At 62.3% G+C, this 57,671-nt stretch carries 47 protein-coding genes (2 of these 47 only partly in view); 24 read left to right on the top strand and 23 right to left on the bottom strand.

Going from position 1 to position 57,671, the window contains the following annotated elements; all coding sequences use genetic code 11:
- Positions 1–403, top strand: the 3' portion of a protein-coding gene (locus tag JOY50_RS03115; protein ID WP_243054753.1) for a type 1 glutamine amidotransferase domain-containing protein. Its footprint begins 137 nt before the window's first position; 403 of the gene's 540 nt are visible here — the last part of the coding sequence; its start codon lies beyond the left edge, outside the window; it ends in the stop codon at positions 401–403.
- A 58-nt stretch (positions 404–461) separates the two neighbouring features.
- On the opposite strand, the gene JOY50_RS03110 is transcribed toward JOY50_RS03115, so the two are convergent.
- The gene (locus tag JOY50_RS03110; RefSeq protein ID WP_019473918.1) at positions 462–986 is read right to left on the bottom strand and encodes a hypothetical protein; all 525 of its coding nucleotides are present in this window, start codon (positions 984–986) and stop codon (positions 462–464) included.
- Positions 987–1,183: 197 nt separating this feature from the next.
- On the opposite strand from JOY50_RS03110, the gene JOY50_RS03105 reads away from it, so the two are divergent.
- The 3 genes from JOY50_RS03105 (at position 1,184) to JOY50_RS03095 (ending at position 3,233) form a co-directional block, all read left to right on the top strand.
- Positions 1,184–2,041, top strand: a complete 858-nt coding sequence (locus JOY50_RS03105; RefSeq protein ID WP_132840170.1) for an SDR family oxidoreductase — start codon at positions 1,184–1,186, stop codon at positions 2,039–2,041.
- A 102-nt stretch (positions 2,042–2,143) separates the two neighbouring features.
- Positions 2,144–2,647: a CinA family protein gene (locus JOY50_RS03100; RefSeq protein WP_132840168.1), complete on the top strand. Its 504-nt coding sequence runs from the start codon at positions 2,144–2,146 to the stop codon at positions 2,645–2,647.
- A 121-nt stretch (positions 2,648–2,768) separates the two neighbouring features.
- Positions 2,769–3,233 carry a hemerythrin domain-containing protein gene (locus tag JOY50_RS03095; RefSeq protein WP_019473921.1) on the top strand — a complete coding sequence of 155 codons (465 nt, stop codon included), beginning with the start codon at positions 2,769–2,771 and terminating at the stop codon, positions 3,231–3,233.
- 71 nt (positions 3,234–3,304) lie between these two features.
- Here JOY50_RS03095 and JOY50_RS03090 read toward each other — a convergent pair whose 3' ends face one another.
- Both JOY50_RS03090 and JOY50_RS03085 read right to left on the bottom strand, forming a co-directional pair.
- A complete protein-coding gene (locus JOY50_RS03090) occupies positions 3,305–3,508 on the bottom strand; it encodes a cold shock domain-containing protein (RefSeq protein ID WP_192902497.1) in 204 nt (67 codons plus the stop codon).
- Positions 3,509–3,644: 136 nt separating this feature from the next.
- A complete protein-coding gene (locus JOY50_RS03085; RefSeq protein WP_243054752.1) occupies positions 3,645–12,479 on the bottom strand; it encodes an RHS repeat-associated core domain-containing protein in 8,835 nt (2,944 codons plus the stop codon).
- A 395-nt stretch (positions 12,480–12,874) separates the two neighbouring features.
- On the opposite strand from JOY50_RS03085, the gene JOY50_RS03080 reads away from it, so the two are divergent.
- Positions 12,875–14,662 (top strand): thiamine pyrophosphate-requiring protein, encoded by a 1,788-nt coding sequence (locus JOY50_RS03080; protein WP_243054751.1) that lies wholly within the window; start codon positions 12,875–12,877, stop codon positions 14,660–14,662.
- 51 nt (positions 14,663–14,713) lie between these two features.
- Here JOY50_RS03080 and xth read toward each other — a convergent pair whose 3' ends face one another.
- The 4 genes from xth to JOY50_RS03060 all read right to left on the bottom strand — a co-directional run bounded on the left by xth (position 14,714) and on the right by JOY50_RS03060 (position 18,596).
- Complete coding sequence (xth, locus tag JOY50_RS03075; protein WP_132840159.1) at positions 14,714–15,511, bottom strand: exodeoxyribonuclease III; 798 nt, start codon at positions 15,509–15,511, stop codon at positions 14,714–14,716.
- Positions 15,508–15,750 carry a hypothetical protein gene (locus JOY50_RS03070; RefSeq protein ID WP_016486338.1) on the bottom strand — a complete coding sequence of 81 codons (243 nt, stop codon included), beginning with the start codon at positions 15,748–15,750 and terminating at the stop codon, positions 15,508–15,510. The genes xth and JOY50_RS03070 overlap by 4 nt, the downstream gene beginning before the upstream one ends.
- 343 nt (positions 15,751–16,093) lie before the next feature.
- Positions 16,094–17,278, bottom strand: a complete 1,185-nt coding sequence (locus JOY50_RS03065; RefSeq protein WP_243054750.1) for a M20 aminoacylase family protein — start codon at positions 17,276–17,278, stop codon at positions 16,094–16,096.
- A gap of 16 nt (positions 17,279–17,294) precedes the next feature.
- Positions 17,295–18,596, bottom strand: a complete 1,302-nt coding sequence (locus tag JOY50_RS03060) for an MFS transporter (RefSeq protein WP_243054749.1) — start codon at positions 18,594–18,596, stop codon at positions 17,295–17,297.
- Positions 18,597–18,968: 372 nt separating this feature from the next.
- On the opposite strand from JOY50_RS03060, the gene JOY50_RS03055 reads away from it, so the two are divergent.
- Positions 18,969–20,099, top strand: a complete 1,131-nt coding sequence (locus tag JOY50_RS03055) for a porin (RefSeq protein WP_243054748.1) — start codon at positions 18,969–18,971, stop codon at positions 20,097–20,099.
- On the opposite strand, the gene JOY50_RS03050 is transcribed toward JOY50_RS03055, so the two are convergent.
- The 4 genes from JOY50_RS03050 to JOY50_RS03035 form a co-directional block, all read right to left on the bottom strand.
- A complete protein-coding gene (locus JOY50_RS03050; protein ID WP_132840153.1) occupies positions 20,076–21,014 on the bottom strand; it encodes a LysR family transcriptional regulator in 939 nt (312 codons plus the stop codon). The genes JOY50_RS03055 and JOY50_RS03050 overlap by 24 nt on opposite strands.
- A gap of 81 nt (positions 21,015–21,095) precedes the next feature.
- The gene (locus JOY50_RS03045) at positions 21,096–21,602 is read right to left on the bottom strand and encodes a peroxiredoxin (RefSeq protein WP_132840151.1); all 507 of its coding nucleotides are present in this window, start codon (positions 21,600–21,602) and stop codon (positions 21,096–21,098) included.
- Between the two features lie 88 nt (positions 21,603–21,690).
- Positions 21,691–21,831 carry a hypothetical protein gene (locus JOY50_RS03040; RefSeq protein ID WP_165931595.1) on the bottom strand — a complete coding sequence of 47 codons (141 nt, stop codon included), beginning with the start codon at positions 21,829–21,831 and terminating at the stop codon, positions 21,691–21,693.
- A 234-nt stretch (positions 21,832–22,065) separates the two neighbouring features.
- The gene (locus tag JOY50_RS03035) at positions 22,066–22,953 is read right to left on the bottom strand and encodes a LysR family transcriptional regulator (protein WP_132840149.1); all 888 of its coding nucleotides are present in this window, start codon (positions 22,951–22,953) and stop codon (positions 22,066–22,068) included.
- A gap of 95 nt (positions 22,954–23,048) precedes the next feature.
- On the opposite strand from JOY50_RS03035, the gene JOY50_RS03030 reads away from it, so the two are divergent.
- The 14 genes from JOY50_RS03030 to dsdC all read left to right on the top strand — a co-directional run bounded on the left by JOY50_RS03030 (position 23,049) and on the right by dsdC (position 39,354).
- Positions 23,049–24,491, top strand: a complete 1,443-nt coding sequence (locus tag JOY50_RS03030; RefSeq protein WP_243054747.1) for an aldehyde dehydrogenase family protein — start codon at positions 23,049–23,051, stop codon at positions 24,489–24,491.
- 13 nt (positions 24,492–24,504) lie between these two features.
- A complete protein-coding gene (locus JOY50_RS03025; protein WP_132840145.1) occupies positions 24,505–25,491 on the top strand; it encodes a dipeptidase in 987 nt (328 codons plus the stop codon).
- A gap of 55 nt (positions 25,492–25,546) precedes the next feature.
- Positions 25,547–27,097 (top strand): BCCT family transporter, encoded by a 1,551-nt coding sequence (locus JOY50_RS03020; RefSeq protein WP_132840143.1) that lies wholly within the window; start codon positions 25,547–25,549, stop codon positions 27,095–27,097.
- A gap of 26 nt (positions 27,098–27,123) precedes the next feature.
- Entirely contained in the window at positions 27,124–28,818 is a 1,695-nt protein-coding gene (locus JOY50_RS03015) for a hypothetical protein (protein WP_243054746.1), read from the top strand.
- A gap of 2 nt (positions 28,819–28,820) precedes the next feature.
- Complete coding sequence (locus tag JOY50_RS03010) at positions 28,821–29,516, top strand: DUF3726 domain-containing protein (protein WP_243054745.1); 696 nt, start codon at positions 28,821–28,823, stop codon at positions 29,514–29,516.
- Between the two features lie 28 nt (positions 29,517–29,544).
- A complete protein-coding gene (locus JOY50_RS03005) occupies positions 29,545–29,916 on the top strand; it encodes a RidA family protein (RefSeq protein ID WP_028613671.1) in 372 nt (123 codons plus the stop codon).
- 368 nt (positions 29,917–30,284) lie between these two features.
- Complete coding sequence (locus JOY50_RS03000; RefSeq protein WP_132840136.1) at positions 30,285–31,694, top strand: circularly permuted type 2 ATP-grasp protein; 1,410 nt, start codon at positions 30,285–30,287, stop codon at positions 31,692–31,694.
- A gap of 3 nt (positions 31,695–31,697) precedes the next feature.
- Positions 31,698–32,648, top strand: a complete 951-nt coding sequence (locus JOY50_RS02995) for an alpha-E domain-containing protein (RefSeq protein WP_028613669.1) — start codon at positions 31,698–31,700, stop codon at positions 32,646–32,648.
- Positions 32,645–33,424 (top strand): transglutaminase family protein, encoded by a 780-nt coding sequence (locus tag JOY50_RS02990; protein ID WP_132840133.1) that lies wholly within the window; start codon positions 32,645–32,647, stop codon positions 33,422–33,424. Before JOY50_RS02995 ends, JOY50_RS02990 begins: the two co-directional genes overlap by 4 nt.
- Positions 33,425–33,497: 73 nt before the next feature.
- Positions 33,498–34,220 carry a peptidase gene (locus JOY50_RS02985; protein ID WP_132840131.1) on the top strand — a complete coding sequence of 241 codons (723 nt, stop codon included), beginning with the start codon at positions 33,498–33,500 and terminating at the stop codon, positions 34,218–34,220.
- Between the two features lie 219 nt (positions 34,221–34,439).
- Positions 34,440–35,576 (top strand): MFS transporter, encoded by a 1,137-nt coding sequence (locus JOY50_RS02980; protein WP_132840128.1) that lies wholly within the window; start codon positions 34,440–34,442, stop codon positions 35,574–35,576.
- A 139-nt stretch (positions 35,577–35,715) separates the two neighbouring features.
- Complete coding sequence (locus tag JOY50_RS02975; protein WP_243054744.1) at positions 35,716–37,059, top strand: gluconate:H+ symporter; 1,344 nt, start codon at positions 35,716–35,718, stop codon at positions 37,057–37,059.
- Positions 37,060–37,093: 34 nt separating this feature from the next.
- On the top strand, positions 37,094–38,443 hold the full coding sequence (locus JOY50_RS02970; protein ID WP_132840123.1) for a D-serine ammonia-lyase: 1,350 nt from the start codon (positions 37,094–37,096) through the stop codon (positions 38,441–38,443).
- The gene (gene dsdC / locus JOY50_RS02965) at positions 38,440–39,354 is read left to right on the top strand and encodes a DNA-binding transcriptional regulator DsdC (protein WP_243054743.1); all 915 of its coding nucleotides are present in this window, start codon (positions 38,440–38,442) and stop codon (positions 39,352–39,354) included. Before JOY50_RS02970 ends, dsdC begins: the two co-directional genes overlap by 4 nt.
- A 141-nt stretch (positions 39,355–39,495) precedes the next feature.
- On the opposite strand, the gene JOY50_RS02960 is transcribed toward dsdC, so the two are convergent.
- From JOY50_RS02960 to pedF, 10 genes are all read right to left on the bottom strand, one after another.
- A complete protein-coding gene (locus JOY50_RS02960; protein WP_132840941.1) occupies positions 39,496–40,110 on the bottom strand; it encodes a hypothetical protein in 615 nt (204 codons plus the stop codon).
- A gap of 638 nt (positions 40,111–40,748) precedes the next feature.
- Positions 40,749–42,419: a NahK/ErcS family hybrid sensor histidine kinase/response regulator gene (locus JOY50_RS02955; RefSeq protein WP_243054742.1), complete on the bottom strand. Its 1,671-nt coding sequence runs from the start codon at positions 42,417–42,419 to the stop codon at positions 40,749–40,751.
- Positions 42,403–43,566 (bottom strand): alcohol dehydrogenase-like regulatory protein ErcA, encoded by a 1,164-nt coding sequence (gene ercA / locus JOY50_RS02950; protein ID WP_028613656.1) that lies wholly within the window; start codon positions 43,564–43,566, stop codon positions 42,403–42,405. The genes JOY50_RS02955 and ercA overlap by 17 nt, the downstream gene beginning before the upstream one ends.
- A gap of 142 nt (positions 43,567–43,708) precedes the next feature.
- Positions 43,709–43,780: a pyrroloquinoline quinone precursor peptide PqqA gene (gene pqqA, locus JOY50_RS02945; protein WP_010455123.1), complete on the bottom strand. Its 72-nt coding sequence runs from the start codon at positions 43,778–43,780 to the stop codon at positions 43,709–43,711.
- Positions 43,781–44,067: 287 nt separating this feature from the next.
- Positions 44,068–45,588 (bottom strand): aldehyde dehydrogenase family protein, encoded by a 1,521-nt coding sequence (locus JOY50_RS02940; RefSeq protein ID WP_132840116.1) that lies wholly within the window; start codon positions 45,586–45,588, stop codon positions 44,068–44,070.
- Positions 45,589–45,728: 140 nt separating this feature from the next.
- Positions 45,729–47,516, bottom strand: coding sequence for a PQQ-dependent alcohol dehydrogenase PedH (gene pedH, locus JOY50_RS02935; protein WP_243054741.1), 1,788 nt, complete (start codon positions 47,514–47,516; stop codon positions 45,729–45,731).
- Between the two features lie 165 nt (positions 47,517–47,681).
- Positions 47,682–48,614 carry a quinoprotein relay system zinc metallohydrolase 1 gene (locus tag JOY50_RS02930; protein ID WP_243054740.1) on the bottom strand — a complete coding sequence of 311 codons (933 nt, stop codon included), beginning with the start codon at positions 48,612–48,614 and terminating at the stop codon, positions 47,682–47,684.
- Positions 48,615–48,654: 40 nt separating this feature from the next.
- Positions 48,655–49,416, bottom strand: coding sequence for a quinoprotein dehydrogenase-associated SoxYZ-like carrier (locus tag JOY50_RS02925; protein ID WP_132840109.1), 762 nt, complete (start codon positions 49,414–49,416; stop codon positions 48,655–48,657).
- A gap of 178 nt (positions 49,417–49,594) precedes the next feature.
- Positions 49,595–50,470 carry an ABC transporter substrate-binding protein gene (locus JOY50_RS02920; protein WP_132840106.1) on the bottom strand — a complete coding sequence of 292 codons (876 nt, stop codon included), beginning with the start codon at positions 50,468–50,470 and terminating at the stop codon, positions 49,595–49,597.
- Positions 50,471–50,475: 5 nt separating this feature from the next.
- Positions 50,476–50,937, bottom strand: coding sequence for a cytochrome c-550 PedF (pedF, locus tag JOY50_RS02915; RefSeq protein WP_132840104.1), 462 nt, complete (start codon positions 50,935–50,937; stop codon positions 50,476–50,478).
- A 254-nt stretch (positions 50,938–51,191) separates the two neighbouring features.
- On the opposite strand from pedF, the gene exaA reads away from it, so the two are divergent.
- Positions 51,192–53,087: a quinoprotein ethanol dehydrogenase gene (gene exaA / locus JOY50_RS02910; protein WP_132840102.1), complete on the top strand. Its 1,896-nt coding sequence runs from the start codon at positions 51,192–51,194 to the stop codon at positions 53,085–53,087.
- Between the two features lie 173 nt (positions 53,088–53,260).
- A complete protein-coding gene (locus JOY50_RS02905) occupies positions 53,261–53,920 on the top strand; it encodes a pentapeptide repeat-containing protein (RefSeq protein WP_132840099.1) in 660 nt (219 codons plus the stop codon).
- Between the two features lie 167 nt (positions 53,921–54,087).
- On the opposite strand, the gene JOY50_RS02900 is transcribed toward JOY50_RS02905, so the two are convergent.
- Positions 54,088–54,726, bottom strand: a complete 639-nt coding sequence (locus JOY50_RS02900; RefSeq protein ID WP_132840097.1) for a response regulator transcription factor — start codon at positions 54,724–54,726, stop codon at positions 54,088–54,090.
- On the bottom strand, positions 54,726–56,000 hold the full coding sequence (locus JOY50_RS02895) for a HAMP domain-containing sensor histidine kinase (RefSeq protein ID WP_138736535.1): 1,275 nt from the start codon (positions 55,998–56,000) through the stop codon (positions 54,726–54,728). Before JOY50_RS02895 ends, JOY50_RS02900 begins: the two co-directional genes overlap by 1 nt.
- Positions 56,001–56,162: 162 nt before the next feature.
- Here JOY50_RS02895 and JOY50_RS02890 point away from each other — a divergent pair, with 162 nt between their 5' ends.
- Entirely contained in the window at positions 56,163–57,356 is a 1,194-nt protein-coding gene (locus JOY50_RS02890; protein WP_243054739.1) for an ABC transporter substrate-binding protein, read from the top strand.
- Between the two features lie 30 nt (positions 57,357–57,386).
- Positions 57,387–57,671: the start of a YVTN family beta-propeller repeat protein gene (locus JOY50_RS02885; protein WP_138736533.1), read on the top strand. 705 nt of this gene lie beyond the right edge of the window; the window shows 285 of its 990 coding nt (coding positions 1–285); it begins with the start codon at positions 57,387–57,389; its stop codon lies beyond the right edge, outside the window.

Raw genomic sequence — 57,671 nt, 5'->3', positions numbered from 1 at the left:
CGTACGTGGCTGGAACCATGACAAACCCGCCGACGAATTCAATGTGGACGCTACCTTCGACAGCGTGCAGCTTGACCTGTACGACGCCTTGGTGCTGCCCGGCGGCGTGCAGAACTCCGACACGATTCGCCTGATCCCCGGCGCGCAAAAGCTGGTAAAAAGCCATGATGCGGCGGGCAAGCCGCTGGCGGTCATCTGCCACGGTGGGTGGCTGCTGGTATCGTGCGGGTTGGCTAAAGGCAAGCGAATGACCAGCTACAAGACCTTGCAGGATGACATCCGCAACGCCGGCGGTACGTGGGTGGATGAACAGGTGGTGGTGGATCGCAACCTGATCACCAGCCGCCAGCCGGATGACATTCCCGCCTTCAACGAGCACCTGATCAAAGCGCTGGCCGGCTGAATCTGATCATCTTCAGCGCGTCTTCTGGTCGCACCGGGTGTCGATCAGGAGGCGCTGGTCACGCCAGCTGGATGTAAACCGAATAGCTGCCTAGCAAGATCCAGAAGCCGAGGAAAATCCAGGGCGTGCGCAGGGAAAACAGCAGCGACTTGCGGTGCCCCGCCTGGGAGGTTTCTGCCTCGCAGAACAGCGGCGATTCATCATAAGCCAAGCCCATCATCGGCTCGCTGCGCAGCAGATGGCTTTGCTTCAATTGCCAGTGCTCGATGATCCGGAAGGCCGCGCGAATGCCTGGCCAAGCGTTCAGCGTACTGAGCACGCCGAGCAGTGCGAGAAAAGCCGGCACCATCAAGGTGAACATCTCACCCCAGCCCTGGTTCAGGTTACTCATCGCCGAGACGTACGCGATGACCAGAAACGACTGCGCAGTGAGATAGGCATCGGTTCGGTTGGCCAGGATGCTGGTCTCGTACTGAATTTCGCGTCGATAGAAGTCCAGCCGCTCTTTCGGCGTACCGAACATCCTTGCATTTTGCTGATCGATCTCATGTTCAGGTGTGGCGGGCGTGATGATTCGAGGCACTGCGATACTCCTTGAAATCCTTGGCCTTGCCCGTGACAGCGCAAGGCCGGTGAGCGGTAGAGCTGTCCATGCGACGAAAATTCATTGGCAATGCGCGTGACAACCGCCCGTCGCACAAAGCCAGGATCCACTTCAACACCGGCTGCGCGCGCCCCCTCGAACGGTAACGAGCGTTTCCGACTGCTGGAGATATCACCATGAGCGACTACCCTACCCCGCCCTTCCCATCCCAACCGCAAAGCGTGCCCGGTTCACAACGCAAGATGGAGCCGTATCCGGACTGTGGCGAGCAGACCTACACCGGCAACAACCGGCTCGAAGGCAAGATCGCGCTGATTACCGGTGCCGACAGCGGCATCGGCCGCGCGGTAGCTATTGCCTATGCCCGCGAGGGCGCTGACGTTGCCATTGCCTACTTGAATGAACACGAGGATGCGCAGGAAACGGCGCGCTGGGTCGAGGCCGCTGGCCGTCAGTGCCTGCTGCTGCCCGGTGACCTGGCACACAAACAGCACTGCTACGACATTGTCGACAAGACCGTGGCACAGTTCGGTCGCATCGATATCCTGGTCAACAACGCCGCGTTCCAGATGGCCCATGAAAGCCTGGCCGACATTGACGACGATGAATGGGTGATGACGTTCGACACCAACATCACTGCCATTTTCCGCATTTGCCAGCGCGCGTTGCCCTCAATGCCCAAAGGCGGGTCAATAATCAACACCAGCTCGGTCAACTCCGACGACCCGTCACCCAGCCTGTTGGCCTATGCCGCCACCAAAGGGGCGATTGCCAATTTCACTGCAGGCCTCGCCCAGTTGCTGGGCAAGCAAGGGATTCGGGTGAACAGCGTGGCCCCCGGCCCGATCTGGACACCACTGATCCCGGCCACCATGCCTGACGAGGCGGTAAAAAATTTTGGTTCAGGCTACCCGATGGGGCGGCCGGGGCAACCGGTCGAGGTGGCGCCGATCTACGTCTTGCTGGGTTCGGATGAAGCCAGCTACATCTCGGGTTCGCGCTACGGCGTTACAGGGGGCAAACCTATCCTCTGAATGGTTTGCCGGGGCCTGTATGCACGGACCCCAGTGCTTCTGCCTGAACCATTTGCACTGCCCGTGCGTCCACCGCACAACAACCCGTGAGTCGATTCGAAAATGGCGTGCGATCCAGTACTGGCCGTGCTCGGCTACCTCAAAGATCATCAATTGATACTCACCACGGCCGAGTCCTGCACCGCAGGGTGCATGGTGGCTTTGCTGGCGGCTTTTCCAGGTACAGGGGAGGTATTGGAAAGCGGCTATGTGGTGTACTCACCCACTGCCAAGAAGCGCCTGCTAGGGGTGAACCCGGACACGATCGAGCGCTATGGCCTGACCAGCGAGGCAGTCGCCTGGGAGATGGCCTTGGGGGCGTTGAAGGACAGCGACGCCAACGTGGTCATCGCGACCACCGGCGTAGCCGGGCCAAGCCCGCAATCGGGGATCCTGCCCGGCACGCTGTGCTTCGCCTGGGCGTTTGCCGGCGAGCCCATTGCCGTGTTTACCCGCACCCAGCGTTTTTTTGGCGAGCGCTCGCAGGTCATGCACGATGGCGCCGTCTACGGGCTGACCCGACTGGTTCACTATCACGAACGCTGGCTGAGGGGCGAGCGCGCCTGAGGTAATTGGGCCTGCGGCATCGAGCCTGTGCTACCAGACATCATCAACGTTGAACCCTGCCGTGTACCGCTACTCAACACCAAGGAAGCCATTATTCATTCGCCCGCAACGAGGTGACACCATGAATGCAATCGATCTGCTGATGCAAGACCACAAACTGGTCAAGAAGCTGTTGGAAGAGCTCTCCTCGACCACCGAGCGCGCTGTGAAGAAGCGCGCTGATCTGCTGCACCGGATCGAGCAGGAACTGCAGGTCCACACGGCCCTGGAGGAAGACATCCTCTACCCCGCGATCAAGCAGGCCGGTGGCAAGGAGGAAGCCAAGATGTATTACGAAGCCAAGGAAGAACACCGGACTGTCGACGCCCTGGTGCTCCCTGATCTGCTTCATACGGACACCGGCACCCTTGAATTTGCCGGTCGGGTGAAGGTGATGAAGGAGCTGCTGGAGCATCATATAGAGGAAGAGGAAGAGGAACTCTTCCCCACGGCGAAGAAGCTCCTGGGTAAAGCCCAACTGGACGAACTGGGGGCCGCCATGGAAGCCCAGAAAAAACTGCTCAAGGGTGAGCAGCGGGCTGCTTGAGTACAAGGCCGGGCACTGCGGGTTGGCCAAGTGCATCCGCCGGCCAACCCGCCGACACCGCTTCTGTGTGCTTATTTGATCCGTACGTTGGTGGCGTAATGCTTATCGCCGTGTTTCTTCACCTCGAATGTGACTTCGTCGCCATTCTTCAACTTCAGTGAGCCCACTTCCTCCGCTGTCAGGATGACGTCGTCCTCCTCGACTTCGAAGTCGAGAAATCCTGCTTTCAGGCTGGTGTTGTACATTTTGACTGTTGCAGTTTTTACATCACTCATGGCGCTAGCTCCTGCATGGGATACCGTCAGTGTTTCAGTAAAAAACCGACAATGCGAAATACGCGTGAACACCGTCGGTTTCAACAATTGTCGGTTGTTACTTTTTTGTGCAACAACCGACAATATGCTTTGCGACTTAGGCGATAAGATGCCCGCCGCCCCCGTAATTCCAGCTGTACAAATCGTCCAGCGGCACGCTGAACCGCCCCCACGGTGTGGTAGGGGCCGACGCATCATCACTAGCGATGCCGATGAAGGCGATGATTGACCCTTGAACGATGTAGGTTTCAACCCCCTTGCCCGTTACGAAGGCGATCGCGCTCAGGATCCGGGACTTGGTCGCGAAGTTGTTCAGCCTGTGCGCCTGGCGTAAGCCTTTGCCATAGATCCCCATGCGCGCATAGCGTGGATCGGCGAGGTCTTTGACAGGCGCCTCTCCCAGGTAGTTGACCAGTTTTCGACCGGCATCCTTCAAAGCGTCCCACGCTCCGAGACGGGCAGGTTGCCTCGTTCTGGCGGCGGCAGCGGCCATGGCCCAGCGGTTCTCTGTCGCGGACATGGGACGCAGCACGGTAATGCGATTCATCCTTGACCAGCGGCGCGAAAGCTTCTTGCCGATCTGCCGCATGGTCCGCATGGCACCTTTGAACAGGGCCGGTATCTTCTTGACCAGGCCCAGCGCACTTTCGTAAAGCGATGCCACCGCGAACGCCAGCGATGCATAGCCTAGCTGCTTGGACAGTTCGGGGTTGGACTCCTCCGTCAGTACCGAGGCCACCTCGAAGCCGAAAGAGAGTACCGCGCAGGTCGTCATCGCGATAAACAACACCGAGGCGGCGCCCCCCGTCATCACCGACGCAGCGATACCCACTACCGTCAGTACGGCCGACAGTGCCAAGCCGCGCCAACGCCCGCCGACCGGCATGGGTTGGGTTTCACGCAGAATCTGCGCATAGTTGGCCAGCTCTTTTTCCTGCCCCCAACGGCTGAGCATGATCGCGCCACTGGGGTCATGCTGGTTGACCGGGTCGGGGCAGTGGGCATAGTCGTTGATGCCGCCCTCACCGAACGGGCTCAGCCAGTCAGGCTGGGCATGACGGCGAAGGGCCGGGTCGTAGCAGCGGTAACCGTTGCCTGCATGATACTGGCCGGTCACCGGGTCGCGGCGCATGCCATTGTAGCCACTGACCAGGCCCTCCAATGCCGCACCTTCGCCAAACGGCAGCAGGGGGGCCATTTGCAGCTCGTCGTCGTAGACTTGGCCGACGATACCCAGTTGCGGGTCGTCGATCAGCCAGCGCACTTGGCCGTCGTCGTACTGCGCCAGGCCGGGAGAAATGCTGGTATGACCGGTGGGCTCGCCAGCCTCGTCGAAACTCGACTGGCCGATCAGTTCTGCGCCGTGGTATCGCAACTCGACGGTGGCCTGGTCTTGTTCGTCGTACTGCGCCGCCAGACGTTGCATGCCGTCGTATTCGTAGCGGGTGAGCAAAGCGCCGTCGCTGTCCCTGACGCTGCTGAGCTGGCCGGCCGCATTGTAGGCCAGCGCCCTTTGCGCGCTGTCCGTTTGCAGTAGGCCATTGCTGTTCCAGGTCAGGGCGGTTGTCTGCTTGCCGGTTTTCACCGAGCTCAGGCGAGTGGGGTCAGAGGTGGCTGCGTAGGTGAAAGTTTGCGTCACCGCATCGCCCTTGAACGAGGTGCTTGTGCAGCCGGTCAAGTTGTCCAGGCTATCCCAGCTGAATGTCTGAGCCTTGATCGGTGTACCGTTGCCATCCTGGGGGCAGTGTTCGGCTTGCGTCGCCTCGCAGGCATAACTTGCGAGGCGGTCGAGCAGGTCATAGGTGAAGCGTTCGGTGCGCAACAGCTCGCCATCCCGGTAACTGGCTTTACTGGCCATGCGCCCGTCCCCGCGCCAGGTCATGTGCTGGCTGAAACAGCTGGCACCGTTACGCAGGAAGGTGCGCACGGTCTCGCGGTTGAAGCCGTCATATTCACTGCGCACCTGCCATTGCCCGGCGCCGGCCAGCGCGTGCACCTGGCGCGCCTGCAGCCGGTCAAGCTCGTCGTAGCGGTACAGAACGTCTTCGTGTTCCTGGCAGCTGCGCAACAACCGCCCCTCGTTATCTAGAAATTCCCGCCGTGTGTGGCCGTCGGCACGCAGCACAGCGATGCTTTGCCCGCGCAGGCTCTGCCATTCGGCGGTTTGGACCGTACCCCGGGGCGATTTTTCTCTGATTATCCGTCGGCCGGGCACCTGCACGTTATTGATTGTGTGTCGCCAGCTGGTACCGGGTTCAGCGCCTGCGGCACTGAGCACGGTCGATCCTTTGTCGCTCGCCTCGCTGTACAGAGCGCTGCCATCGGCCTCGAAGCGTGCGCCATTGGCGCTCTGCTGCGTCTGCAGCCGGGTTTTATCGGGCAGCGTAATGGTCTGGTCGACAAACCCATACTCGCGGCTGCCTACCTTGCGTGCCGTGAGCTTGCCAGCATCGCTGAGCGTTTGCGTCGCGATCTCCTTGCCGTCCACAGTCAAGGTACAGATGTGATTGGTGAGACCGTGGTAAGCGCGCTCAATGGTGGTGGCATCGGGGCGGGTCACCTTGGTTATCCGGCCGAGGCGGTCGCGTTCCAGCGTGTAGGCCTGCGTTTGCTCGCCCTGGGTGCGGACGTGGCGGGTTACGCGGCCGTCAGCGTCGTAGTGCTGGTCGAGTTGCAGGTGCGGCGTGCCGGCGTCATCCGCCCATTGCATCGAGCGTTGCAAGCTGCCGTCGGCTTTTGCCGTGCTGGTGGTGATGCGCTTTGACAGACGCTGGGTGCCCAATCCTTGTTGTTCGGTTAGCTGTACGGTTGAGTCTGCAGTCGTCGAGAGGTGCTCGACTTGCGTGTTATCTCGATATTTTTGTTTCGCTTCTACTAATGCTTGCTTGAGCTCATGCTCCTCGATCAGGGCATTAACGGTAACCGAATATCTAACACTGTGCAGTTCAATATAATCAGGTTCTGCGGTGAGCAGCTCAAGTGTATCGAAAATATCGGAGGTCCCTACCAAGCCTGATGCTATTGTCCTGAAGGAAATCCATTGGTTATCTTGGTCAAGCCCTTCCATCCCTGTAAGTCCGGCAAAGACCTGAATTTGTTTAACTAGTTGATCGTGGTCACTTATATGGACACCGGCTGACTTTTTGAGGCGGGCGGCTTCTTCGCTAAGGCTTGTTAGGATGGCACATATTTCAAAGTATACGTGGCCGATAGTGTTTACCTTGACGAACCTTCCATCCCACTTGTAGTCAAGTTTTTTGAGTGGGTTTTCAGTGTCAATCTTTGCAAGCGCATCCAGTATGTCACTGATCAACTTATCAGCTCGCGTTACGGAACGTTGGGGCTGTACGGCCACGAGCGTATCCGCCTCGGCAGTAAGCTCTGCCACCGTGTTTGATTCCTGCGCCATCCAGGCCTGCCGACCGGCTGATCCACTCAAAGACGTGCCCTTGCGCACGGCTTGCCCGCCCGGCAGGTAATCCCACGCCCAACTGCCCAGCACGGAGGCTTCGTCCAGATCGGTGAAGCAGTGTTCTTCCAAGGGCACATAACCCTCGGTATCGGCTCTGCGCCAGGAGGTGCGCCACGCCCTCTGCAGGCCGTCAATGTGCGAGCGGCTCTGGCTGCCATCCTTATGGGTGCGTACTACCGTTTTACCGGTGTCGTCGTATACCGACTCAATAATTTCGTCGGCTTTTTGCTTGGTCGTCTTGCTGGTATGACCGGATGCCAGCAGGTAACGGGTTTCTTTGGTTATCCGACCTGAGGCATCGCGCTCCCAGTGCGTCTCGACACCCTTTTCTACCTTTTGCAGGGCGCGCCTGCTGTGGCGCGAGCGGACTTCCTTGCTGACCTGGGAAGTGCCGGCGGCTGTCGTTGCGCTGACAATCACCTGAATACCGGGCTGGGTGGGGTTGTCGATGAATGTCTGCACATTGGTCAGCTCAACGGTCTCGCCGTCAAGATGGGTCGTTTGCGTGTTGGTGATCGACCACTCCTTGACCTTGCTTTGCTCGCTGGGGGTTTTCTTGCTGGCAGTGATCGAGAGGGTGGTGCTGATCTGGTGCCACACGGCGTCCGTATCAGCCAGCTGCCACCTGGATTGCGGGTCGAGCGTGTCGTTGGCCAGCGTGCCGCGTATGCCGTCCACCAGCACCACTTCGGCCAGCTCCAGGTAATCACGGTCGGCGCGGGTAACTTTGCGATAACCGTACAGTTTCAGGCCCTGCGGGTTGCCATAGTCGTCGCACTGGTATTCCGCCATCAGCGGGGCGTTGGCATAGGCCGGCACGAACGGGCATTCCAGGGTTGGCACCTCGTACAGCCCCTGCACCTCGCCCAGCACGATCTGGTTTTGCGTCTGCTCACCGTAGTAGCAGTAATGAACCGAATGGGAGCCTTTGACATGCAGGCGCAGGGGGTTGCCTTGTGCGTCTGACAGGAGCGTGGTGGCGTCCACGGTTTTGCCAAGGGTTTCGCGCTGCGCCTTGGGCGCCAGGCTGAGCATGTGCTCGATTGCCAGGTGCAGTTGCTTGCGGCTCTTTGTCGAGTACCGCCAGAGCAACTGCAATACGGCCTTCTTACGCTCGACCGGTGTGGCGCTGGAGGTAATTTCGACCTGCTTCCCTTTCACCCTGATGACCATCTGCTTGATGATCTCGACCAGTTCATCGCCCCAGCCTGTGTAGCGGAAGGAGGTTGTGGCCAGCCCCTGGGGCAGGGAAAATTCCAGCCAATGCGCCTGAGCAGTGCCCGAGCCCCGCAGCAGCGGGATTCGACTGCCCTCCGGGTCCAATCCGAACGCCTGCAGGTCATGCACCACGTTGGCATGAGGGCCGCTTTCCACGGCGGCGATGAACAGCTGGTCATCCGGGTGCTGGAAGCTGCCGGTATAGGTGTAGCGGTCGATATGGTTCTGCTGCCCACCACCGGGCAGCAACGCATGCAACGCCACCCGCGGCAAGGCAGGCGAGCTTTTCAGCTTCGCGTCCCCCTTGACGTACTGGACGCATTCGACAGAGCCGTCCAGCTCCTGCAGCCGGCACAGCACCCTGTCCAGCGTCGGGTCGTCGTCGTAGCCGCAATCCACCTGTTGCACAATGCGCTCGCCTTGCTTGCGCTTGAGTGTGCGCAGCAAGTAGTGCTGCAGCGTGAGCTCGACCGTGAACGCTTCGGGGCTGCCCGGCCACAGCTGCATCTTCACCTGGCCACTGGCCTTGACCTCAGGGTTGACATACTCGGCGCTGAATAGCGTGGTTTCGCTGCTGCTGATGCTCATCAGCAGGAACTGGCCCTTCTGGCGCTTCCACTGCAGGTCCAGCGCTTCGCCATACTGCGAGACGATGCGTGAAGGCAGCAGTTGCACGAACGGCCGCTCATACAGCGCGATACGCCTGTCCAGCTCTTTGGTGTTGCCGTGATTTTTCCAAGCCTTGACGGCTTCGCTGTAATCGATGGCCGCGCCAATGTAATACCCAGCAGGGCTAAGGCACAGCAGCAGCCATTGCTGCCAGTTATCCGGCAAGGCCGGAAAGTCCGGCTCGCTCTTGTCCTTGATCGCCTTCAAGGCCTGGAGCACCTTCTTGCGAAATTCGTCGTTAGGTTCGAGCTCATCGCTGCCTGGCGCGCCCGGCTTACTCAGAATCTCCTGACGGCCAGTGGGGAACTCGACAGTGAACTCGCTGTAATCATTGGTGCAGCTCACCCGACAGCCCTTGGTCTTGATGGCCTGGCCTGCGCCTAGTTGGGTCCACTGTTCAGCACTGAATGCCACTGGCGTACCGTCGGCCAGTGTGAGCAGGCGGTTGTCGCTTTCCTGGGTGGAACTGGTGATGATGCGGGAGAAGCGCCAGGCCCAACCATCGCCAAGGCCTGCTTCGTTGGCTCGCAGTGCCGAGTAGTGCAACGTCAGGTCGCAAACCGGGCCAAGCCCCAGCAAGCCTTGCAGGGTCGCGATCGGATAATGGGCATGGAACAGGCCGCTGCGTTCGTCCACCCCCGTGCGGTCCTGGTTGCTGGTATCGAAGACCTCAGAATGGTTGGTATTGCCGTAGTCCTCGCACAGGAAGCTGATTGCCTCATAGGCCTGCATGGCGGCAGGCGGAGTGAATTTGACGGCTTGCACACCGTGCCAGAAATGGTCGTGGTGGAACGCGCCGATATGGCCCACGGTCAGCTCGGTACTGTCGCGAGCAGTTTCCGGGTAGGTCAGATAAAGGTCGTAGACGCCATTGTTGATCGGCCCTGCCCAGGCCACTTTGCTGTCGGTCACGTCTACCGGCCACTGCAGGTGCTCACTGGCGCGTGGCGTGCAGGCTGCCACCCGGTAGCCTTTATCGTAAGCGGCCTTGTCCAGGCGGAATTCCAGCTCCCCGTTCAACGCCTGCACATCGACCTGCACGGTGCCGGCGCCCTCTGTCACGGTGAAGCTGGCTTGCTCAACGGGGAGGCGGCCGGGCAACTGGTCGGTCTCGAGCAGGTGATTGACGTAGTCACCGTCGCTCCAGGTTTCGCCATCGCCGACATTTTCCAGCAGCACCTGAAACTCGCTGAAGCGAGGAACGGACAGCGGCTCGTCGCTTGCACCGACCTGCACTTCGGGCCAGCGCTGCGCCTTGAGGAAATCGGCCAGGGCTTGCAACCAGGTATCCCGGTCACTGACCGTATCGACATCCTGAGGCTTGAATAGCGCGCAGTGCAGCAACTGGTGGCTGAATGGATGGCGTACCGTGGCCAGCACCGCATGTTCGGTATCGGCCTGCCAGGCTGATAGCAGCGTAGGGCCTGTCAGGCGGTTGGCATCGCTGGGTAGCGTGGTGAAGATACGCAGCGCATCACCCCGTTGCCACAGGTGAAGGTTGCCCGGGTCGTCTGCCTGATTGGCGTCCGGGTTGCCCGTGGCCACGCGCAAATAGCTGGAAACCGGGGATACATTAAGGTCGGCTGCCCATGCCTTATGCCATTTGTCCGCGGCCCTTTCGCTATTATTCTTGGGCGACCATTGGTACTCAGCCAGCAGTCGACCAGAGAAGGCATCGTACACCCAGGCTTGCAGGGTTTGCCCTGCCGCCAGCGCCTGTGTGCCATCCACCGATTGGCTTTGCCACCACCGCGCCTCGGTGAGTGTCACGCACAGTTCGGCGCATTGTGGCACCCAGAACGCATTGCCGCTTTCGGCGGGCGTCACAGCGCAGCCGTCGAGGACGCCCGCGCGCAGCAGGCGGCTGTCGCGATTGACTTGTTGGCAAAGGGCTCGGGGCCAGTTCACGCCATCTTGCTCGGCCGACGGCGTGAAGAAATGGTGTTCATAAAGTGCCTGGGTAGTGAGGTCGCGAACCTGCAGGCACAGCGTCTGGCCGACGGTCAGGCTGACCGACTCGTCGCAGGCCAGTGCCTGCACGAGGTTGGCGGCAAACGGCGCATTGCTGAACGTGCGATAGCGTACCGGGCTCCACAGCCGCAGGGGCTCGGTGGCGGTGGAAAAGGTATTGTCGTCGCTCCAGTTACCGGCGGTGATCGGTTCGCTGGCAGCCGCCAGATGATCGGCGAAAGCTGTTGGCCACTGCGTGGCTGAAAGCTTGCCTTTTTCAGCGGTGTAATCAATTTTGCGGATATCGCCAACCAATCTGTCGATGAGGAAGGCGCTCAACACCTCACCCTTGGCCAGGTCGCGGCCTGCCTTGATGGTGCTGGTGGTAGTCCAGCCGCCGTCGATGCTGCCAACCCTTTTGAGCAGGAAGTCGCTCATATCAGGCAGGTAGCCGTCGGCCTGGGTTGTCAAGGTATAGGGGATGATGGACTGGATTGCTCGGGTTTCGGGAGTGCCGGGGTCGGAAAGCGAGGCAATGCCCGATAAACTGTAGATTGCTGCAATATTGGACTGCGGTATTTCTACCGTTTCCAGCGGCGCGAATTTCGCAATCACTGCGTGTTCAGCGCTCTGCGATTCATAGGTTTTTTTCTGGTCGGGACTGCAAGTGACTGTAAATGTTGGTGACCAGGAATCGCTCACGCTGACGTAGCCATAACTGCCGGAGTAACCTTCGTGCTTGCTGAGCGGAGATTTTGTCCACACCAGATAGGGTCCCGACGCTGGAGTGATACTTTTCCAGTCCCATTTATTCATGCTAACTGCCCCAGCTTCGAGCAGTTCTTCAAGATTAGCGCGCTCCTGTATGATCGGCTCAGCGCCAACCAGATCCGTCAAGGCGTAGAGCGCCCTTACATTACTCAGGGGGATGCTTATTTCGCCGGTAGGCAAAGAGAAATATTTGAGCACGTCATACGTGTCGGTAAGTCCTTTGTGAAAAGATTTCAGTGTTTCATCAAACGATACTGTGACCGCCTGCAAGGCACCAGGCGTTGCGTCAGGTTTTTTCAAGAAACCCAGCACCCCGTAGTCTTTTAGGTAATCTGGAAGTGTTGGGCGGGTCGCGCCACCCCAGCCTTCACGGCCATAAGGTCGTGTTCCGCTGGTCTGGCCGCCACGGTCAGTGAAAGGATCAAAAGCGCGGGGTAAAGCGTTTTTAAGTTCGATCAGTACGAACGTATTGAGTGTCGCAAGGTCTTTCGCGTCTGCAGCCGACTTTGCCTGGCCGCCAGCCCCCACCAGTTCGGTACGAAGAAGATCATAAATCTTATCGTAATGGCCGTATTGAGTTGGGTTGGTGCTATAAAGACTAATCGACTCAGCCGGAGTACCCTCGATGGTCAATGCTGAGTGCCCAGTAGCGATGTTGACGTATTCCTTTCTTATTGCATGGCGCCCCTCCTCACCCGTATAGTCTACTGCAATTCCCTTATCGTCAGCATCTATAAACCATACCTTATCAACCGCATCGGGAAGCTTCAACTTGTCGCCACGTTTAAGCTTCAGCTTATCAATAATCTGTTTGTTGTAACCCGTTATGGTTATTTCGGAAAAGCGACTCATCATTGACTCCCAGGATGCGGCGAGGCGCTAGGTGCCTAGGCCTTTAATTATTCGGGTACTCATCACTGTCTGTATCGCACCGTTATTTTGGGCGAAAAAAAGAAGCTGTCACCTGGCAAAAATACTAGGTCCTGTATGAAAAGAGATGTCGCAAACACCGCATGGAACAAGTCGGCAAGCAGCTACCTACAGCGCTTACACGGGCGACCACGTTGCTTGAGGAAATGCTGACCTCGTCAAGCTGGCCGTAGCTGATGTCACTGGCTTGACCGCCAGAGAAAGGAGGCGCAACGGTGACCCGTTGACGCCTTGCCATCACACATTCTGTTTCCTTTGAAACTTTACCGACGCGTGCCAAGTCCAGACACCTATCAATCACAGAACGGGAGCAGGCAATGACCGGCACGGTAGGCGACTTTCTGGTGGAGCGTTTGTATCAATGGGGGGTGCGGCGCATCTTCGGTTACCCCGGCGACGGCATCAACGGCGTGTTCGGCGCGCTGAGCCGGGCCAACGGCAAGATCGAATTCATCCAGGCCCGCCACGAGGAAATGGCCGCCTTCATGGCCAGCGCCCATGCCAAGTTCACCGGCGAACTTGGCGTTTGCATCGCCACCTCCGGCCCGGGCGCTTCGCACCTGCTTACTGGCCTGTACGATGCGCGCATGGACCACCAGCCGGTGCTGGCCATTGTCGGCCAACAGGCCCGTGCGGCACTGGGCGGGCACTACCAGCAGGAACTCGACCTGGTGTCCATGTTCAAGGACGTCGCCGGTGCGTTCGTGCAACAAGCCTCGACGCCGGAACAGGTGCGCCACCTGCTCGACCGTGCAGTGCGTACAGCCGTCGGCGAACGCCGCGTCACTGCCGTGATCCTGCCCAACGACCTGCAGGACCTGCCCTACCACGAACCCCCCAGGGCTCACGGTACCGTGCATTCCGGCATCGGCTACAGCAAGCCCAGGGTGGTGCCGTTCGACGAAGACCTGCAGCGCGCCGCCGATGTGCTCAATGCCGGGCGCAAGGTGGCGATACTGGTAGGGGCCGGCGCCCTGCAGGCGACTGATCAGGTTATTGCGGTCGCCGAAACGCTGGGCGCTGGCGTGGCCAAGGCGCTGTTGGGCAAGGCTGTTCTACCAGACGATCTGCCGTGGGTTACCGGGTCGATCGGGCTGCTGGGCACCGAACCCAGCTATCAGCTGATGACCGAATGCGACACGTTGCTGATGATCGGCTCCGGTTTCCCCTATTCCGAGTTTCTGCCCAAGGAAGGCCAGGCGCGCGGCGTGCAGATCGACCTGCAGCCCGACATGCTCAGCCTGCGCTACCCGATGGAAGTCAACCTGGTCGGCGATGCCAGTGAAACCTTGCGCGCACTGTTGCCACTGCTTGAGGACAAGACCGAACGGCGCTGGCGCGACAAGGTCGAGACCTGGCGTGCACAGTGGGACAAGACCGTGGCCAAACGTGCGCTGGTCAAGGCCGACCCGATCAACCCGCAACGTGTGGTCCATGAACTGTCCCCTCGCCTGCCCGACCACGCCATCATCACCAGCGATTCTGGCTCCTGTGCCAACTGGTTTGCCCGCGACCTGCAGATCCGCCAGGGCATGCAGTGCTCGCTGTCCGGTGGCCTGGCCTGCATGGGCGCCGCCGTGCCCTATGCGATCGCGGCAAAGTTCGCCCACTCGCAACGCGCGGTGGTTGCCCTGGTGGGTGATGGGGCAATGCAGATGAACAACCTGGCTGAATTGATCACCGTGGCCAAGTATTGGCGGCAGTGGGACAACCCACAGTGGATCTGTGCGGTGTTCAACAATGAAGACCTCAACCAGGTCACGTGGGAGCAACGGGTAATGGAGGGCGACCCCAAGTTCGAGGCTTCGCAGTCCATTCCTGACGTGCCCTACCATTTGTTCGCCATTTCCATTGGCCTGCAAGGTATCTACGTAGAGCGCGAAGAGGACGTCGCCGAGGCGTGGGAACGCGCCCTGGCCGCTGATCGGCCGGTACTGATCGAGTTCAAGACCGACCCGAACGTGCCGCCTTTACCACCTCATATCAAGCTGGAGCAGGCGAAGAAGTTTGCCAGCACGTTGCTCAAGGGCGACCCGGACCAGGCCGGGGTCATCGTGCAGACGGCCAAGCAAGTGCTCAGCTCAGTGCTGCCCGGCAAAAAATGACGCCAGAGAAGTGCCCGCGCCGCTGCGCGGGCCAGGCGTTTTTCACACTGTCTATGATCGACCGCGCCGTGTACCCAGCGCTATCCAGGCGGGTGCATGATCGCTGGCCTTGACCTCGTTGCGCACCCAAGCATCAACCCCCGCCTGCTTCAGGTAAGGCGCCAGCTCGGGGTTTAGCAACAGATGGTCGATGCGTAACCCGGCATTGCGCTGCCAGTGATTGCGGAAATAGTCCCAGAAGGTGTAGACCCGCTCGTCCGGGTACAGATGGCGTATGGCATCGACCCAGCCCTGATCCAGCAGTTGCTGGTAACACGCGCGCGACTCAGGCTGTAGCAAAGCGTCCTTCAGCCAGGAGCGCGGGTTGTAGATATCCATGTCGGTGGGCACGACGTTGAAATCACCGGCCAGCAGCGTGGGGTGGCCACTTTCATACAGGCTATGCGCATGCTTGATCAGGCATTCGAACCAGCGCAGCTTGTAATCGAACTTGGGCCCTGGCTGCGGGTTGCCGTTCGGCAAGTACAGGCACGCCACCAGCACGCCATGTACCGCCGCTTCCAGATAGCGGCTCTGGCTGTCATCCTCCATGCCTGGCAAGCCGCGGCGAACCTCCAGCGGATCGCTGCCCCGTGCCAGGATGGCCACGCCGTTCCATGACGGTTGCCCTTGGTAAAGGCAGCCATAGCCTGCCGCCTCCAGCTGCGCGCGAGGGAACTGCTGATCGGCTGCCTTGAGCTCCTGCAGGCAGGCGATGTCGGGCTGCTCGCGCTCCAGCCAGGCCAGCAGCGCTGGCAAGCGGCTGCGGATGCCATTGATATTGAAGGTGGCAATCTTCAGCGCTTTCATGCGTCGGGGTCGCTTACATGGGCCTGCACGGCGTCTTCCAGCGCGCGGATATGCGCCTCATCAGCCAGCGCCTTTAGCGCCAACCAGTCATCCCAGTCGATGGCGCCATCGTCGCGCAGGGCCTCGGCGGTGCGAACCAGTTCATGGTGGTAGGCATCCGGTGACTCGCGCCGGTAACTGATGTCATCGTACTGGGCGTACCAGGCTTCAAGTTCGGGAATGCTGCGTTCGATGCTCATGAAGGCGTCCTCGCTGTACCCTTTGCTTGTGAGAGCCCTGGCGTGGCGGGACGTTCAATTGCTGTAGCCCGCGCCGGGGTTGGCTGCCGGATCAGCATCCAGCTTCCGGGAGGCAGCCCAGGTACTGCGTAGGCCTGAAGCCTACGCGATACCTGTGGGAGCGGGCATGCCCGCGAAGGATCCATCGCGGTGAATGGCACCGGCTTCGCCGGTGTTCGCGGCTAAAGCCGCTCCCTCAGGGCCTGTGTGAGCCTGAAGCCTGCGCTCCCATGGTGCTCGCCTGCAAACCAGTTGCTATCACAAAGGGAAGCATGGAGGGCCGGCGCCCCGCCCGGCAATGGCATCAACGCAGGTAGTCCTGAACCCACTTCACCCAACAATCGGCGCCAATCTTCACCAATGCATCATTGAAATCGTAGTGCGGGTTATGCACCGAGCACCCATGGAACTCGCCTGTACCATTCCCCAGCATGAAGTAACACCCAGGCCGTGCCTGCAACATGTAGGCAAAGTCTTCGGTGCCCATGACCTTCTTCGGCATCTTGTCCAGCAGCGCGCCGTCGGCGAACAACGGCCTCAGGCTTTCACGCAGCAACGCGCTTTCGTGATCACTGTTGCACAACGCGGGGGCCAGCTGGGTGTATTGAACGTCGATCTCCACGCCAAAGCTTTCGGCATGCCCCCTCGCCAGGGCGTCAATGCGGCTGTTGATCTTCTGCTGGGTCTCGGCCGTGTCGGTGCGCACGCTCAGCAGCATGCTGGCTTCGTCAGGAATGATGTTGTAGACGGTACCGGCCTGGATCATGCCGATGCTGATAACCGCATATTCCTCGACGCTCAGGTTGCGCGACTTGATGGTCTGGATGCCGCTTATCAGGCTGTTCAACGCCATCACCGGGTCCACCGACAGTTCCGGCATCGCCCCGTGCCCGCCTTTGCCGGTGATACGAATGCTGACGCGCTGGGAAGACGCCATGGTTGGCCCGGCCTGCACCACGCAGGTACCCACCGGCATGCCGGGCATGTTGTGCAGCGCATACACCGAGTCACACGGGAAGCGCTCGAACAGGCCGTCGTCGATCATCGCCCTGGCCCCGGCCAGGCCCTCTTCGTCCGGCTGAAAGATCACGTTCAAGGTGCCGTTGAAGCTGCGCGTGGCCGCCAGTTGCGCAGCGGCTGCCAACAGGATCGCGGTATGCCCGTCATGGCCACAGGCATGCATGCGACCGGGGATCTTGCTGGCATGCTCAAAGGGGTTTTTCTCACTCATGGGCAATGCGTCCATGTCTGCACGCAGCCCGATGCTGCGCGGGCTGTCCCCTGCTTGCAACACCCCGACCACGCCATGCCCACCTACGTTGCAATGCACTTCATAACCCCAGGCCTGCAACTTGTCGGCCACCAGCGCCGCCGTGTCAGGCGTGTCTCCGCCAAGCTCCGGTGCGGCATGAATCTGCCGGCGGATCACAACGAACTCTTCCAGCCCTGCTGCCGGGGGCTGAGGTTGATTGCTGTCAAACGTAGTCATGTTCAAAGTGCCCATATCACTCGCATCCTTTGTTTTCGGGGAAGTATTTGAGGCAGGCAAGGCTGACAACACCACCGGCCAGCAGGAAGTACGCCGGCGCCAACGGGGTGCCGAGCGCCGCAATCAGCCAGGTCGCCACCAGCGGCGAAAACCCGCCGAAAATCGTTACCCCCAGGCTGTAGCTGACCGAGGTGCCGAACGAGCGCCGCGCTTTCGGGAAGCCCTCCATCATCAGCGCAAAGAACGCGCCGGCACCGATGCAGGTAGGCAGTATCAGCACCGCCACGCACATCATGGCCAGGCCCATGTGCTGCACCTGCCCAAGCAGGTAGAACACCGGCAGGGTCAGCACCACCGGCATGGCAACCGTCCACCCCAGCAGGCGCTTGCGCAGCTGGTACTTGTCAGCAAACTTGCCCGCCAACGGGCAGATGACCGCCATGCAGCCGCTGCTGATACAGGCAATTGCCATCGCGCTGCCTGGCGGGTAATGCAAGGCCGTGGTCAGGTAGGTGGGCATGTAGAACACGAACAGGTACATGCCTATGGTCGAACTGGCCATCAGGCCGATGCCTTGGGCGATACGTTTGAGCAGTTCAGCGTCCAGCGCCTGTTCGGCCTTGTGCGCCGGGGCGGCCGCATGGGTTTCTGGCAAGCGCGTGCGAATGTACCAACCGACCGGGCCAATCAGCAGGCCGAAAATGAACGGTATCCGCCATCCCCAGCTCTCCAGGGCGGCAGGCTCGAGCAACTGGCTAAGGGCAAAGCCAAAGCCGGCACCCAGCAATGCAGCGTATCCCTGGCTAGCGGCCTGCCAACTGACGTTCTGGCAACGTTTGCCAACCGCACTGGACTCCATCAGGAACACCGACGCGGTACCCACCTCCCCGCCTGCCGACATGCCCTGGATGAGCCGGCCAGCCACCAGCAGCACCGTTGCAAAAATGCCGATCTGCGAATAGGTGGGCGCAAACGCGATCAGCGCAGTACCCAGGGTCATCAGCCCGATGGTCAGGCTCAATGCCGCCTTGCGCCCGCGCCGGTCGGCATAGCGACCGATGACCATCGCCCCGACCGGGCGCATCAGGAAACCGACGCCGAAGGTGGCCAACGACATCAATAACGACGCCATCGCCGACTCGGAGGGGAAGAAATGCTTGCCGATCAGCACAGCGAAGAAGCTGTAGATCGTGAAATCGTACATTTCCAGCGCATTGCCCAGCGAGCAGGCAACCAAGGTTTTACGTGAGGACGATGCCTGCGCGGCTGAATGCGCGCCCGTCTGCATGAGAGGCGGTGCGGGTAGCGGTGTAGTCATTGTTATCTCCGATGGCAATTCGCGGCGTGCAGCGAATATCGGCCAATCGGGCACCCAACACACTTGCAGTTTCGGCATGTGGCTAACCAATGGTTAATTGACCGGCCCGGGGGTTGACCAATTTGCCCTAAGGTGGCGCACAGATTGCCTTGTCTCTGCGCGCTGCCCCGATAGTGCTCACGCAACCGGGTCAGAAGCGCGGCCTGGCAACGTGCTCGAAGCGTCTCTACCCCAGACGTTTTCGCCATCCGTAACGCCCGCGGGGCCTGGATTAACCAAACGGCATGACGTAGCCGAATAAGCAATCACGCTGCAACCTGCTGTTCACCGACGCTACAGCCACCACATCACTGTGCTGGCCTGGAGTCGTGAATGAACACTCGCACTGCGTCGTTGCTGTTGATGATCCAAGGGGCATGCCTGGCCGTGCAGGCACAGGCCGAGGGCTTTCCGACGCTCAGCCGGATTGCGCCAGGTTTTGGGTATTACGGGGTCGATTACGGTTTCGATGACACGCTCAAGGTCTACGGCACCGTGGATGCATTCGCCAGCTATCACGACTCGCAGCACCACTCGGGTTTTCGCCTGGCCGGCGGCGGCGCATGGACCAACAAGCTCGGGCTGTATGCCCGCAAGGGGCTGAACCCCGACACCGTGCTGGAGCTGGACGTGGAGGAAGGCTTCAACGTCAATGGCAAAGCCCTGGAGGGGACCTGGGACACCATTGGCACCCTGCGCCTGGCAACGGTCGCCCTGCGCTCGCGAACCCTGGGCAAGCTTGAGTTCGGCAAGACCTACAGCATGGGCACGCCAACCTACGCCGACCCGTTTCTGGCCACCTACGGCTCGCCCTACACCTACCTGGCCCTGCCTGCTGCCGGCAAGGGCGCGTATTACCTGGACCTGCGCCCCAAGCACACCCTGGCCTACACCAGCCCCAACCTGAACGGCTTCAGCATCGGCACCGCGCTAAGCTTCGGCTTCGACGATGCCGCCAGCCAAGGGCGCACCGTGCGTGGTGGCGGTGCCAAGCTGCAATACCGCAATAACCGGGTGATGCTGCTGGCCTCCTACAACCTGTACTACAGCGACCGCTGGGACGATGCTGGCAGCTCACGCCAGACCGCCAACTACTACAAGAGCCTGTCGGCGTTCTACGATTTCGGCCCGCTGGCCACCAGCCTGACCTGGCAGCGCCAGGACGTAGACCAGCCCGGCACGCCCAGTACCACGCTGTACACCTTCGGCGTGATGGCGCCCGTCGGCGAGCTGGATGTGCTGCGCCTGGCCGTGATGCAACGCCAGGTCACGGCCCACGACAAGGACGCAGCAGGGGTGATGATCGGCTATGACCATTTCATCAACCCACGCTGGGCCGTCTACGGACGGCTCGGCCTGATTGCCAACCAGCGTGCGTCGTCAGTCACCTACGCCGGCACCCCGGTGGACCAGGTTGGCGACAACCCTGGCAATGTCTCGCTAGGCATGTACTACCACTTCTGAGGCCACGGGGCGTGTTTGCCTGAGTACCTGCCCGCGCAAGCTGTGGAACAGCTCCTGGGCAGGCGCCGTTAGGCTGTGGCGGTCGATACAGACCAGGTTGATGGGGTAGTCCGGAATAAGCTCCTGCACCGCCATGGCCACGTACTCGCCATGCACGCCCAGAGTGAAGCCCTGGTCCACCGCCAGCTCACTGATGGTCATCAACGATTCGGTGTTTTTCAGCAGCTTGAGCGCCATCATCACCGAGGTGCATTCAACGGTGTTCTGCGGTACCTGGAGGCCGTTGACCTCGAATAGCTGGTGAAACTGCGAAGCCTGGTCCGACAGCTCATCCAGGCTGATCCAGTGGCCGTACTGCAAGGTGCGCAGTGACTTGGCAAACTTTTGCGCGTTCGACGCGTGGCAGATCACCCTGCCCTTGATACTGCCCAGCGCCTCCCAGTCCAGGCTCAGCCGGCTCAGCGGTTGCTGCGAGGTAATGGCAAAGTCCAGGCTGCCGTCGCGCAGGCGTTGCAGGATCTGGCTGGGGCGCAAGTCGGTGATGGTGATCTTCACCCGCGGGTACTTGCGGCGGAACGCCAGGATGCTCTCATCGACACCATCGAGCATCGCCGTCAGCGATGTGACCCCGATCGATACCGCGCCCAGCGCGGCATCCTGAATGCTCGCGGCTTCGATCTGCAGGCGACGGATGCTTTCCACCACGAGGTTGGCGTGGCGGATGACACGCTTGCCTTCCTCGGTAAGGGCCATGCCTTTGTGTGACCGCTGCAACAGGCTGAAGCCGACTTCCCGTTCCAGGTCCTTGATCGAACGGCTCAGCGCAGGCTGGGTAATGTGCATGAGCTTGGAAGCTTCAAGAATGCTGCCTGCGTTATGGATGGCGACCAGCGCCTTGAGTTGGTGAAGTTTCAACCGGGTATACCTTGTTGTTATCGGGTCGGTTTGAACTATGCTTCGGCGACCCTGACAGTCCTTGGCTGAAAGGCCTTGCGGTTAAAGCTGACGCAACGCAGCCAGCACGCTCGCCGCATCACTGACCTCGAACTTGCCAGGCGCTTCGACAGCAACGTGTTTGACTACCAGGTTGTCGACCACCATGGCATAACGCAGCGAACGGCGCCCCAAGCCACGCGCCGACAGGTCCTGAATCAATCCCAGTGCGTCACTGAATTCGCCGTTGCCATCGCCGATCATCCTCACCGCTTCGCCCACCTGCAGGCTGCTGCCCCAGGCATTCATGACAAAGGCATCGTTCACGGAAACGCAGAGAATTTCGTCAACGCCCGCAGCGAACAACGCTTGTGCCTCAGCGACATAACCCGGGACGTGGCGCTCGGAGCAGGTAGGTGTGAACGCGCCAGGCAAACCGAAAATCACCACTTTTTTCTGCTTGCAGCGCTCGCGAATGGAAAAGGCATTCGGGCCGAGCGCGCAGGCGCTTTCGTCGTTGTTGTAGGCGTAAAGCGTAACGTCGGGCAGTTGATCGCCAGTCTTGATCATCGTTATCTCCTGGATGCATTGATGGCCGGGCACGCCATGATGCCGCAGTCCACCAAGCCAGGTACACCATGCCCACCGCAGCGCCGGTTCAACGCGCCAGTATCGCCTGGGTATGGTCGATGGAAGGAACAGGCACCAGAGCTCGCCGGGCCGCCAGCCATTCCCGCATGCGCGCCGTGTCGAAAATCTGCCCCTCTTCCATCATCACCAGAATGAGTGCTTGTGACATTCGGTAACATCCACACTGGGAACAATGCCGCTCTTCCCATCCCTGGGTGCACTCAACGGATTGCGCCTGTCCCGCGCAAATCAGACAACTCATGTAAGCCCCCTTTTGTTTTTGTCCATGGAGGTGAGCGCAAGGTTACGAAAATCGTATGCCAAGCGCTGTACATGAGATTTCCATGCCAACTTTTAATTCCCTCCCTTTTCAGAGCGAAATTGGGTGCCATGAGCCGCAGGCTCAGCCGGCTTGTGTCAACTGCACCTGCAGAAACGCCATCAATGCCCCCGCCGCAGGTGACAGGCTGCGCCCCTTGCGGGTGAGCATGCCGATATGCCGCTCGACCTTGGGCTCCACAAGCGGTACGAACGCCAGCTTGTCGTTCTCCTGCGGAAAGGCGAGATACGGCAAGGTGCTGATCCCCACCCCCTCCTCCAGCATGGCGATCAACGAAATCATGTTGGAGATGAACAGCCGGCTGTGTGTCAGCAAACCCTCGGCCTCAGTGCCTGCCAGCAGTTGCGAGGTGCCATTGCGGATCATAGGCACGCCCTGCAACTGCGCCCAGTGCAGAGGATCACCCGCCTGCGCCAATGGGTGGTCGCTACGGCACACCACGCCCACCTGATCGTTCACGATCGAGGCAAATTCAAGCTGCTCGTCGTCCATCCACAAGCTGCTGATGCCGAAGTCCACCTGCCCTTGGGCCAGCAACTGCTGCACACGTTCGGCGGTGCCATCCTGGATGCTGACTTGCACGTTCGGGTGTGCGGCCACAAAGCGGGCCAGCGGCCCTGGCAGCATGCGGCTGGCCACCGAAGGTACCGTGGCGATGCTGACCTGGCCGATTTCATGCCGGGCAAGCAGCGTGGCTTCACGGGCGATACGGTCATGGTGCTCGATCAAACCGCGAAACAACGGCAGGCAATGCTCGCCGAAGGGCGTCAGCTCTGCCCGCCCCCCGCCCTTCTCGACCAATGCCTGGCCCAGCTTCTGCTCCAGTTCGCGCACGGCCAGGGATATCGCCGGCTGGGTGCGAAAGGCCTGGCGGGCGGCGGCGTGGAAGCTCTTCAGTTCGGCGACCAGTACGAAGTAGCGCAACTGGGCGATCTTCAGCTCGGGCAACATGGTTAGCATTCCTTATCAAAGCATTTTTTTTATTAATTTTTATTTGCTGCATATTGCTCGCATCATGAATGCCATGCAAACAGAGGCGCTCATCCATGTCACACAAGACCTACAACAACTACATTGATGGCCAGTGGTGCGAAGGCCACACCACCTTGGGCAACTACAGCCCTTCGGACACTGGCGACTTGATCGGCCAGTACCATCAGGCCAGCGCCGAGCAGGCGCGCAAGGCCATCCAGGCCGCCCGCGCTGCACAACCCCTGTGGGCCGCCAGCGGCCTGGAAACCCGCCAGCAGGTGCTGATGGCCATCGGCGATGAGCTGATTGCGCGCAAGGAAGAACTCGGCGAGCTGCTCTCCCGAGAAGAAGGCAAACCCCTGGCCGAAGGCATCGGCGAGGTCAACCGCAGTGGGCAGTTCTTCCATTACTACGCCGCCGAAGTGCTGCGCCAGATGGGCGAGACAGCCGCCTCGGTGCGCCCAGGGGTCGACATCGAAGTGCATCGCGAACCCGTGGGTGTGGTGGGCATCATTACCCCATGGAACTTCCCCATGGCCACCGCCGCCTGGAAAATCGCCCCGGCCCTGGCCTTCGGCAACGCCGTGGTGTTCAAGCCGGCCAACCTGGTGCCGGCCAGTGCCTGGGCACTCACCGAGATCATCAGCCGCCAGGGCCTGCCAAGCGGCACCTTCAACCTGGTAATGGGCAGCGGCGCCGAGGTCGGCGAAGCGCTGGTGCAGTCCGCCGACATCGATGCCCTGACGTTCACCGGTTCGCTGCAGACTGGCCGGCGCGTGGCGGTCGCCACCGCAGGTAACCTGGTGCGCTGCCAGCTGGAAATGGGCAGCAAGAATGCCCTGGTGGTCATGGACGACGCCGACCTGGACCTCGCCGTGGAATGCGCGCTCAACGGCGCCTTCTTCGGCACCGGGCAGAAGTGCACCGCGTCGTCGCGGCTGATCGTCTGCGACGCCATCCACGACCGTTTCGTCGAGGCTTTGCGCCTGCGCATGCGCCAGCTCAAGGTCGGCCATGCCCTTCAGGCCGGCGTGCAGATCGGCCCGGTGGCGGACGCGCGCCAGCTGGAACAGAACCTGGCCTACCTGGAGCTGGCCCAGGCCGAAGGCGCCACCCTGATTGAAGGTGGCGAACGCCTGCAACTGGAGAGCGACGGCTACTACATGCGCCCGGCGCTGTTCATCGACAGCCGCAATGACATGCGCATCAACCGCGAGGAAGTGTTCGGGCCCATCGCCTGCGTGATCCGCGTACGTGACTTCGAAGAGGCACTGGCCACGCTCAACGACACCGAATACGGCCTCACTGCCGGCATCATCACCCAGTCGCTGCGCCACGCCAGCCACTTCAAGCGCCGCGCCCAGACCGGCTGCGTGATGGTCAACCTGCCCACCGCCGGCACCGATTACCACGTGCCGTTCGGCGGCCGCAAAGCCTCCAGTTTCGGCCCACGGGAACAGGGACAGTACGCCCGTGACTTCTACACCGTGGTCAAGACCACCTACCTGCGTCCCTGAAGGAGTACACGCCATGCACGACCTCTTGATGATCGACGGCCTGCAGTACTCCAACTGGAGCCCGGAAATATTCCAGCAGATGCAGGCCGGTGGCCTGAGCGCGGTGCACGCCACCATCGCCTACCACGAGAACGCCCGTGAAACCCTGTCGCGCCTGGGCGAATGGAACCGCCGCTTCGAGACCTGGCCCGAGCTGATCCGCCCGGTGCGCACGGCCAGCGACATCCGCCTGGCGCACGAGGAAGGCCGGGTGGGGGTATTTTTCGGCTTCCAGAACTGCTCGCCGATCGAGGACGACATCGCGCTGGTGGAAGTCTTCCGCCAGCTCGGGGTGTTCGTCATGCAGCTGACCTACAACAACCAGAGCCTGCTGGCCAGCGGCTGCTATGAGCGCGAAGACAACGGCATCAGCCGCTTCGGCCGCCAGGTGATCGCCGAAATGAACCGCGTCGGCATGCTCATCGACATGTCCCACAGCGCCGAGCGCAGCACGCTGGAGGCCATCGAGCTGTCGAGCCGACCGGTGATCATCTCCCACGCCAACCCGGCCAGCTTCCACGCGGCCAAGCGCAACAAGTCCGACGCGGTGCTGCGCGGCATCGCTGAATCCGGCGGGCTGCTGGGCTTCAGCACCTACCCGTTCCACCTCAAGGGTGCCTCGGAGTGCAGCCTGGAAAGCTTCTGCGACATGGTCGCGCGCACCGCCGACCTGATGGGCGTGGAGCATATCGGCATCGGCACCGACCTGTGCCAGGCGCAACCGCTGGCCGTGCTGGAATGGATGCGCAACGGCCGCTGGAGCAAGGACAAGGACTACGGCGAAGGCTCCAAGGAGAACGCCAACTGGCCGGCGCCCTTGCAGTGGTTCCGCGACAGCCGCGACTTCGGCAACATCGCCCAGGGCCTGCGCGCCCGTGGCTTTGCCGAAGAGGACGTGGCCAACATCATGGGGCTGAACTGGTTGCGCCTGCTGGAGACCGCCACCACGGCACAGGCCTGAGCCCCTTGCACGGACAGCATCAACAATAACAACAATCGCAGGTTCCGGAGGCTTCATGAAAAACCCAACCACCGTGCAGGCTGAAGGCCAGGCCATGGGCCTGCCAATGGCCCGCGACATCGACTGGCCGCTGTTCCTGATCAGCGGCGGGTTCCTCGGCGCCTTCCTGCTGGCGGCACTGATCGACATCGACAGCGTGTCGGCGCTGGTCAACACGCTTTTCGCCTGGTCGACCAAAGCCTTTGGCCTCTATTGGCAAGTGCTGATGCTGGCAACCTTCGCCGTCAGCCTGTTCATCGGCTTTTCCAGATGCGGGCGCGTACGCCTGGGCGGCGTCACCCAGCGCCCGGACATCAGCACCTTCAACTGGATCGCCGTCATCATGTGCGCCCTGCTGGCGGGTGGCGGCGCCTTCTGGGCCGCCGCTGAGCCCTTGATGCACTTTGCCAGCCCGCCGCCCTTGTTCGCCGGCCTGCAACCGCACAGCGAAGCTGCGGCCACCGCGGCGCTGGCGCAATCGTTCGTGCACTGGGGCTTTCTGGCCTGGGCCGTGCTGGGCAGCCTGCTGGCGATCGTGCTGATGCACCTGCACTACGACAAGGGCCTGCCTCTGGCGCCGCGCACGCTGCTTTACCCGCTGTTCGGCGAGCGGGCGCTCAAAGGCCCGATCGGCACCCTGGCCGACGCCACCTCGATCATCGCCGTGGTGGCCGGCACCATCGGCCCGATCGGCTTCCTCGGCCTGCAAATCAGCAGCGCCATGCATGCGGTGTGGGGCTTGCCCAACGATATCGTCACCCAGTCGCTGACCATTGTCCTGGTCACGGCCATGTACACCGTCTCGTGCCTGGTGGGCCTCAAAGGCATCCGTTTTGTCAGCGAGATCAACGTCTGGCTGATGATCGGCCTGGCACTGTTCATGGTGGTATTCGGGCCGACGCTGTTCATCCTCGGCAGTTTCCCGGCGGCCTTTGCCGAGCATGTGGAACACTTCCTGCCGATGGCGATGTTCCGCGCCGACCCCAAGTGGCTGGACTGGTGGACGGTGTTCTACTGGGGCTGGTTCATCGGCTATGCGCCGATGGTGGCACTGTACGTCGCGCGGATCTCGCGCGGCCGCACCATTCGCGAGATCATCATGACGCTGTCGATCATCGCGCCGCTGGTGACCATGTTCTGGTTCACCGTGGTCGGCGGCACCGGTATCGGCCTGGAGCTGCAAACGCCAGGCATCGTCACCGCCCATGGCGCCCAGCCCGAAGACCTGCTGCTGGGGGTGACGCAGAACCTGCCACTGGGGGGCCTGATCAGCGCGCTGTTCCTGTTCCTGAGCTTCATCTCGGTGGCCACCAATGGCGACGCCATGGCTTTCACCGTGGCGCTGGCGATGTCCAGTAACGATAAACCCAAGAAATGGTTGTGCGGTTTCTGGGCCATCGGCATGGGCCTGGCAGCGGTGGTGCTGATCACCATTGGCGCAGGCGGCGTGACAGCCCTGCAGTCCTTCATTGTCATTACCGCGGTGCCGGTGTCGCTGGTGATTCTGCCAGCGTTGTGGGATGCAGTGCGCATCGCCCGGCACATGGCCCGCGAACAAGGCGTCTGAACATGATCCATCCAGGTACAACAACAATGCCCGACACCGTGCCTGCAATACCCGCGTTGCGCCCTGCAAGCCAGGTCATGGACCTGGCCCGGCTGGGCAGCCACTTCCAGAGCCCGCTGAGCTTCGTGCGCAGCAGCATGCGCCGGATGATGCAGCAGCACTGGCACATCCAGCGCAGCTGCTTCGACCTTGACAGCCATGGCTTCGGCACCGCGATCTACCGCATCGACACGCCGAATGGCCATTACCAATGCGTGATCTTCTCGGCCTACCTGCCGCCGGAAAAGCGCAGCGACCGGGTCATCGCCGACCAGTGGGACGTCACCTTCGTGCTGGTGAAGGGTGATGTCGATGCCGAGCAACTGGCCGACCTGCAGCGTAACGTGCCGCTGCAGGAGGCTGGCCGCTTCGATGCCCGCGTGCTGGTACTGTCACGGGCCAACCGTAGCTTGCGCAATTTCGACCGGTTCCTGGCGGCGCTGGCGGAGGGGCAACAGCCCGACCCAAGCCAGTTGGCCGAGGTCGGCTACCTGTATCGCACCACGGCGGTGTACGGCAACGGCAAGTTCGGCATCGCCGACTTTGGCTGCCTGCAGGACAACCCGGACTTCAGCCAGCCGTTCAGCGCGCAGATGTTCACGGTCTACCTGCTGCGCCATTTCAGCATCGAGCAGATCAACCACATGGCCCAGGCACTCGACCCGCAGCGGGCAGTGCAACTGGCGCCGGCCCTGCAGCGCTACCTGGGGGTCGGCAACGCGACCGGGTTGGGCATGGCCCCGTTCCTGATCAACCACCCGCAACTGGTGGAACGCTGGATCAGCACCCGGGAAACCGCCCTGGCCCTGGTGTTGGCGCAGCCGGCCGACCCGGACCGGTTGGTGCGCCTGCAGGCACTGCTGGCACGCGCCCGCCTGCATGTGGAACAGTCCCGGACCGAAGACCAGCGCCAGCATGAGCAGAACCTGCAAACCTTGGCCGAGCTTGCTTTACTGACCACCTGGCTGGGCGCACAAGCCACCGACGCGGGCCTTTGGTCGCGCCTGCTGGCCTGGGCTGAGGCACAGGCGGGGGTGGGCTGCCAGGAACTGCTGGCAAGCCTGCTGCTGGAGCTGTACCCCGAGCAGGTCACGCCACTGGCCGAGCACATGGGCGTCAACGAAAGCTGGCAGCTGGACGCGCAGATGCCCCTTGGGCAACTGCGCCAGCTCATCGAGCAGCAGTACGGCTGGGCGCTGGAGTACGACTTCAGTGCCGTGGATGCCGAGCACTTCTTCTGGTACCGCTCGGCCGAGAAAGAGGAGCCGCGCCTGGGCATGCGCGCCGAGGAACCGGGGGCCGAAAAAGAAATGCAGCTGGGCATTGCCCGTAATATCCAGCAGTGCCACGCCGCACTGCTGAAGCACCTGCAGCTGGAGCCTCAGGCGCTGACCGCGCACTTCCTGATCGCCCAACCGGCGTTCAAGGGCACGGTGCGCCGCCTGCAAGGCATGGCTCAGACGACCTACGGCGAAATCCGCGCCAACCTGCTGGCCCGGGACATGCTGCCGATTCACCTGCTGCGCTGCAAACTGGCGTTTTTCGGCGCGGGCAAGTTCGACCCCAAGTCGAGCCGCTGGGTGCGTATCACGCTGTTCCAGGGCGCACCGCTGGTGAGCGACATCGGCCAGCCATTCGCAGACGACTGGAATTTTGCGGTCATGCCGCAAGGGGAACTTTGACCATGCGCGTATCGCTTAACGAAATACAGGTGATGTGCCGCAAGGCATTCGAAGGCATGGGCTTCGCCCCCGGCGACTGCGAGGACGCCGCCGAGCTGGTGGGCTGGCTGCAATTGCAAGGGCTCGACGGCGTGGGTGCGCTGGAAAAGGCCCTGCTCTACCTGCAAGCCGAAGCTGCCAGGCCGTACACCCTGAGCCACGAGGATAACGCCCTGCTGGTGATCGACGCCAAGGGCCAGAGCGTGTTGCGCTGCGCCGCCACAGTAGTGGAACTGGCGGTAGCCAAAGCCATGCGCAGTGGTCAGGCCGAGCTGCGCATCCACCAATGCCACAACCGCTTGCTACTGCTGGGTTACCTGAGCCGGGCAGCTGTGCAGGGGCTGCACGTGCAAGCCCGCTGGGAGGACGCCCGCCAGTGCCACCTGGCCGACTTTACCGCCGGGATCCAGCGCCCGGCACTGCTCAGTGAAGCCCGGCCCGGCGCCATTGACGCGGCCGAGCAAAGCGTCACGGTGCTGTTCAGCCGGCCTGGCCAGACCGCAACGGCGCCAGCCAACCCGCAGAGCACCTTGCAGCAGGGTTTTACAATCAACGACCACACCTGGCAACGGCTCAAACAGCTGGCCGAACACATCCTCGTCGAAAGCACCGATGCCTCGCGTCGCCACGGCGCAGGCGGCGGCAGCGATGCTGACTGAAGCCGCTCAACACTCAGGAAACCAACCCATGAAACATGCAATCAAGACCGAGCTGTTCGCCTCCCGGGCCCCTCTGGAATGGGCGGTGGTCGGCAACGGTACGCTGTACACCGCCCAGATCCCCATCGATGCACAGGGGCAAGTGGTTGCCGGCGGCATCGAGGCGCAAGCCCGGCAGACACTGGACAATCTGCGCCACACCCTGGAGGCCGCCGGCAGTTCGCTGGATGCCGTGACCCAGGTGCTGATCTATGTGACCGACCGCCAATACCTGGCCACCGTCAACAGCCTGTATGCCGACTACTTCCAGGCCCCCTACCCTAACCGCGCGGCAATCGTAGTGGCGGGGTTGGCACGCGAAGAAATGCTGGTGGAGCTGGTGGTATACGCCTGCCTCTGAGGGCGTCAAGGCGCTCGCTTGGAGGTATTCAGCGTCTGTACGATCGAGCGCCGCGTGGGCGGCGCTCGAAATACGCACCACATCAGCCCCAGGACATGCACCCGCAAGACTCCACTTTCCCAAAACGCCCTTTTTTGATGCATCGGCCACTGTGGCCAGTCGGCGCAGACCCGCTCTACGCCCTACCTCCCCTTCCTTTCCCGCACTGGCATTTTCATTGCAAAGGCTGTTTGTGCCCAACGCACAGGCAATCAATCGCAACCGAGGCTTACGCCAGACACAGCACCCACTTACCCCAGCAAGGCAGCACCCTGAAATACGCAGATGAACCGCAATGAAGCTGCCGGCGACGGCGGCAAGGAGTGGGTATGTCCCGGGCTTTTTTCAATGAAATGTACGAAGCGAACGGCAGTTGCCGCCCGCATTACCAGGAGTTCGCCCGCTGGCTGGCAAACACCCCGCTGGAGCTGCTGGAGCAGCGCCGGCGTGAGGCCGATCTGCTGTTTCACCGCGCCGGCATCACCTTCACCTTGTACGGCGACTCACAGGACACCGAGCGCCTGATCCCCTTCGATATCATCCCGCGCAGCATCCGCGCCAGCGAGTGGCGCACGGTCGAGCGTGGCTGTATCCAGCGTGTGCAGGCCCTTAACCTGTTCCTGCAGGACATCTACCACGACCAGCGCATCCTCAAGGCCGGCATCATCCCGCCAGAGCAAGTACTGGCCAACGAGGGCTATCAGATCGCCATGCAGGGCCTGGACCTGCACCGTGGGCTGTACGCCCATATCGCCGGTGTCGACCTGGTGCGTGACGGCGATGGCAGCTACTTCGTACTGGAAGACAACCTGCGCACCCCCAGCGGCGTCAGCTACATGCTCGAAGACCGCAAGATGATGATGCGCCTGTTCCCCGAACTGTTTGCCGCCCAGCGTATCGCGCCCATCGACCATTACCCCAACCTGCTGCTGGACACGCTCAAGAGCGCCAGCCCGCTGGACAACCCCACCGCCGTGCTGCTCACCCCCGGCCGTTTCAACAGCGCCTACTTCGAGCATGCCTTCCTGGCCCGGGAGATGGGCATCGAGCTGGTCGAAGGCGCAGACCTGTTCGTGCGTGACGAGCATGTCTACATGCGCACCACGGCCGGCCCCCAGCAGGTGGATGTGATCTACCGGCGCCTGGACGACGACTACCTCGACCCGCTGTCCTTCAACCCCGACTCGACGCTGGGCATACCGGGGCTTATCTCGGTGTACCGCGCCGGCAATGTGGTGCTGGCCAACGCCGTCGGCACGGGCGTGGCAGACGACAAGTCGATCTACCCGTATGTGGACGACATGATCCGTTTCTACCTGAGCGAGGAGCCGATCCTCAACAACGTGCCGACCTGGCAGTGCCGCAAGCCTGCGGACCTGTCCCATGTCCTGGCCCACCTGCCCGACCTGGTGGTCAAGGAAACCCAGGGCTCTGGCGGCTATGGCATGTTGGTCGGGCCGGCATCGACCAGCGCCCAGATCGAAGACTTCCGCGCGCGTATCAAAGCCCGCCCGCACGCCTATATCGCGCAACCCACCTTGTGCCTGTCGACCTGCCCGACCTTCGTCGACAGCGGCATCGCGCCGCGCCACATCGACCTGCGCCCGTTCGTGCTTTCGGGCAGTGAAACGCGCCTGGTGCCTGGCGGCCTGACCCGCGTGGCGTTGCAGGAAGGCTCATTGGTGGTCAACTCGTCGCAGGGCGGCGGTACCAAAGATACCTGGGTGGTGGAGGACTGAACCATGCTTTCGCGAACCGCTTCCGACCTGTACTGGATGTCCCGCTACCTGGAACGCGCAGAAAACCTCGCGCGCATGCTCGAGGTCAGCTATTCGCTGTCGCTGATGCCCCAGGCCGGGCGCAGCGACGGGCATGCCGAGCTTGCAATGTCGCTGCTGGCCTCTGGCACGCTGGACGACTACATCCGCCGGCACACCGAACTCGACCCCGAGCGCATGCTGCACTTCTTCGCCCTCGACGCGACCAACCCCAGCAGCATCTATTGCTGCCTGCAGGCCGCCAGGACCAATGCCCATGCAGTGCGCGGCCGGATCACCGCCGACATGTGGGAGAACATCAACGCCACCTGGATCGAAATGCGCAACATCGCCAGCAATGGCCTTGGCCGCTATGGCATCAGCCAGTTCTGCGACTGGGTCAAGGAACGCTCGCACCTGTTCCGCGGCGCCACCTCTGGCACCATCATGCGCAACGATGCCTACAGTTTCATCCGCCTGGGCACCTTCCTGGAGCGGGCGGACAACACCCTGCGCCTGCTCGATGCGCGCTACGAAATGTTCGGCGAGGCTTCCGAAGAGGTCAGCGACAGCTCCGCCCGAGGCTATTACCAGTGGAGCGCCTTGCTGCGCGCGCTGACCTCGTATGAAGCCTTCAACGAGCTGTATCGCGCCGCGCCCAGTGCCCGGCCAGTGTCCGAGCTGCTGCTGTTGCGGGTGGACGTGCCGCGCTCGCTGCATGCCTGCATCGAGGAGCTGGACCTGATTCTGGCCGGCCTGCCGGGCAGCAGCGGCCGCGCCGCCCAGCGCATGGCCGCCGAACTGAACGCGCGCCTGCGCTACACCGCAATCGACGAAATACTCGACGCCGGGCTGCACCCTTGGCTAAGCGACTTCATCGGCCGCATCAACCAGCTGGGCCAGGCCGTCCATCACTCCTACCTGGAGGTCGTATGAAACTGTCCATTCGCCACGACACCACTTACAGCTACGCCAGCGACGTGAGCAACAGCATTCAGCTCCTGCGCCTGACACCGCGCAGCAGCGAACGCCAGCGCATCGATGAATGGCAACTGGACCTGCCTTGCAAGGTAAAGGGCCAGATCGATCCTTATGGCAACATCCTGCATGTACTGACCCTGGACAAACCCCATGGCCACCTGGCGCTGACCGCCCGCGGCCAGGTCGAGATCGACCCGGACTGCGAACACGAAGTCGAGAGCCAGTCCCCCCTGCCGTTCCTGCGCGGCAGCCACCTGACCCAGGCCGATGACGCACTGATCGCGTTTGCCGCCCGGCAATGCGGCAGCCACCGCGACCGCGCAGCGCTGATCGCGCTGATGCAAGGCCTGGCCGCACACATGCCCTACAGCCCAGGGGCCACTTCGGTGGGCACCACGGCCATCGAAGCGTTCAGTGGTGGTGCAGGCGTGTGCCAGGACCACACCCACGCCTTCCTGGCCTGCGCACGCAGCCTTGGGGTACCGGCACGCTATGTGTCTGGTTACCTGTGCACCGAGGACGAACAGCACCTGGCCAGCCATGCCTGGGCCGAGGCCTGGGTCGACGACGCCTGGTACAGCTTCGACATCACCAACCGCCTGACACGCCCGGAACGTCACCTGAAGCTGGCAGTCGGCCTGGACTACCTGGACGCCTGCCCGGTCAGGGGCGTACGCCGCGGCGGTGGCGCCGAAGCGATGCAGGCCAGCGTCCACGTGCATCGCCAGTGACGGGTTTGCTGCAGGCCGGTCTTGCCGCGCGGGTGCGGCAAGACCACTCCATACGCAACACAAGGGAAACCGCATGACTTACTGTGTCGCCATGCACCTGGAGGACGGGCTTGTCTTCATCAGCGACTCGCGCACCAACGCCGGCATCGACCAGATCTCCACCTTTGCCAAGTTGTTCGTCTTCAGCGTGCCGGGCGAGCGTCTGATCGTGCTGCAGACCGCCGGCAACCTGGCGACCTCGCAGTCGGTGGTGAACCTGCTGCGCCAGCGTACCCAAGGCAGCGGCTCTCATCTGCTGAACGTTGCCACGCTCTACGATGCAACGGTGCTGGTTGCCGACACCCTGCGCGAAGTGGTCAGCCGAGACCGCAGCAAGCTTACGGCCGACATCGACCTGAGCAGTTCATTCATTGTTGGCGGCCAGATAGCCGGCGGGCCCATGGCCATCTACAACGTCTACGCGCAAGGTAATTTCTTCCAGGCCACGCCGGACACCCCATTTCTGCAACTGGGTGAAAGTAAATACGGCAGGCCAATACTCGACCGCAACCTGGATTACCGCACGCCGCTCGAAGAAGCGCTGCGCTGCGGTCTGATTTCGTTCGACTCCACCATCCGCAGCAACCTGTCGGTGGGCATGCCGCTGGACTTGCTGGTGTACCGCAATAACAGCCTGGAAAGCATGACCCGCCAGCGCATCAGCAGCGAAGATGCCTATTACCAGCAGATTCGCAGGCAGTGGAGTGACGGTCTGAAAACCCTGCTGGCCGAACTGCCAGCGCCGCCTTATGGCTGAATGAGCAAACTGCTCAGATCCTCTGGTGCCTGTACCGGCCTCTTCGCGGGCTCGCCCGCTCCCACAGGATCATCACAATCTTGAATATTTGCACAGTACCTGTGGGAGCGGGCAAGCCCGCGAAGAGGCCATTACAGGCAACACGTCAGTGAAGCCAATGTGCAATGTTCGAGACTCTGTGGGTTATCCTGCCCCCCTCACCCCTGTCACGAGACTGTCATGTCGTCCGCTGCCACACCGGTGCAAACCCACCGCGCCGACCAAGACTCCCGCAATGCGGCCCAGGTGCTCAGCCTGTGCCTGCCCAGTGACGTACTGCTCTACCTGCTGCTGCCGATGTACGCAGCCGATTTCGGCGTGACCCTGGTCGAGGCTGGCATTCTGCTTGCGGCCAACCGCCTGGTGCGCATCATCGGCTACGGGTGGGTAGTGCGCTTCTACGCCCGCCAGGGTGACCGCGCGGCCTGCAGCCTCGCCGCCTTCGCCGCCGCGGTGTGTGCACTGGGCAACGCGGTGCTGACCGGTTTCGCCGCGCTGCTGGTGCTGCGCCTGGTCTGGGGCCTGTGCTTCGCCACCTTCAACCTCAGCACCCAGACCCTCGCCACCGCTGAAGCACAAGGCGCGGCGCGGCGTGCCGGGCGTTCGCGGGCGAGCATTTCCATCGGGCCAATGCTGGCCCTGCCGCTGGGTGCGCTGATGGCCCAGGCCTACGGCCCGCGCAGTGTGTTCTTCGTGCTCTGCATCAGTGCCCTGTTCGGGCTGTGGCGGGCGCGTGCCCTGCCCAGCACTGGCCACCCGGTCGCCAGCCGGGGTGGCCGGCGCCTGCGCCTGCCAGACAGCATCGCCACCTGGTCGTTCATCGAAGGGGTGACCCTGGACGGCCTGTTCATCTTCGGCCTCTCGCTTTACGCACAAACCCACCTGGGTGAGTCCGGCGTGCTGGCAGCGGGTGTGCTGATGGCGGTGCGCTACCTCAGCGAAATGCTCTTCAGCCCCTTCGGGGGGCGCCTGGCCGACCGTTTCGGGGCGCTGCGCATGCTGGTAGTGCTGTCACTGGCAACGTCCATGGCGCTGCTGCTGTTCGGCAGCCACTGGCTGTTCATCGGCGCCTTCTTCGTGCTGTTGCTGCGCGCCCTGCAACTGCCGCTGGTGATGACCCTGGTCGCCATGCGCAACCCGCAACAACGCATCCAGGCGCTGGCTGGCAACGCCGTATGGCGCGACATCGGCGCCGGGCTCGGGCCGATGCTTGCGGGGGTATTGCTGCCGCAGGTACCGGCGATCTGGGCCTATGCCGGGGCGGCACTGGCGGTTGCGGTGGCAGCGTTGAATTGTGCCTGGTCGGCGCGGCATTGAGCGCGGGCGCCATGCATGACATGGGCTCACCTATGGGGTGAGGAGTGATCGTTTGAGTCGATCAAATCGCTGAAATCTAATGGGTGCAAACCAACAAGAAGCTCGCACGGAAGCGATCAGCGATAGAGAAAACCACACGATGACTCCAACGTTCTCATTACTCGTCCTTGGCACTGCGATACTCCTGATCGTCGTCATGATCAGCAAACTTAAAGTACACCCCTTTCTGGCCTTGATGGCCGCAAGCCTGGTGGTCGGTGTCGGCACTGGCATGGCGCCCACGGCAATCGTGACGGCATTCGAGAAAGGCATGGGCAGCACGCTGGGCTTTCTTGCCGGCATCATCGGCCTGGGCAGTATCCTCGGCAAACTGCTGGAGGAATCCGGAGGCGCCAGGCGCATCGCCACCACGCTGCTGAACAGGCTGGGGGAACGCAATGCCTCGTGGGCAATGATGCTCGTCGGCTTCATCGCCGGCATCCCGGTATTCTTCGAGGTCGGCTTCGTCCTGCTGATTCCGTTGATCTACGTGGTGGCACGGCAAACCCGCATCAGCATGCTGTACCTCGGCGTGCCGCTGGCCACTTCGCTGATGGTGGTGCACTGTATTCTCCCGCCACACCCAGCCGCCACAGCCATCACCGGCATGCTCAATGCGGATATCGGTACTGTCATCCTGTACGGCCTGATCGTTGGCCTTCCGACCGCTATCATCGCGGGCCCGGTGTGGGTTCGCTTCACCTGTAGCCGTGAAGCTGGCGAATCCCAGCAGGCCTTCCTGTCTGCACGCACGGTAGCCCAAGCAGAAGAACAGGCAATGCCCGCATTTGGCATCACACTCACCACCGTACTGCTACCACTGGTGTTGATGGTCGGCAAAACGTTGGCCGTCACGGTCCTGGACAAGGGCTCTGCGCTGTACGAATGGGTGGCCTTCCTGGGCAGCCCACTGATTGCCCTGACGCTGTCGGTGGTGTTCGCCTACTGGGCGCTGGGCTTGCGTCGCGGCCTGGATATGGTGCACCTGCTGAGCCTGACCCAGCGCTGTTTCCCTCCCCTGGCCGGCATTCTGCTGATCATCGGTGCCGGCGGTGCCTTCAACGACATGCTCGTGGGCAGCGGCATCGGCAAGGCACTGGCCGATGTGCTGAACCAGACGCAGCTCAACCCGATCATCCTCGCCTGGTTGATCGCCGGGATCATGCACTTTGCCGTCGGCTCGGCCACCGTCGCGATGATCAGCGCGGCCGGCATGGTAATGCCGATCCTTGGCCAGCACCCTGAATACAACCGGGAAATCCTGGTGATCGCCATCGGTGCGGGCGCCATCGGCTGGACCCACATCACCGACTCGGCGTTCTGGATGGTGAAGGAATACCTGGGCCTTTCCCTGAGTGATGCACTGAAGAAGTTCACTGCCGCTACAGTGCTGGCCTCGGTAGTCGCCTTGTGCCTGACCCTGCTCCTTTCGAAGATTGTCTGATCTACTCTGCACATACCGCACTACAGGTGAAATCATGATTCACGGAAAAACCCTGGAAGCCTGGCAACAAAGCCACCCGATCATCGCCGAGCTGGTTGCACTAAAACAAACCAGCTGGTTCAACCCTGGTATCGCCAAGGCTGCAGAAGCCCTGCACGATGTGGGCCTGACGGCTGCCGATGTGCAAGCGACCAGCGCCCGGCTGCAGCGGTTCGCGCCTTACCTGGCCACCGTGTTCCCCGAAACGGCAGCGGCCGGTGGGGTCATTGAGTCGCACATCACCCCGCTGCCAAAGCTGCGCCAGCTGCTTGTCGAGGAGGGTTCGCTGCAGAACGTGGGCAGCTTGTGGCTCAAGGCTGACAGTGACTTGCCTATCTCCGGTTCGATCAAAGCGCGGGGCGGCATCCATGAAGTGCTCAAGCACGCCGAGGACCTGGCCCTGCAAGCCGGCCTGATCACGCCATCGGATGACTACACCAAATTGGCAAGCGACCAGGCCCGCGCCTTCTTCAGCCAATACAAGATCGCCGTGGGTTCGACCGGCAATCTGGGGCTGTCGATTGGCATCATGAGCGCCAAGCTGGGCTTCCAGGTGAGCGTGCACATGTCGTCTGACGCCAGGCAATGGAAGAAGGACAAGCTGCGCGCCAACGACGTAACAGTGGTAGAACACGCCTCTGACTACAGCGTGGCGGTCGAGCAAGGTCGCCAGCAGGCGGCTTCAGACCCCAGCTGTTACTTTGTCGACGACGAAAACTCCCCACAGCTGTTTCTCGGCTATGCCGTGGCCGCCGAACGGCTGGCGCGGCAATTCGAGCAGGCGGGTATCCAGGTGAATGCAGATCACCCGTTGTTCGTGTACCTGCCGTGCGGCGTAGGGGGCGGCCCAGGCGGTGTTGCGTTCGGGCTGAAGCTGGTATTCGGCGATGCGGTGCACTGCATCTTTGCCGAGCCCACCCACTCCCCCTGCATGCTGCTGGGTGTCTATACCGGCCTGCACGATGAAACCAGCGTGCAGGACTTCGGCATCGACAACATCACCGCCGCCGACGGCCTGGCGGTCGGGCGCCCATCAGGGTTTGTCGGCAAAGCCATGCAGCGCCTGATCGATGGTTACTACACCGTGACTGACGAAGAACTGTACCGCTTGATGGTCATCGCCCATGAGCAGGACAGGGTCAAACTGGAACCCTCTGCCCTGGCCGGCGTACCCGGTATGCTGCGGGTACTGCAAGCAGGCGAGTACCTGGCTCGCCAGGGCTTTACCCCCACCCAGCTGCAGCAGGCTACCCACCTGGTCTGGGGAACGGGTGGCAGCATGGTGCCGGACGATGAATTCAACGCTTATCTGGCGAAAGGGCGTAGCGTGCAGGCGGCGCCGTGAAACTCAATGGCTCGCACCTGGGCAGCCTGCATGTCTTTCTGGTGGCGGCACGGCACTTGAGCTTCTCGCGCGCCGCCGACGAGCTGTGCCTGACGGCCAGTGCCGTGAGCCATCGCATCAATCGCCTGGAAGATGAGCTGGCGCTCAAGCTGTTCCACCGCATGCCGCGCAAGGTCAGCCTCACCGAAGACGGCGAGCGCCTGTTCGCGGTCATGCAACGGACCATGGATGAGTTAAGCGAGGCCGTGCAGGAACGTGCTCACGCCGAAATCGCCGGCCAGTTGACGCTGTATGTGCGCCCGTCAGTCGCACAGTGCTGGCTGGTGCCGCGGCTGGCGCAGTTCACCGCCCGCTACCCTGATATCCAGCTGGATATCAGGGTGGGCAACGAGAGCATCGATTACCGCACACGCAAGATCGACCTGGTCCTGTGTTATTCGGATGGCCATCACCCGGGGTTGCAGAGCATCCACTTGATGGACGAGCGGATCGCCCCGGTGTGCTCCCCCCGTTACGCAGAAACCCATGCATTGACCGGTGACCTGCACCTGCTGGATCAATGCACCGCCTTGCATGACGTAGCGGCCTGGGACAACGCTGCATTCGATGCAGAATGGCAGCTCTGGGCCGACACCACAGGTGCGGGTATCAGCCTTTCGCGCCGATTCCTCACATTCGATCGCTCCGACCTGTGCACGCTCGCCGCGCTGAATCACGTAGGCATCGCCATTGGCCGCGAACAGCTGGTCAAGGATCGCATTGCACGAGGTGAGCTCGTTTTGCCGTTCGGTGGTTTCGTCGACACCCCCAACTATGGCTATTACCTGGTCTACCCGCATCATGACCCGATGCCCAAACGCCTGCAGGTGTTGATCGACTGGCTCGTGAAAGAAGCCTGCACTGACCTGTAGGAGCGGTCAGTGCAAGCCCAAGGACTGGCTGAGGAACAAACGGGGCCAGTTCAGCCTGTGTCATGTCCAAAGCCTCAACAACGCCGCGAACCCGCGTTACAGGTTCGCAGCGTTCTGCGTTCACAGCCGTGGCTCAGGCTATCAGCAAGGAATGCCCGCCAGCGGCCAGACAGGTGCTTGCGTCGCTTTGGCCATAGTGCGTTTTCGCGCCCACTGGGTCAGTGCGGCCATCAGGGCAAAGCCGAGCAGGATCATGACGGGATAGGCCAGCAGCAACTCGGTCAGCGAATACTTCCAGGCCAGCGGCCGACCGACACCCAACATTGCCGCATATAACCAGGAAACACCGGACAACGCGCCGGAGAACAGTGCAAACATGCGCACGCCGAAATTCAGGTCAAGCAAAGAGCCCGCCTTGAGTAAAGCCGGCAAGACATAACGGTGCAACAACATGCCATTGAATGTCAGCAACAGGACAATAATAACTTTGGCGTGAAGTTTCGGATTGGCAAAGTAACTCATGCCTTTTTCAAGGTAGTCGATACCGATGACGGCAGCCCCGGTGAGCCACAAGAACATCAAGGCGTTCGTTACAGACTTCTGCAAACGTGCCATATGCCTACCGTCATGCCCAGCCTGTTGATGACCCTTCAACAAGTCCCTGACCATCTCGGCATCGCTGGCAAACACCAGCCCGATGGCAACGCAGCAGGCCAGCAAATGAACATAAATAACCGACAACCGCACCAGCTCCATGGATTCTTTCTGCCCGAACAGGCTAATAATTGTATTAAACTCCACGTCGAATTCTCCACGTAATGCATTAGCGCTAGCGGGCCTTGCTACAGGCGTGCGAACGGCGCGGTCGCAGCGGCAAGAGCCCATTCATATCGTTAATTGAAACAGCGGATTAAAACTTGAATACACAGCGGCTCAACCGTTGAGCCTCGGTTTGGCATAGGCGTTACTCCATAATCAAAGATAATAAAAATGCCCATGTGCATCCCTGCGGCGCACATGAGTTTTAAGGTTGATCACTTCCTGAAAGGTGCGAGGTGCAGTTCATGCGAATACACCTGCTGGCAAATATGAGCCATCAACAGGGAAATCGTTCATTTCTTGAGCAAAAGCACCGACCAGCGGCATTTAAAGCAGCATTAGTTAGTTTGCTAACTTCTTGCAAGCTGACCGAACGGTAAAGTTTTCTGGTCACTGGATCCAAACTTCGCAACGGGCCTTCACGGCTCTACTCCGTTGTTCGCAGGGCAACTCCAAATCAGCGGGGGGTGTACAGCGCCACCCCACTTCATCTTTTCCCGGGCCAGCCCGCTCTTAAAGGTACAGCGCAGGCTTCAGGCAAAGCAGTAACTGCGCCCCCGATGAGCCCTGCGCAATCAATGCTCCTGCAGCAACTGGCTCAATACCGCGCGTAATTTCCCAGGCTTGACCGGTTTGTTCAAAAGCGGCGCCCCCAGTTTCTGCAAGCCCCGCCGGCATTGATCGCTGCGGTCGGCGGTAATGATCACCGCAGGTATGGCAACCGCAAAATGCTCACGCAAATACCTGACCACCTCGCAACCCACCACGCCATGGTCCAGGTGGTAGTCGGCCAGGATCAATTCCGGGGCCCGCCCCTGCAAGGCCAGCAAGGCGCCTGCCTGATCGGTCGCGGTCACCACTTCGCAGCCCCACTGCCCAAGCAACGCGCCCATGCTCTCGAGGATGCTCACTTCGTTGTCCAGTACCAACAGGCGGCGGCCCGGCAACGGGTTGCCGACGCTTGGCAGCGGCACAACCTGGTGAGCGGGCAGCGGCACTTCTTTACCCAGCGGGACCTCGATGCTGAACACCGAGCCACGCCCCGGCCACGAACGTACCTCAATCCGGTAGCCCAGAATCTTGGCAATCCGCTCGACGATGGCCAACCCCAGCCCCACGCCCTTGCGATCCGCTGCGCGGCCGACGTCCAGTTGGTTGAACTCAAGGAAAATCGCCTGCAACCGGTCCTCGGCAATACCCCGCCCGGTATCCCACACTTCCAGCCGCAAATGGCCACCCCGGCGCCTTGCCCCCAGCAAGATCCGGCCTTCGTCGGTGTAGCGGCAGGCGTTGCTGAGGAAGTTGCGCAGGATACGGGTCATCAGCCGCAGGTCAGTGCTGATGGCACAGTCCGGGATGCGCGCATGCAACTTGAGGCCTTCCGCATCGGCCACCGAGCGGAACTCCGAGACCAGTGGTGCGAACAACTCGTCGAGGCGGTACACGGCCACATCCGGCTTCACCGCTGCCTGGTCGAGCCGGGAAATGTCCAGCAGGTCGGTCAGCAGGTCTTCGGCGCCCTCCAGGGCCTGGTGGGTACGCTCCACCAGCACGTGCTCGGCGTGTGGCAATGGCCGCTCGCGCAAGGTGGCGATCAGCAGGCGGGCGGCGTTCAGCGGTTGCAGCAGGTCATGGCTGGCAGCGGCCAGGTATTTGTCCTTGCTGCGGTTGGCAGCCTCTGCGGCGTCGCGGGCCTCCAACAATTCATCGGTACGCGCAGCGACCCGTTGCTCCAGTTCGTCATTCAGCTGTTGCAGGCGTTGCTGGGCCTGCTTGCGTTCGGTGATGTCGGCGACAAAACCCTCCACCAGCCCTTCCTGCCCAGGCTTGAGCAGCAGGTTCATCAGCACATCGAGGTGGCTGCCGTCCTTGCGTCGCAAGCGGGTTTCGTAGCCGTGCAGGCTGCGCTCACGGGCGAGGATTGCGGTAATCGCCTGCAACTCCTCGGCACCGCCGTCAAACAGGTTGGCGGCCAGGTCCGTCAGGGAAAACAGCACCGCTTGCGGGTCTTCGTAGCCGAGCATGCGCGCCAGCGCCGGGTTGGCGGCACGCATACCGTCTTGCAGGCTGGCCTGGAATATCCCGTGCACGGCGTTTTCGAACAGCCATTTGTAACGGTTGCGTTCGGCTTCCAGTTCGTCCAGGCGGGCCGCCAGCTCTGGGTAATGGCTTTTGCGGGCCGAGTGGTCGCCCAGCCCCAACAGCCCGGCCAGTGCCCGCTGCTGTTCTTCAGAGGGCCTCGCCATAAACCACCTCGACATCACGCTGGCTTGACGCACGGGGGTTGGTGAGGATGCACGGGTCGCCCATCGCATGGTGCGACAGGAAGGGGATATCGGCAGTGCGTACCCCGTGCAGCCCCAGGGTTTCATGGAAGCCGATGGCGTGCTTCAACGCGATCAGGTGCTCCACCAGGCGCCCGCAGATCTGCCGGTGGTTAAGGCCGCGGCAATCAATACCGAACACCTCGGCAATCACTTTGAAACGCTCCGGCGCCGAGCTGTAGTTGAACGCCACCACGTGCTCCACCAGCACGGCGTTGCACAGGCCATGGGGCAAGTCGAGGAAGCCGCCCAGGCTGTGGGACATGGCGTGAACTGCGCCCAGAATCGCATTGGAGAACGCCAGCCCCGCCTGCATGCTGCCCAGCATGATCTTTTCGCGCAGGGCGATATCGGACGGGTTGGCAATCATCTGCACCAGGTTGCCATTGATCAGGCGCATGGCTTCGAGCGCGTGAGGGTCGGTCAGCGGGCCGTGACCGGTTGAGACAAAGGCTTCGATGGCGTGCACCAGCGCATCAATGCCGGTGCAGGCCGACAGGAACGGGTCCATGCTCAGGGTGGTTTGCGGGTCGATCAGCGACACGTCCGGCACCACCGCCTTGCTGACGATGGAGAACTTCATGCGTTCCTGCTGGTTGGAGATGATCACGAACTGCGACACGTCCGCCGAGGTACCGGCCGTGGTCGGGATCAGTATCAGCGGCGGGCTGGGCACGCGGATCATGTCCACGCCTTCGAATTCGAGGATGCTGCGCCCATGGGCCACGACGATACCGATGGCCTTGCCGCAATCCATCGGGCTGCCGCCGCCGACGGCGACGATCACATCGCAGTGGTTCTGCCGGTAGATCTCGGCGCCGAGCATCACCTCTTCGACCCGCGGGTTGGGCGACACGGCCGTATACAGGCAGTAATCGATGCCCTGGGCCTGCAAGCTGGCCTCCACGTCCGCCACCCAGCCGGCGGCGATCACGCCCGGGTCGCTGACCACCAGCACCTTGCGGGCACCGAAGGTTTTCGCGTAATTGGCGACGTTATGCCGGCAGCCGGCACCAAAGATGATTTCAGGCGATACGAACTTGCGAAGCGGGCTGAAACTCTGGCTCATTGGCAAGCCTGTTCTTATTGTTCTGGAAGGTAACCGCCAGCGTAAAGCATCCCGCAGCGAAAGCAACCAGACCAATGAGCAGCACTGGCTCAGCCACGGGCAAACAGAGGAACCGGCCACCGTAACGATGGCCGGGGGCACATCAACGATTGGCGAAATACATCGTCACTTCAAAGCCGATGCGCAGGTCGGTAAAGGCGGGTTTATTCCACATGGGCAGTCCTCTTCTTGTGCCGGGGGAGTCCGGTAGATGCATTAATGCACGGGGGGCGCCAGGGCCGAATGCTACTTTGGAAGGAACTTGCGGGGTGCGTTGGTAGGGCTTGGACGATATCCAATATCTGCGCAATACCTGTAGGAGCGGCCTTGTGTCGCGAAAGGGCTGCGCAGCAGCCCCGGCGATGTTTGTATCACCGCTGAAACCGTGGGGCTGCTATGCAGCCCTTTCGCGACACAAGGCCGCTCCTACAAGGGCTTTGTCAACTCATGCAGTGATGTGAATCAGAAGAAACCCAGCGGGTTGATGTCGTAGCTTACCAACAGGTTCTTGGTCTGCTGGTAGTGGTCGAGCATCATCTTGTGGGTCTCACGGCCCACGCCAGACTTCTTGTAGCCGCCAAACGCTGCGTGCGCCGGGTACAGGTGGTAGCAGTTGGTCCACACGCGGCCGGCCTTGATGCCGCGGCCCATGCGGTAGGCGCGGTTGATGTCGCGGGTCCACAGGCCGGCGCCCAGGCCAAACTCGGTGTCGTTGGCAATTGCCAGCGCTTCGGCTTCGTCCTTGAAGGTGGTCACGCCCACCACCGGGCCGAAGATTTCTTCCTGGAACACACGCATCTTGTTGTTGCCTTTGAGCAGGGTCGGCTGGATGTAGTAGCCGCTGGCCAGGTCGCCTTGCAACCGCTCGGCACTGCCACCGGTGAGCAGCTGCGCGCCCTCCTCCCGGGCAACCTGCAGATAGGAAAGGATCTTGTCGTACTGCTGCTCCGAGGCCTGGGCACCAACCATGGTATCGGTGTCCAGCGGGTTGCCCCGCGTTATCTTGGCGATCTTCTTCATCACCTCGGCCATGAATGGCTCGTAGATCGATTCCTGGATCAGTGCCCGTGACGGGCAGGTGCACACCTCGCCCTGGTTGAAGAACGCCAGCACCAGGCCCTCGGCGGCCTTCTCGATGAACGCGGGCTCGGCCTGCATGATGTCTTCGAAGAAGATGTTCGGCGACTTGCCGCCCAGTTCGACGGTGGACGGGATGATGTTCTCGGCCGCGCACTTCATGATGTGCGAACCCACCGGGGTGGAGCCGGTGAACGCGATCTTGGCAATGCGCTTGCTGGTGGCCAGCGCCTCGCCGGCCTCACGGCCGAAGCCCTGGACGATGTTCAACACGCCGGCCGGCAGCAGGTCGGCAATCAGCTCGGCAAAAATGGTGATCGACAGTGGCGTCTGCTCGGCCGGCTTGAGCACCACACAGTTGCCGGCGGCCAGGGCCGGGGCAAGCTTCCAGGCGGCCATCAGCAGCGGAAAGTTCCACGGGATGATCTGCCCAACCACGCCCAGCGGCTCATGGATGTGATAAGCCACGGTGCCTTCGTTGATTTCGGCCGCGCCGCCCTCCTGGGCACGGATGCAACCGGCAAAATAGCGGAAGTGGTCCGCTGCCAGCGGCACATCGGCATTGAGCGTTTCGCGCACCGCCTTGCCGTTGTCCCAGCTTTCGGTGACGGCCAGCACTTCCAGGTTCTGTTCGATACGGTCGGCAATCTTCAGCAGCACCAGGGCGCGGTCTTGCACCGAGGTCTTGCCCCAGGCTTCGGCGGCTGCATGCGCGGCGTCCAGGGCGCGGTCGACGTCCTGGGCAGTGGAACGCGGGAATTCGGCAATCGGCTGGCCATTGACCGGCGAGCTGTTGGTGAAGTACTGGCCAGCCAACGGTTGCACGAACTCGCCATTGATGAAGTTGCCATAACGTGGCTTGAAGGACACGACGGCGCCTGGGGTTCCGGGTTGTGCGTAGATCATGCTGAGCCTCTGCGGGTCGATGCCTGTCCCACGACAGGCGATGGACCGATGGTAAAAAGCCCCGCGTGCCAGGCGAATGCATCGTTGGCAGCGGGGCTCTCGTCATTTGGTAGTACGGCCGCTTGCCTCAGGCCACTGCTTTACGGCTTGGCGCTTGCCGTTTGCCGCAGCTGCTTGGGTAGCTTGAAGGTCCAGAGCATGCCGCCCTGGTTGAAGTCCTTGACCCGCTTGGCCACTTCGCCACCCCACAGCGGCACCGCGCCGCCCCAGCCGGAGACCACCGACACGTATTGCTCGCCGTCCATTTCCCAGGTCACGGGCGAGCCAAGCACACCGGAGCCGGTCTGGAATTCCCAGATCTTGTCGCCGGTCTTGGCGTTGAAGGCCTGCAGGAAGCCTTCCGGCGTGCCGGTGAACACCAGGTTGCCCTTGGTAGTCAGCACCCCGCCCCACAGCGGCGCGTAGTTCTTGTGCCGCCACACTTCCTTGCCACTGATCGGGTCGATGGCACGCAGCACGCCGATGTAGTCTTCGTTGAGCGGCTTGATGGTGAAGCCGGCGCCGAGGAACGCCGCGCCTTTCTTGTAGGCGATGCCTTCGTTCCAGATGTCCATGCCCCACTCGTTGGAGGGCACGTAGAACAGCCCGGTGTCCTTGTTGTAGGCCATCGGCATCCAGTTCTTGGCGCCGAGGAAGGCCGGGGCGACGAACACCGAACTGCCCTTGGCCTCGCTGCCGGGTGCGCCCGGGCGGCTGGCGTCGTTGTAGATCGGCCGACCGTCCTTGTCCAGGCCGGTGGCCCAGGTGATCTTGTCGACGAAGGGGAAGCCGCGAATGAACTTGCCGTTGGTGCGGTCCAGCACGTAGAAGAAGCCGTTGCGGTCGGCCGTGGCGGCGGCCTTGACCTCCTTGCCGCCATCCTTGTAGTTGAACGAGATCAGCTCGTTGACGCCGTCGAAGTCCCAGCCGTCATGCGGCGTGCTCTGGAAGTGCCACTTGATGGTGCCGTCGTCCGGGTTCAGCGCCAGGCGCGACGAGGAATACAAGTTGTCACCGGGGCGCAGGTGCGAGTTCCACGGTGCCGGGTTGCCGGTGCCGAACAGGATCAGGTTGGTTTCCGGGTCGTAGTAACCGCCCAGCCAGGGCGCAGCGCCGCCGGTCTTCCACAGGTCCCCGGGCCAGGTCTTGCCCGCCTCGCCGCCGGAAATACCGTTTTCGATGGCCTTGCCGTCCTTGTACACGTAGCCCATGTGCCCTTCCACGGTGGGGCGCATCCACAGCAGCTCGCCGTTTTCCGGGTTGTAGGCCTGGATCTTGCCCACCACGCCGAACTCGCCACCGGCGACGCCGGTGATCAGCTTGCCGTTGACGATCATGGGCGCAGCGCTGATGGAATAGCCTTCCTTGTGGTCGGCCACCTTCTTGCTCCAGACCACCTTGCCGGTGTCCTTGTTCAGGGCCACCAGCTTGGCGTCCAGGGTGCCGAAGAACACCAGGTCGCCGTACAGCGCCACGCCGCGGTTGATCACGTCGCAGCAGGGGCGGATGTCATCCGGCAAGCGTGCATCGTATTGCCACAGTTTTTTGCCGGTGCGCGCATCCACGGCAAACACCCGCGAGTAGGAACCGGTCAGGTACATCACCCCGTCCTTGATCAGCGGCTGGGCCTGCTGGCCGCGTTGCTTTTCACCCCCGAAGGAGAACGCCCAGACCGGCCGCAGTTCCTTGACGTTGTTGGCATTGAGCAGGTCCAGCGGGCTGTAGCGCTGGCCCTGCACACCCAAGCCATTGGTCACGATCTGCTGCGGGTTCTTCGGGTCCTGGAGGATTTCTTCATTGCTGACAGCGGCGTGGGCCGCGCCGGCAAGCAGCATGGCGCTGAGCACCAGGCTCACGGCGAACAAGGGGCGACGCGGGGATCGGGTCATGACGGCTACCTTTGGTTTTTTTGTTGTGCCCGGGAAAATTTCCCGGTGTGCCGGGAATTCTTGGTCCCGACCCGGTTGCCAACAATTGCCCGCAGTGCGGAGTTTTCTAGTTCCTTGGTACAGGGCCGGGTCCCCAAGACATGCGCGATTCCTTTGGGGGTCGCGTCAGGGGTTGGCGTCGACGCGCTGGAGTTGTTGGCGTTCGTAGCGGGGATACAGATGGCTGACACTGCGAATCAGCTCATAACGGGTCAGGCTGATCCCGGCAAAGCGTTCTGGGATGGGGCTGCGGATCATCTCGGCCATGTCGTCGCCGCGCGCCGCGCCGTCGCGCATCAGCCCGTCCAGCCAACCCAGGTAATCACGCATCTGGGCAAACGGCCGGGCATCGCTGGCCACCGGCCCGTGCCCGGGCACAAGCAGCTTCCAGGGCAAGGCTTGCAGGGTGTCCAGGTCCTTTTGCCACACCTCCAGCCCCGGGCTGTTGGGGGTGGTCAAGGCACGCTCGTAGAACACCAGGTCGCCAGCGAACAGCACGCCGGTCTTCTCATCCAGAATCGCCAGGTCGGCGCCGGTATGCCCGCCTAGCTCCAGCAACCGCAGTCGGTGCCCGCCCACCTCGTGGACACCAGGCTGCAATACCCGGGTCGGCAGCACCACTTCGGTGCCGCGCATCCAGTCGCCAACCAGGCGGTACATGTTCTCGGCCATGGCCTCGCCCTGCTGGCGCAGCAAGTCGTTGGTACCGGCCAAAGCGCCGATAGGCACATCGGCAAACGCCTGGTTGCCCAGCACATGGTCAGGGTGATGATGGGTCAGCAGCACTTCCAGCACCGGCTTGTCGGTGGTGGCTGCAATGGCATGGCGCAACGCATCGCCGTAGCGTTTCGACGGCCCGCTGTCGATCACCACCACGCCGCTGTCGGTGACGATGAACGCGGTATTGACGATATTGCCGCCATTGGCCTTGGCGAAGTTGTCGGTGCTGCCCTCCAGCAGCCAGGTGCCCTCGGCGATCTGCCGGGGCACAAGCCGATAGTCCAGGTCTGCCTGGGCCGGCAGCCCCAGGCACAGCAGCAACAGCATCATCCAACGCATGAAGAGCGCCTCTGGTCAGGGGTGAAATCGGGCAATGTGCTCAGGGCACTGCCGCTTCGAACTGGTTGCCGCTGTTGTCCTGCAACAGCAGCCGGGTCGACCCAGCGCCCTGGATATCGAAACCCAGGTTGGGGTTTTCGCTGACAGCCGGGTACAGCTCTAGGCTGGCCAGGCGCTGGCCGTTCGCGTCTTGCAACTCGGCATGGTTGAGGAAGAACTCGGGAATACCGCTGACCAGCCCGTTGTCCATCGGGTGGGCCACCTGCAAGCGCAAGCGGCTGCTGTCGCCGCGCGGGTAGCGCCCGCCCAGCACTTCACCGAGGTGTTCTTCCCAGCCGGGTTGGGTGCGCACCACGCTGGGCGCGGTACAGCCGCCGCCGGCGGCATCGATCAGGGTCGAGCCGACGTGCCACAGGCCGTCGCGTGTCAGCACAGCGGCGCGCAGCGGGGTGGCCTGTTCGATGCGGATGCGGATCGACAACCAGGGCAACACGCGCTCGCCGGGCTGAAAGTCGACAATGCGCGGCAATGGGTTGAGCTCGGCCCAGGCGATTATCCGCACCACCTCGCCAGCGAATGCCCGGGCGTCGATCTCCAGCGGCACCTGCCGTGCGTCCTCGGCAAAGGGCGGCGCCAGCAGCTTGACCCGGTCATCGAAGACGAACGCGGCCTGGCCCAGCAGCTGCTTGTGGTAGAAGCCCCACATCACCGAGGGCACCGGATCCGTCTGGGGGGCTGGGGTGGCAGCCTGGGCTGACCAAGGTATCCAGCAGGCCAGCAGGAAAGTCGCTTTCAAGTTCATGATCCGCTCCCATGGATCAACACAGGATCTTCAGGGGTACCAAGGCCACTGTGGGAGCGGGTTCACCCGCGAAGAATCCGACGCGGTGCATGGCACCGGCTTCGCCGGTGTTCGCGGGTGAACCCGCTCCCACAGGGGGTTGTGTTGCCTGCGCGAATCCGCGGGCCTGGGCAATTTGTTACTGATACATCTCAGGAACCTCGTAACGCAGGCCGTAAGCGGCATACATCGCCTTGAGCCGGCCATCGCGGATCATCGCCTCAAGGGCCTCCTCCACGGCATAGGCCAGCTGACGGTTGCTTTCATGGACGGCCATGCCGATTTCCCAGGCCTGCTTGCCCAGGTTGGGGTAGGCGTTTTCCGCCAGGGCCAGTTGCGAGTCGGCAGCCTGGTACAGCTGCCAGTCGACTTCGCCGCGCATCGCCATCACTGCGTCCACCTGGCCAGCCTGCATGGCGCTGAACGCCTGCTGCACGCCGGGGTAATGGTGGGTTTTGGCACTGAGCATGCCGTTGAACACCGAGGTCAGGTAGAAAGACGGCACGCTATCAACCTCGACCCCGATAGGGTGCTGCTGGAACACAGCCACACTGGCCACCGACTTCAGACGACGCTGGTCGTAGGCCACCTGCCAGCGCTCTTGCTGATAAGGGCCGAACATCACCACTTGGGCGTTTTCCAGCTCACCCAGTTCGTTACGCTTTTGTGCATAGGCTTGGTCGTAGGGCACCCGCATCATCAGGTCGGCCAGCTGCTGGTGGCGCAGCGGGCTGCCGCGCCAGATATAGTCGCGCAGGTCGTCGTCAAGCTTTTCCCCGGGCGGTGCCCAGATCAGTTGCAAGCGTACCCCCAAGGCCGAGGCCAACGCCTGCGCCAGCTCTACATCGACACCGCGGGGCTTGCCCTGGTCCTCGAAACTGTAGGGCGCGAAATCCTTGTACACCGCCACTTTCAGCTCGCCGGCGGCGATGATCGCGTCGTAGTTGCGTACCTGCGCCTGGGCCGTCGCGCAGCACAGCAGCAGGCTACAAAACAGCACGGCAAACAGACGCATGGCCGTCACTCCTCGACGTGCACGCTGTCCAGGTAGGTGCGCACCGCCCACAGGGCTTCCTGGCTGAGGTAGTCGGCCATCTTCGGCATGTATACCCGGCCATCACGGACCGCGCCGTGGCGTACCCGCTCGACAAACCATTCATCCCCGGCGTCACCGGCATCGAGCATGCGCAGGTCGGGGGCGATGCCACCGGACTTGGCCTCCAGGCCATGGCAGGCAGCGCAGTTCTGGTTGTAGGCCGAGGCGCCGATTTCCACGGCCTTGTCGTGCTCGGGCGAGCTGCGGTAAGGGTTTACTGCCGCCCAGCCGTCGCCGTCCAGGCTTACGCCTGCGTCCTTGATCGGGGTCAGGCCCTTGGTCTCCACCGCCTGCGGCACTACGTTGCCATGGGCCCAGGCCGTACCGGTCAGCACCGCCGCCGCCAGCAGCCCTGCAGCAACCAACACATTGCGTTTTGTTGTCATTGTTATGCCCTCACCATTGCACGCAAAGCCTCAACCACAGAGGCCGTGCCGCCATCTTAGAAACAGCCTGCGGGCGCTCGAATGCTGCTTTGGTGGCCGGGCCTTACTCCCTTGGTAGTAGGGCTTGTGGCGAAGGGCGAATTGAGGTGCCATTCGGGAACTCTTCCCGGCAAGGGCGGGACTTTTTCCGTATCCCGCAACAGCGCCCCCGCCCCACCCTGTGCAGGCCAAAACCTCCACTGGGAACTGCAACCATGACAATAAGATCGCTACCCGCCCTTTCCCCTCTGGCCTTGAGCGTGCGCGCCCTGCTACTGGCCGGTAGCCTGGCCTTGGGCAACGTGGCAACAGCGGCCACCCCACCTGCTGCACCTGCCGGCAAGAGCGTCACCTGGGAAGACATCGCCAACGACCACCTGACCACCCAGGACGTGCTGCAGTACGGCATGGGCACCAACGCCCAACGCTGGAGCCCACTGGCCCAGGTCAATGACCAGAACGTGTTCAAGCTGACCCCGGCCTGGTCCTACTCCTTCGGCGACGAGAAGCAGCGCGGCCAGGAGTCCCAGGCCATCGTCAGCGACGGCGTGGTCTACGTCACCGGCTCGTACTCGCGGGTATTTGCCCTCGATGCCAAGACTGGCAAACGCCTGTGGACCTACAACCACCGCCTGCCCGACAACATTCGCCCGTGCTGTGACGTGGTCAACCGCGGGGCGGCAATCTACGGCGACAAGATCTACTTCGGCACCCTCGACGCACGGCTCATCGCCCTCGACAAGCACACCGGCAAGGTGGTGTGGAACAAGAAGTTCGGCGACCACAGCGCCGGCTACACCATGACTGGCGCCCCGGTGCTGATCAAAGACAAGACCAGCGGCAAGGTGCTGCTGATCCATGGCAGCTCCGGCGATGAGTTCGGCGTAGTCGGCCAGCTGTTCGCCCGCGACCCGGACACTGGAGAAGAGGTGTGGATGCGGCCCTTCGTCGAAGGCCACATGGGCCGCCTGAACGGCAAGGACAGCACCCCGACCGGCGACGTCAAGGCGCCGTCCTGGCCAAACGACCCGACCACCGAAACCGGCAAGGTCGAAGCCTGGAGCCACGGCGGCGGCGCCCCTTGGCAAAGCGCCAGTTTTGATGCCGAGACCAACACCATCATCGTTGGCGCTGGCAACCCTGGCCCCTGGAACACCTGGGCGCGCACCTCCAAAGATGGCAACCCCCACGACTACGACAGCCTCTACACCTCGGGCCAGGTCGGTGTCGACCCCAGCACCGGCGAGGTGAAGTGGTTCTACCAGCACACGCCAAACGATGCCTGGGACTTCTCCGGCAACAACGAGTTGGTGCTGTTCGACTACAAGGGCAAGGACGGCAAGGTGGTCAAGGCCACCGGGCACGCCGACCGCAACGGCTTCTTCTACGTGGTGGACCGCAACAACGGCAAGCTGCAGAACGCCTTCCCGTTCGTCGACAACATCACCTGGGCCAGCCATATCGACCTGAAGACCGGGCGCCCGGTAGAAAACCCCGGCCAGCGCCCGGCCAAGCCGCTGCCTGGTGAAACCAAGGGCAAACCGGTGGAAGTCTCGCCGCCGTTTCTGGGTGGCAAGAACTGGAACCCGATGGCCTACAGCCAGGACACCGGCCTGTTCTACATCCCGGGCAACCAGTGGAAAGAGGAATACTGGACCGAGGAAGTGAACTACAAGAAGGGCTCGGCGTACCTGGGCATGGGTTTCCGTATCAAGCGCATGTACGACGACCATGTCGGCACCTTGCGCGCCATGGACCCGAGCACCGGCAAGCTCGTGTGGGAGCACAAAGAGCACCTGCCGCTGTGGGCGGGCGTGCTGGCAACCAAGGGCAACCTGGTGTTCACCGGCACTGGCGACGGCTTCTTCAAGGCCTTCGACGCCAAGACGGGCAAAGAGTTGTGGAAGTTCCAGACCGGCAGCGGCATCGTCTCGCCGCCCATTACCTGGGAGCAGGACGGCGAGCAGTACATCGGCGTGACCGTGGGCTACGGCGGCGCCGTGCCGCTGTGGGGCGGCGACATGGCCGAGCTGACCAAGCCAGTGGCTCAGGGCGGCTCGTTCTGGGTATTCAAGATCCCGAGCTGGGACAACAAGACTGCGCAGCGTTGACTGCCTGAGGTAAAGCGTTACTGGGGCTGCTTTGCAGCCCATCGCCGGCAAGCCAGCTCCCACACTACGGTGCAGATCTCAAGGGCTGTGCAGTCCCTGTAGGCGCTGGTTTGCCGGCGATGGGCCGCAACGCGGCCCCGCAACTGCCCTGTTCCAACTGAGAGCCTTTCGCCATGAACTACCTGCCATTTGCCTTGCTGTTGGTACTGTCCCCTGCCTTGGCCGTGAGTGCCGACGACGATGGCAACGATGCCCCCTTGACCATCAATGGCTGCGTCATTGCCGAAGCCAGCCAGTGCCCGGGGGCCAACCTGCGCGGTGCAAACCTGGCCAACCAGGACCTGCGCAAGATGAACCTGGCCGGCGCCGACCTGCGTGATGCCGACCTGCGCCATGCCCGGCTGGACCTGGCCAACCTGGAAAAAGCCCGGCTGCAGGGCGCCAACCTGACCCGCGCCAGCCTGCAACAGAGCAACCTGCGTGTGGCTGACCTAAGCAACAGCAAGCTGGTGGCCATTCAGGGCTGGGGCTTGTTCGCCCAAGGGGCACAGTTTGAAAAGGCCGACCTCAGTGCAGCCTACTTGCAGTTCGCCAGGCTGTCCGGGGCGAAGCTGCAGCAGGCCCACTTGCAGGCGGCGGACCTGGAGATGGCCTGGCTGAGCAAGGCTGATCTGCAAGGGGCCAACCTGAGCGATGCCAACCTGCAAGAGGCCAAGTTTGGCCAGAGCAACCTGGCGCATGCCGATTTGCGCGGGGCGCGGCAGCATTACGGGAATTTCCAGGAGGCCAACATGGAGGGGTGCAAGGGGTGCCCGGATACATGGGACAACTGATGGCTTGCGCGAACCCCTTGTAGGAGCGGCCTTGTGTCGCGAAAGGGCCGCAAAGCGGCCCCGACAATGCTGCAGCAAAGCAAAGATACCGGGGGCGCTTCGCACCCCTTTCGCGACACAAGGCCGCTCCTACAATCATCTGCGCAAGCCCAGGATCGCAGTACACCTCACCCCGCCACCCGCACCACCCCCAGGTTGATGCCCAGGTGCACCAGCTCGGCATGCGAGCTAACCTGCAACTTGCTCTTGAGCAAGGTCAAATGATTGGACACAGTCTTGGAGCTGATGCACAGCTGCTCGGCAATCACCCGCATCGGCGTACCTTTGGCCAGCATCGTGAAAATCTCCAGTTCACGCTGGGTCATGCGCTGCAAGCGCGGGTCGCTGGTGCTTTGTTGCGACATGCACGCCAACTGCGTAGCCAAGGGCTGTTCGATGTAGGCATGCCCGGCCAACACCCGTTGCACCGCCTCGATCAACACCTCGGGCGCCGAGTTCTTGGTCAGGTAGCCCGAAGCCCCCGCCTCCAGCGCCTGGCGCACCAGCGGCAGCTCGTCGTGCATGCTGAAAAACAGCACCCGTAGCTGAGGCAGGCGCTGGCGCAGGCGGCGGGTGGTTTCCAGGCCGCTGATACCCGGCAGGCCGAAGTCCATGATCACCAGGTTCGGCACTTGCTCCTGAACACGGGCCAAGGCCTCTTCACCACTGGCGGCCTCACGCACCTGCATCGCCGGCAACACCGTGCGCAGCAGGCTGGCATAGCCCTGGCGGACCACAGCATGGTCATCGACCAATACGATATTCATCACACCTCCTTGGGAATGTTCAGGGCCAGCGCCCAGCCGCCACCCGGGCGGCTCAAGATGTGTAGCTCCCCCCCAAGGCTGCGGGCACGCTCGGCCATCGAGTGCAGGCCTACCCCTGGGCGCTGGGGCGGGTGCGCACCGCGGCCATTGTCGCGAATGAACAGGCGCAAACCCTTGGCACTGCGCTGCAGGCGCACCCGCACCTGGCTGGCGCCGGCATGTCGGGCGACGTTGGTCAGCGCCTCTTGCAGCAAGCGGTACAAGTGCGTTCTGCTCGCCCCGGGCAGCGCCGGCAAGTGCTCGCCAACCCGCAGCCGGCATTCGATGCCCTGGCTGGCCTGCCACTGGCTCACCAGCAGGCCGAACGCCTCGGCCAGCGGCATGTAGTGCAGCGCCACCGGATACAGGTTGTGCACCAGGGCGCGAAAACCTTGCTGGAGGCGCTCGCAATTGAGTTCGAGGTCGTGCGCCGTCTGTGTCACCACCGCAGGTTGCTCGGCCACCATACGCAATAGACAGAGCTGGGCACGAATACCTGCCAGGTATTGCCCCAGGTCGTCGTGCAGCGCCTGCGCCAGCTGGGTACGCTCTTGCTCCTGTGCTGCTAGCAGTGCCTGGGTCAGCTGCGCATTGTCGGCCCGGGCCTGCTCCAGCGTCGCGGTCATATGGTTGAAGTACGCCGCCAGCTGGCGTGCCTCCGGCAGGCCCGCCTCGCGCAAGCGCGCAGTCAACTGCCCGCCCGAAACCTGGCGCAAGGCGCACAGCAGTTCATCCAGCAGGCCCATGGCGCGCCGTACCGCCCAGCGGATGGTCAGCAAGCTCAGCAGCAAGGCCAGGCCACACAGGCCAAGCAGTTGCTGCAGGGAGTCCCAGACTTCGTCGATCTCATCCCGCGGATCGACAGCGATCAACACCCGGCGCCCGTCATCCAGGTCCAGCAGCCGGCTGTTGCTGTGGCGCTCGCCAAACAGCTGGCGGCCCAACCAGGCATCCAGGCCGGTCTGCGCCGGTAGCCGCAGCGCTTCACCCGCCGCCAGCCAATGCACCCGCACATGGCGCAGGCTCTGGGTCAGCCGGGGTTGCAGGCTTGCCGGGTCGCGTTCGGCAGTGTCACCAAGGTACGCCACCACAGCTTCGGCAGACTGCAGCTCACGCTCGACATCAGCCACTGCCTGGTGCAACAGCACGCCGGCACAGGCCAGCGTCACCAGGGCGAAACAGAGCGTGACCCAAAGGTTGATCCGCCACAGGGCCGACAGGTTGACAAGGCGCACAGGTGATTCTCCTCGGGGCGTCGTGGCCCATCGTGCGCCCCATCCTAAAGCCGCGGCACCCGCGCCGAATTACTACCTTGGTACCGGCCGAGCGCTACTTTCTGCATATTTCCCCCTCCCGACGGGCTTCCTATGCTGGCGCCATCTGCCGTGGAGTGTGTTATGCGCCAGCCTGCCCACCTTGTCCTGACCTGCCTGCTGGCCCTGGCCGCGACGTTGTCTGCGCCCCTGGCCCCCGCCGCTCAGGATCGGCCCGCAGAACCGCTGCACGTGGGCATCGGTTACCTGGGCTATCGCCCCGATCCCGGCCCGCTGCTGTCCAATGTCATTCCTGAACCTGCCGATGCCGGGCGGCAAGGCGCCGAACTGGCGATTGTCGACAGCAACAGCACCGGGCGCTTCCTGAAGCAGCAATTCCAGCTGACCAACGCCACGGTCGACAGCCCCGAGGCCCTGCTGCAGGCAGCGAAGGCACAGCACGACCAAGGCCTGCGGCTGTTCGTGGTGAATGCCCCGGCCGCCAGCCTGCGCGCGTTGTCTGCCGCCCTGCCCGACAGCCTGTTATTCAACGCCGGCAGCCCCGACGACCGCCTGCGCAGCAGCCAGTGCCTGGGCAATGTGCTGCACAGCCTGCCAGGGCGGGCCATGCTGGCCGATGCACTGGTGCAATTGCTGGTGCTGCGCAAGTGGCAGCGGGCGCTGCTGGTGGTTGGCCAGACCGAAGACGACCAGGCCTACGCCGCCGCCCTGCGCCGCGCGGTGAAGCGCTTTGGCGTGCAATTGGTAGCGGAGAAGATCTGGACCTTCGACAACGACCAGCGCCGCAGCGCGCAGGCCGACATGCCGCTGTTCACCCAGACCGCCGAATACGACGTGGTGCTGGTGGCCGACGAGCGCGGCGACTTTGGCGAGTACCTGCCCTACCAGACCTGGTACCCCCGCCCCGTGGCCGGCACCCAGGGCCTGACCCCCACTGGCTGGCACAAGACCGTCGAAACCTTTGGCGCCGCGCAGTTGCAAAAACGCTTCGAAGCCCAGGCCGGGCGCTGGATGAATGACCGCGACTTTGCCGCCTGGATGGCCGTGCGCAGTATCGCCATCGCGGTCAGCAAACTGCGCCAGGCAGACCCACGCGCGCTGCAGCAACTGCTGCTCAGCGAGCAGTTGCCGCTGGACGGTTTCAAGGGCCGCAAGCTCAGCTATCGCCCCTGGAATGGCGAACTGCGCCAGCCAATCCCGCTGGTGCAGCCGCGCGCCCTTGTCAGCACTTCGCCGCAGGAGGGCTTCCTGCACCCTTTCAACGAAATGGACAGCCTGGGCTACGACAAGCCCGAAGTGACTTGCAGCTACCCCTGACCCGATAACCACAACAATAAGGAATACGCCATGCGCCGCCCTCTCTTCCACCGGGCCCTGCTTTACCCCAGCCTGCTGTCGGGCGCCCTGGCGCTGGCCTGCGGGCACGCCATGGCCGCCACTGCCTGGGTCTCCAACGAGAAGGACAACAGCCTCAGCCTGATCGACATGCAAAACCTGGAAGTCACCGAGACCCTGCCGGTGGGCCAACGCCCGCGCGGCTTGCTGCTGTCACACGACAACAAGCTGCTGTACATCTGCGCCAGCGACTCGGACCGGGTGCAGGTGATGGACGTGGCCACCCGCAAGATCATC

This window comes from Pseudomonas sp. BP01 (assembly GCF_022760795.1).
Lineage (GTDB): Bacteria > Pseudomonadota > Gammaproteobacteria > Pseudomonadales > Pseudomonadaceae > Aquipseudomonas > Aquipseudomonas putida_Q.
Note: the sequence above shows the minus strand (reverse complement) of the source record. Positions and strands in the feature narration are given on the sequence as shown.

Bases quoted from the DNA above. Each gene is read 5' to 3' on its own strand.
- exaA (WP_132840102.1), top strand. From the start codon at position 51,192: ATGACAATAAGATCGCTACCCGCCCTTTCCCCTCTGGCCTTGAGCGTG.
- JOY50_RS03090 (WP_192902497.1), bottom strand. From the start codon at position 3,508: ATGAGTGATGTAAAAACTGCAACAGTCAAAATGTACAACACCAGCCTG.
- JOY50_RS02940 (WP_132840116.1), bottom strand. From the start codon at position 45,588: ATGATCTACGCACAACCCGGAACCCCAGGCGCCGTCGTGTCCTTCAAG.
- JOY50_RS03080 (WP_243054751.1), top strand. From the start codon at position 12,875: ATGACCGGCACGGTAGGCGACTTTCTGGTGGAGCGTTTGTATCAATGG.
- pedF (WP_132840104.1), bottom strand. From the start codon at position 50,937: ATGACAACAAAACGCAATGTGTTGGTTGCTGCAGGGCTGCTGGCGGCG.
- JOY50_RS03095 (WP_019473921.1), top strand. From the start codon at position 2,769: ATGAATGCAATCGATCTGCTGATGCAAGACCACAAACTGGTCAAGAAG.
- JOY50_RS02905 (WP_132840099.1), top strand. From the start codon at position 53,261: ATGAACTACCTGCCATTTGCCTTGCTGTTGGTACTGTCCCCTGCCTTG.
- pedH (WP_243054741.1), bottom strand. From the start codon at position 47,516: ATGACCCGATCCCCGCGTCGCCCCTTGTTCGCCGTGAGCCTGGTGCTC.
- JOY50_RS02975 (WP_243054744.1), top strand. From the start codon at position 35,716: ATGACTCCAACGTTCTCATTACTCGTCCTTGGCACTGCGATACTCCTG.
- JOY50_RS02990 (WP_132840133.1), top strand. From the start codon at position 32,645: ATGAAACTGTCCATTCGCCACGACACCACTTACAGCTACGCCAGCGAC.
- JOY50_RS03065 (WP_243054750.1), bottom strand. From the start codon at position 17,278: ATGACTACGTTTGACAGCAATCAACCTCAGCCCCCGGCAGCAGGGCTG.
- JOY50_RS03005 (WP_028613671.1), top strand. From the start codon at position 29,545: ATGAAACATGCAATCAAGACCGAGCTGTTCGCCTCCCGGGCCCCTCTG.
- ercA (WP_028613656.1), bottom strand. From the start codon at position 43,566: ATGAGCCAGAGTTTCAGCCCGCTTCGCAAGTTCGTATCGCCTGAAATC.
- JOY50_RS02970 (WP_132840123.1), top strand. From the start codon at position 37,094: ATGATTCACGGAAAAACCCTGGAAGCCTGGCAACAAAGCCACCCGATC.
- JOY50_RS03015 (WP_243054746.1), top strand. From the start codon at position 27,124: ATGCCCGACACCGTGCCTGCAATACCCGCGTTGCGCCCTGCAAGCCAG.
- JOY50_RS03055 (WP_243054748.1), top strand. From the start codon at position 18,969: ATGAACACTCGCACTGCGTCGTTGCTGTTGATGATCCAAGGGGCATGC.
- JOY50_RS02995 (WP_028613669.1), top strand. From the start codon at position 31,698: ATGCTTTCGCGAACCGCTTCCGACCTGTACTGGATGTCCCGCTACCTG.
- JOY50_RS03105 (WP_132840170.1), top strand. From the start codon at position 1,184: ATGAGCGACTACCCTACCCCGCCCTTCCCATCCCAACCGCAAAGCGTG.
- JOY50_RS03035 (WP_132840149.1), bottom strand. From the start codon at position 22,953: ATGTTGCCCGAGCTGAAGATCGCCCAGTTGCGCTACTTCGTACTGGTC.
- JOY50_RS02980 (WP_132840128.1), top strand. From the start codon at position 34,440: ATGTCGTCCGCTGCCACACCGGTGCAAACCCACCGCGCCGACCAAGAC.
- JOY50_RS03000 (WP_132840136.1), top strand. From the start codon at position 30,285: ATGTCCCGGGCTTTTTTCAATGAAATGTACGAAGCGAACGGCAGTTGC.
- JOY50_RS03025 (WP_132840145.1), top strand. From the start codon at position 24,505: ATGCACGACCTCTTGATGATCGACGGCCTGCAGTACTCCAACTGGAGC.
- JOY50_RS02925 (WP_132840109.1), bottom strand. From the start codon at position 49,416: ATGAACTTGAAAGCGACTTTCCTGCTGGCCTGCTGGATACCTTGGTCA.
- JOY50_RS03085 (WP_243054752.1), bottom strand. From the start codon at position 12,479: ATGAGTCGCTTTTCCGAAATAACCATAACGGGTTACAACAAACAGATT.
- JOY50_RS03020 (WP_132840143.1), top strand. From the start codon at position 25,547: ATGAAAAACCCAACCACCGTGCAGGCTGAAGGCCAGGCCATGGGCCTG.
- xth (WP_132840159.1), bottom strand. From the start codon at position 15,511: ATGAAAGCGCTGAAGATTGCCACCTTCAATATCAATGGCATCCGCAGC.
- JOY50_RS02930 (WP_243054740.1), bottom strand. From the start codon at position 48,614: ATGCGTTGGATGATGCTGTTGCTGCTGTGCCTGGGGCTGCCGGCCCAG.
- JOY50_RS02920 (WP_132840106.1), bottom strand. From the start codon at position 50,470: ATGCGTCTGTTTGCCGTGCTGTTTTGTAGCCTGCTGCTGTGCTGCGCG.
- JOY50_RS02890 (WP_243054739.1), top strand. From the start codon at position 56,163: ATGCGCCAGCCTGCCCACCTTGTCCTGACCTGCCTGCTGGCCCTGGCC.
- JOY50_RS03045 (WP_132840151.1), bottom strand. From the start codon at position 21,602: ATGATCAAGACTGGCGATCAACTGCCCGACGTTACGCTTTACGCCTAC.
- JOY50_RS02985 (WP_132840131.1), top strand. From the start codon at position 33,498: ATGACTTACTGTGTCGCCATGCACCTGGAGGACGGGCTTGTCTTCATC.
- JOY50_RS03100 (WP_132840168.1), top strand. From the start codon at position 2,144: ATGGCGTGCGATCCAGTACTGGCCGTGCTCGGCTACCTCAAAGATCAT.
- JOY50_RS03060 (WP_243054749.1), bottom strand. From the start codon at position 18,596: ATGACTACACCGCTACCCGCACCGCCTCTCATGCAGACGGGCGCGCAT.
- JOY50_RS02900 (WP_132840097.1), bottom strand. From the start codon at position 54,726: ATGAATATCGTATTGGTCGATGACCATGCTGTGGTCCGCCAGGGCTAT.
- JOY50_RS02960 (WP_132840941.1), bottom strand. From the start codon at position 40,110: ATGGAGCTGGTGCGGTTGTCGGTTATTTATGTTCATTTGCTGGCCTGC.
- JOY50_RS03010 (WP_243054745.1), top strand. From the start codon at position 28,821: ATGCGCGTATCGCTTAACGAAATACAGGTGATGTGCCGCAAGGCATTC.
- JOY50_RS03030 (WP_243054747.1), top strand. From the start codon at position 23,049: ATGTCACACAAGACCTACAACAACTACATTGATGGCCAGTGGTGCGAA.
- JOY50_RS03070 (WP_016486338.1), bottom strand. From the start codon at position 15,750: ATGAGCATCGAACGCAGCATTCCCGAACTTGAAGCCTGGTACGCCCAG.
- JOY50_RS02955 (WP_243054742.1), bottom strand. From the start codon at position 42,419: ATGGCGAGGCCCTCTGAAGAACAGCAGCGGGCACTGGCCGGGCTGTTG.
- JOY50_RS03040 (WP_165931595.1), bottom strand. From the start codon at position 21,831: ATGTCACAAGCACTCATTCTGGTGATGATGGAAGAGGGGCAGATTTTC.